Below are 56,286 nucleotides of genomic sequence, written 5' to 3'. Positions count from 1 at the left end.
AAAATTCGTGGCTCCGCACCAAGCGCCATAAATATGCCAGAACCTACTTGTTAGACGAGTATATAAGCGTATAAATTTGACTTTAGCAGGGTGATAGCCCTGCCTGCCAATCAGGAGGAACAGGATGCAACAGCGACAGTTGGGATCGTCGCCGGTCAGGGTATCGGAGATCGGTCTAGGCACTTGGGGTATGTCCGGCGCCTTTTGGGGCGCGGCCGACGACGAGGAATCGATCCGGGTGATCCGACGCGCCGCGGAGCTTGGCATAACGCTGATCGACACGGCCGAAGCCTATGGACATGGCCATGCCGAGGAGATCGTCGGAAAGGCACTGGCTGGCCGTCGCGACAAGGCTGTTATCGCGACCAAGGTTGCGCCCAATCACCTCGAACCCGCCGCGATTGAGGCGGCGCTCGACGGTTCGCTGAAGCGGATGCAGACGGACTATGTCGATGTCTATTTTGTCCACTGGCCGAACTCGGATTTTCCGATCGGCCCGACCATGGAGATGATGGAGCGGCTGCGGTCGTCCGGGCGTATCAAGGCAGTCGGCGTCTCGAATTTCAGCACCGCCGACATGGACAGCGCCCGTCAGCATGGCGTCGTCGACGTGCTCCAGCCACCCTACAACATGCTGTGGCGCGAGGTTGAGGCTGAGACGCTGCCCTATTGCCGCAAGCATAATATCGGCGTGATGCCCTATAGCGGTCTCGCCCAGGGTTTGCTTACAGGGCTGTTGTCGCCGGACACCAAATTCGTCGAAGGCGATGAGCGCCGCACCACCGTTCTGTTCCAGCCGGGCACCTACGAGCGCGCGGTTGACGCCGTCGACGCCCTGAAGCCGATTGCGGCGCGCTACGGCAAGACGGTTCCGCAGCTTGCGATCCAGTGGCTTACCAACAGGCCGGGCGTGAGTTCGCCGCTGGTCGGCGCGCGCACGGTCAAGGAACTCGAGGAAAATGCTGAGAGCACAGGCTGGGCGATTTCCGACGCGGACATCGCTGCCATCGACAAGATTACCGGACCGGTATGGGCGGAAATCAAAGACAAGGGCGACATGTTCGGTTTTCGCGCGCGCCAGCGCCAGGAACAGCAAGCAAAAAGCGCCTGATATCGGCCGCGTCCTCCCGGCGCGCAGCGGCGCGGCCAGCCCGATTGCTGGCTGCGCCGCTCGGGAGCATCGGCTGGCGATTTCTTATGGGGGCAGGCCAACGGCCGTGGTGATCTTCAGGTGCCGGCGCATCGCCTCTCCCGCCCGTTTTGCATCACGCGCCACGAGCGCCTCGTAGATCGCTCTGTGCATCTCAGTCGCCGAGGGCAGGGCATGAGGCACCTGGTTGCTGATGCGCCTGCTTGCCATCTGCCACCACCGGGAGGAGTACATGAAGCGGTCGAGGATCCTATTCTTGGCTGCCCGGCAAATCTCCATGTGGAAATCCAGGTCGAGTTTCAGATAGGCGTCCGCATTGTCTTCGCTGGCCGACATCGCTGCCAGCAGAGTGCCAAGACGCTCGAGGTTCTCTTTGGTCATATGCTTGGCCGCGATGGCGGTGATGGCCGGTTCGATGATTATCCGCGTTGCGTGTGCTTCCGCCAAGATCTCGCGGGTCTGCTCGGGCGGCAGCCAGTCGATAAGCAATGGACTGAGATAGTCCCATTCGTCTGCGGGACGCAGCACCACGCGTCGTCCCTGCGCGATCTCGATCATGTCGAGAGACGCCAGGATCTTGAGCGCTTCCCGTGCCACCGCGCGCGAAACCCCGAACTCCTGAAGGATCTGCTGCTCCGACGGTCCCTGGCCGCCGGCGACGCCGCTGCTGGCGATGCGGCGCGCGAGCACGCCGGCCACCTGCTTGGGCAAAGTTTGAAGCTTGACCTCCATGGCATCCATCATTAACATCCACTTGTCTGATAAGCTTATAGGCTGATAGCTAGATATGCAGTCAACTTATCTCATGGTGCTCAGTAGCCTATAACTCGGCCTGCGGGAAGGGAGGATCGAACGGTACCCGGCGGGCTCGCAAGCGTCGTTCGGGACGTAGTCCAGGCAGTCTCGCTGCGGGAGGAGCAAGCCGCCGCGGATTTGCCGGAAAGGTTGAAGTTATCGGCCGACCCTTGGATGGGCCGACCAATCAAACCAAGGAGGAGATTATGATGTCCGCAAACCTATCGAGACGCAAATTCCTGGCCGCGAGCGCGGCAGTGACGGCCGGCTCGCTAGCCGCGCCATGGATCGCCAGGGCAGACGCGAACGAGATCACCGCACTGCTGATCACCGGCGGCCCGCTCTATCCCAAATACTGGGAAAAGATCGTTCAGGATTTCACCGCCAAGACCGGTATCAAGGTTCGCTACGACTTGCTGGAATTCACCCCGCTGACCGCGAAGGTGGTCACGTTGAGCGCAGCGCGATCGAGCCAATACGACGTCTATAGCACCCATACGGCGCAGATCGATTCCTACTTCAACCATTTTGCGCCGCTGAACAGCTATTTCAGCGACAGCGAACTCGCGGAATTCTACCCGGTCGCTGTCAAGTATCTGCGCGATCCCAAGACTGGAAATCTGGCGGCCATTCCGCGCAACATGGATTCGCGCGTCCAGTACTACCGCAGCGACATCTATCAGGAAAAAGGCCTGAAGCCGGCTGAGACCTGGGAGGAGCTCGTCGACGTCGGGCTGAAACTGACCGGCAATGGCCATTATGGGCTGGTCGTGCCGGGGCAGGGCGATCCAGCACAACGCACCTTCAGCGATCTGCTCTGGCAAGCCGGCGGCGATTGGGTGGACCAGGCCAACAAGCCGGCCTTCAATTCCGAAGCCGGCATCAAGGCCCTGACCTTCTATCGCGATCTCATCCAGAAGCACAAAATCGTGCCACCCGATGCGGTCGGCTATCAGTGGAACGAGAATTCAACCGAATTCTCGTCCGGCACGGTCTATGCGAATTTCGATTGGCCGGGCGCCTTCGCGACCCTATCGAATCCGGAGACCTCACGTGTCGTCGGCAAGTGGTCGACTGCGCCCTATGTCAAGGACAAGGCCGCGATTTCATGCGCCATTTCGCATGCCATGGCGCTCAACGGACAATCCGGACGCAAGGACGCCGCCGTCGAATTCATCAAGTATACGGTCGGTCCGGAGGCGCAGCGGTTGCAGTTCGATCAATTCACCAACTTCCCCAGCAGCCAGGCGATCGCCAAGGAAGTGATATCAGCGGCAAAGGGGCCTCAGGCCGTGTGGCTGCAGCAGCTCGAGACGACGATAGCCAACGGCAAGGAATGGCCGAAGCTAGCCGGCTTCTCGAAAGTCTGCACGCTGATGTTTTCGGCCATCGAACAGGCCTTGACCGACCAGGTCTCTCCCGCGGACTCGCTCAACCAGGCGGCGACGGAGGCCGAGGAGATCATGCGTCGGGCCGGAGCTTACGATTGACGATGCCGTCCGTCGCGCAGCATACGGTGTCGGGGCGTCGGCGACGTTCCCCGCTGCCCTACACCTGGCAGAGAGGATACCTTCTGGCCAGCCCGGCGCTCCTCGTCATGCTGGCTATCCTGCTCTATCCGCTCGGATACTCTTTCACCATGAGTTTCTTCCGCTGGGATCTGAGCGGTTCGGCGCCCTTCATCGGGATGGCAAATTACACCGACGAACTCTTCGGCCGCCAGTTCAACCAGGCACTGCGAAATCAGACCATATTCAGCATCATTTCGATCACGATTGAAGTGGTGGCTGGAATGGCGATCGCCGTGCTCGTCAATGGCAAATTGCGCGGCATGCGGCTCGCGCGCACCTTGCTCCTGGTGCCTCCGATGATCGCGCCCGCAGTGGTGGGCCTGAATTTCCGGTGGCTGTTCAACACCCAGTACGGCCTGGTCGACGCGCTGTTGCGCATGTTCAACCTGCCCGACATTCCATGGCTCAACCATCCGACCTGGGCGCTCGTCTCCGTGATCGTCGCCGATGTCTGGCAGAACACGCCGTTGATGGTGCTACTGTTCCTTGCCGGCCTGCAGTCCTTGCCGCAGGAACCGCTCGAGGCGGCCACCGTGGACGGCGCGACGCCATGGCAGCGCTTCTGGCATATCGTGCTGCCGCTGATGCGTCCGATCATCATGATCGCCCTGATGCTTCGCATCATCGACACGTTCCGGACCTTCGACGTCGTCTGGCTGATGACGCAGGGCGGGCCGGGCGGCGCCACCAACCTGCTCACCGTCTATTCCTACCTGCTGGCGTTTCAGGCGGTGGATTTCGGACATGCGGCGGCCGTCTCCTACATTGCTTTGGGGATGTCGCTGTTCGTGCTCGGGCTCCTCTACGGAATACCGTGGCTGATTGCGAAACGGAGAGCGATATGAGCGAAGCCGCAATCGTTAGCGCACGTCCCAGGCCAAAGCGCCGGCGCCGTCGATTTACGGTGGGAACCGCCGGCCAGTATATGGCGCTGGCCCTGACCGTCGCGTTCACCGTCTTTCCGCTGGTATGGCTGTTCCTAACGTCGATCCGCAGTTCGGCCGACATCTTCTCGGTGCCGGTGCACATCATTCCCGAGACCGCGACGCTAACACAATACGTCTCCGTTTTCGCGGAGTACGACACGATGGACTATGTCTGGAACACCGTCATCGTCTCGGCGGCGACGGTCATCCTCGTCCATCTGCTGGCCATTCCTTGCGCCTATGCCTTGTCGCGTTTCAGGATGCCGGGCGCCATGCTGATTTTCGGGATGCTTTTGATCATGCGCATGATCCCGGTCATAGCGCTTGCCATTCCGCTCTTTGCCGTGTTTGCCGCCATGGGCATTCTCGACACCATCTGGGCGCTGATCCTGAGCCATACGGCGGCCAAACTGCCTGTCGCCATCTGGCTGCTTCTGGGCTTCATCCAGGACGTGCCGAAAGAGATCGAGGAGGCTGCCCAGTCGGACGGCGCCGGCACGGTGCGCACGCTGGTCCAGATCGTGACGCCGCTGATTGCTCCTGGTATTGGCGCCAGCGCGGTCATCACCTTCCTCTTCACCTGGAACGACCTGCTGCTTGCCCTGACCCTGACCTCCAGCAAGGCCGCGCAGACTCTGCCGGTCGGGCTCACCAACTTCGTCTCGCAATTCGGCATCGACTGGGGCGCGATGTCGGCAGCCGGCGTCCTGATGGTCATCCCGACCCTGGTGTTTGTCTGGTTTGCCCAGGGGCTGCTGGTCAAGGGTCTCACCACCGGTGCCGTCCGCGGCTGAATGGCGGACATGCACCCAGAACGCTCGACGGCTTCGACGACGGGATACGCAACTGAGTGACGATCGGTGGGGTCAGGGACCTCGCCGCGCAATCGGAGGATACGGAATGGCAGCTGATCAGATACCGGCGATATCGGACATTTCGCGGCCGCCGAGACAATTGGTCGATGCGCTTGCGGCGATCGGCTCGGCGACGCTGGCCAGCGAACTCTACCACAAGATGGGCATTCGCGACCCGCAGATACGGGGCCCGCGTCCATTGAGGCTGGGCCGCACGGCGGCGGGGCCTGCTCTCACGCTCCAGTGCATGCCGAAGCGCGAGGATCTCTACAACGAGACCGAATATGAGGAGCCGGAGCGGCAGTTACACCGTCACGTGCTCTATCCCACGCAGCCGGGCGACATGGTGGTGGTCGATGCGCGCGGCGATCTGGGAAGCGGCATCTTCGGCGAGATGATGCTGACCTATTTCGCCGGGCGCGGCGGGGCCGGCGTGGTTGTCGACGGCTGCATCCGCGATTCCGCCCAGGCGGCGGCTTTGGACATCGGCATCTGGGTGAGGGACGTCACGCCGAATTTCCACGCCAAACCAACATCGTGCCGTTCGCCGTCAACGTTCCCATCGCCTGCTCGAACGTGCTGGTCATCCCTGGCGATATCATCGTCGCCGACGATGACGGCGTGGTCGTCGTGCCGGTCGCCCTTGCTCCAAAATTGGTCGAGCTCGCCGGCGCGCATATTGAGTGGGAAGAGTTTTCGCGCTCGCGCCTGGCGCAAGGGGGAGACCTGCGGAAATACTATCCGTTGAGCCCCGAGGGCGAGGCCGAATACCGAGCATGGCGGCATGCTCAACAAAAATGAGTGGTGCCGGACGGGAGGACAATAGGTGTCTGCAATTGAGATAGAACAGCTCGGCAAGAGCTTCGGCGCCGTGGAAGTTTTGCGCGATGTCAATATCGAGATCGCCAGCGGCGAGTTCGTGGTGCTGGTCGGTCCGTCAGGCTGCGGCAAGTCAACGCTGCTACGCATGATCGCCGGGCTGGAAGAGCAGACGACCGGCGAGATCCGCATCGGCGGGCGTGTCGTCGACGAGATGCCGGCCAAGTCGCGCGACATAGCCATGGTCTTCCAGAGCTACGCGCTCTATCCGCATATGAGCGTGGCCGACAATATGAGCTTCGCGCTTCGACTGGCGAAGGTCCCTAGGGAAGAGATTGTCTCGAGGGTCAAGGCGGCCGCCAAAATCCTTGGCCTGCAGGATCTGCTTGGCCGCATGCCGCGGCAGTTGTCCGGCGGCCAGCGCCAACGTGTCGCCATGGGCCGCGCCATCGTGCGCGATCCAGCCGCTTTCCTGTTTGATGAGCCGCTCAGCAACCTCGATGCCAAGTTGCGTGTCAAGATGCGCGCCGAAATCAAGAAGCTTCACCAACGGCTCGGCCGAACAAGCATCTATGTCACGCATGACCAGACCGAGGCGATGACGCTCGCCGACCGCATCGTGGTGTTGAACAAAGGCCGGATCGAACAGATCGGCAGCCCCTCCGAGCTCTACGAGAACCCAGCCAATCTGTTCGTCGCAAGCTTCATCGGCTCGCCGGAAATGAACCTGATCGAGGGCCGCATCGACAACGGCGCATTCGTCGCCGATGACGGCTTGCGCTTACCCTTGCCGGCGGATGCTCGGATGGGCGACAGGGATGGGGTAGTCTACGGGATTCGTCCGCAGCACATTTCGGTTGGTGGCAACCACTCTCAGGCGAGGGTGCAAGTGGTCGAGCCGACCGGTGAGGCCCAGGAGCTTACATTAAGTGCAGGTGGAGTGGACCTCGTGGCCGAGGTGCGGGATCAGCCGCCCTTCAAACTTGATCAAGAGGTTGGGTTGGAGATCATGGTATCCAAGGTGCATCTGTTCGATGCTCGTAGTGGCACCAGGATTGCTTAGCGCGCGCTGACGGGCGAAAAACAGCCCATCCCATCATGCCCTTCATCAGTTGCCACTTGCTGCGAAACACCGGTGATCGCCGTTTACCCATCGGCCGTCACGGCAATCGCCCGCGGCGCTCCGGCATGACCAGGGATCTCGGCACCACGCGTTGTTAGGCCACAGAGGAACGGACCGCGTCAGACATAGTGCGGGCGTCGTCCTCGTTGCACCCCGGGCCATTCCGTGCTCCGTTAGCGCAGCGCCGCCGTTGCGGGCACCAAGCTTGCCGGACCGGCCATATCGTCCACACCGTTCGAGGCAATCATATGACCCAGAATATGGAAACCGATCCCTTCAACGTCTCGATGCGCAAGTTCCTGAAGCAGGTCGGCGTGACTTCGCAGCAGGCAATCGAGAAAGCCGTGGCGGAGAAGGGCCTGAAAGGACAGGGCCGACTGACCGTGAGGGCCGTCATCACCTCGGAGCCGGCAGGCTTGCGCCATGTCGTCGAGGGCGAGATCGATCTTGGATGAGAGCTGCGGCTTGATCGGGGTCGGCTGCTACTTGAAGAACCGGATCTGCCCGGCGGGCGATGGATCGTATCCGCCAAGCTCGGCGGCGCTGCTGGCGAAGATTTCCTGCCTTAGCAAACGCAGGAGCGCCTGGATCGGTTGCTGGAAGTAGGTCCGCTGCCGCATCAGGAGATCGAAGCTTTCCCAGGCCAATGGAACGAAATCGAGGCCAGCGGCGCGGGCGGCCGCGCGCGTGGCAATTCCGCAATCGGCCCTACCAATGCGCACGGCAGCCGCGAGATCGGGTCCGGTCAGGCAGGGCGGCTCCAATCGGTTGACGTCGTCCTGTTTCGCGCCGGAGTCCGCCAGCAATTGCGTGAGCAGCATGTCCGCGCCTGCGCCGCGTTGACGAACCGCGATGCGTGCGCCGGTCGCAAGTACGTCGGTCAGGTTGTTGAGCGATTTTGGATTGCCTGGCGCGAGCAGCAGGCCTTGCTCGCGGCGGGCGAATCCGACCAGCACCGCATCGTAAAGCCGCGGTCTGGTCGCAATCGCGGTGACATTCGGGTCCGGGTCGGGGCTGTGGAAATGAATCGCGGCGACAGACACCTCGCCGCGCAGCAGGCGTGTCACGCCGGCTTCCGTGCCTTCCGTCAGAAAGGCCAGGCCGGAACCTGATTGGCGGAGAGCCCATTCGAGCAGGTCGTCCTGGCTGCCACCGACGATCGGCGGCGGCTCGGATTGGGTCATTCCTGCAGGCCGGACCAACCCCGACATGACCCAACGGTCGAGTTCATGCCGCGGAAACAGCCACTTGCCCGCCACCTTGCTGCACGGGATACGCTCCTCCGCGATTAGCTCATAAAGCTTGCGCTCGCCAATGCGCAGATAGTCGGCGGCTTCGGACGTCGTCAGCAAATCCATCCTGCATTGATATGCATATTCCTGTGCAGGTTCAAGAATTTGACAGTGACGGAGGAGTTGCAGGACATTGACACGGGACAGGACTGCGAGGAGCAATGTCGGAAGGGCTGGGCACATGGCAACTGATCGCGAGCGGCGACGCCACGCTGTTTGCCATCGTGCGCCTGTCGCTCGCCGTGAGCCTTTCGGCTGTCGCGATCGCCATGGTCGCAGGCCTGCCGCTGGGCGCAATTATCGCGCTGGCACGTTTTCCCGGTCGTTCGGCGATCGTCGTGCTGCTGAACGGTTTCATGGGCCTGCCGCCGGTGGTGGTCGGGCTGACGGTCTATCTGCTGCTATCGCGATCCGGGCCGCTGGGTGAATTCGGCCTCTTGTTCACACCCGCCGCGATGGTCATCGCGCAGGCGCTACTGGTGCTGCCCATCATTGCCGCGCTGACTCGCCAGACGGTCGAGGATCTGTGGCGCGAGTATCGTGAGGAACTGACTGCGATGCAGGTCGGGCCGGCGGGCCTGGTCGCCACGCTTTTGTGGGACGGCCGCTTCAGCCTCGTCACGGCTCTGCTCGCGGGCTTCGGCAGGGCGGCGGCCGAGGTCGGCACCGTGATGATCGTCGGCGGCAACATAGATGGCTTCACCCGCACCATGACGACGGCAATCGCACTTGAGACCTCGAAGGGAAACCTGCCGCTCGCCATGGGGCTCGGCCTGATGCTGATTTTCCTCATCTTGCTGATCAACGCCGCCGCCTGGGGCGTGCGAGTTTGGTCCGAGCAACGGGCTGGCTAGGGATGCGGGCTGCTCAGAGCGATCTTCCACTTGTCTTCGATGACGTGTCGCTGGTCGCCGGTGCGACGACCATCCTGGACCGGGTGAACCTGACGATCGGGCCGCGCGCCCCGACTCTGGTCGTCGGCCCGAACGGGTCGGGCAAAACCTCCCTGCTGCGGCTCTGCATGGGGCTTGTTGCACCTTCTGCTGGAACCCTGACTTGGGGGGGACGAACGCTTTCCCCGCCGACACGGCGTGCAATCCTGTTCCAGAAGCCGGTGATGCTGCGTCGCTCGGCGGCCGCGAATGTCGCCTATGCACTGGCTCAAGCGGGCTGTCCGCGCCGGCTCCGGGCCCCGCGCGTGGAGGAACTGCTCGAGCGCGTCGGTCTTCTCGATCTCGCTGCACGTCCGGCACGGCATCTCTCCGGTGGCGAGCAGCAGCGGCTGGCCCTCGCCCGCGCCCTGTCGCGCCAGCCGGAAATCCTGCTGCTCGACGAGCCGACAGCCAGCCTCGATCCGGCGGCGACGCGTTTTGTCGAGCAGATCATCATCACGGCTGCCCAATCGGGCACGAAGATCATCATGGCGTCGCACCACCTCGGCCAGGTACGCAGGATCGCGGGAGACGTCGTCTTTCTGCTCCGAGGGCGCGTTTGCGAGCATGCCGACGCCGACGACTTCCTTGACCGCCCCGCGACCCCGCAAGCCGCTGCCTTCGTGCGCGGCGAGCTCGTGCTTTGATCAACTGGACCGAGATTGAGATGCTGACCCGCCGAATATTCTCTGCGCTTGTGGTGCTTCTGATGCTAGCAGGCGGCGCGCCTGCCCAGGACCAGTCGATCGTCGTGGCGTCGACGACCTCGACCCAGGATTCCGGCCTGTTCGATCACATCCTGCCGCTGTTCGAGAAGAAAACCGGCATCGGCGTGAAGATTGTCGCTCAGGGCACCGGTCAGGCGCTCGACACCGGTCGGCGCGGCGATGCCGACGTGGTCTTCGTCCATGCCAAGGCGCAGGAGGAGAAGTTCATCGAGGAAGGCTTCGGGGTGAAGCGCTTCGACGTGATGTACAACGACTTCGTCCTCGTTGGCCCCAAGAGCGACCCGGCGGGCGTCAGCGGGACCAAGGACATCGCAGCCGCGCTGATCGCCATCAAAGCCAAGAAGGCGGCCTTCGTGTCGCGTGGTGACAGGTCCGGCACCCATTCGGCCGAATTGGGTCTGTGGAAGACGGCCGGCATCGACATCGAGGCGGCCAGGGGCCCGTGGTACAAGGAGATCGGGCAGGGCATGGGGGCGGCGCTCAACGCCGCGGCAGCCATGAACGCCTATACGCTTTCCGATCGTGGCACCTGGCTGTCGTTCAAGAATCGTGGCGAGTTGGACATCGCCGTCGAGGGTGACAAGCGGCTGTTCAATCAGTATGGCGTGATGCTGGTGAATCCTCACAAGCATCCAAGCGTCAAAGTGGAGGCCGGCCAGCGCTTCATCGATTGGCTGATTTCTCCGGAAGGCCAGAAGGCGATCGGAGAGTACAAGATCGACGGCCAGCAGCTCTTCTTCCCGAATGCGCAGCGCGGGCGTTCCTGAAGCTGGTTGCAAACAGGCTCGCGTCTGCTTCAATATCGCGCCATGACGAGAACGTTTTCTTCGACGGGCCCGCTGACTCCCCTGGAAGCGGCGCTCGACGCGCTGCTCGATGGTGTAATGCCCGTCACCCCCCGCTGGGTGCCGCTTGAACAAGCCTTGCGCTATGTCGCTGCCGGGATGCCGCCTGTCGTGCCGGCTCAGCCTGCGCGAGATATCGCTGCCATTGACGGCTGGGCGTGTCGCGCCCTCGACCTCGTGGGGGCATCAGCCTATTCGCCCTTAGTTTTGCCGGTCGCGCCGATCTGGGTCGAGACGGGTGAGGCCATGCCTGAAGATCGCGACTGTGTGCTGCAGGCCGGCCTCGTCGATTGCAGTGGACCGATGATCCAAGCAGCAGCTGAAGCCGTGCCCGGTCAGGGTGTGCGCCGGGCGGGCGAGGATATGGCGGCGGCCCGCCCGCCAATGCTTGAGGGAAAGGCGATCGGCGTCGCCGACCTGCTGGTTGCCCGCAAAGTGGGACTGAGCCAGCTTGCCATACGGAGCCCGCGCGTGCGCGTGATCGATGTCGCTGCCGACAGCCACGAGACATTCTCCATGCGGCTCGTGGTCGAGAGCCTGAGTGCCTCGGGCGTTTCGATCGTCGGTATAGAGACCGTAGAGCGCGACGCGGCATCGATCATTGCCGCTCTTGATGGCGAGGCCTGCGATTTTCTGCTCCTGATCGGCGGTACTGGTGACGGCCACGCCGACGTGACCGCCGAGGCTCTTGTGCGGCGCGGGGTGTTGATTGGGCACGGCATTGCCTTACGGCCCGGAGGGACAACGGCAATAGGCCGGCTCGGCAAGACACCGGTGGTCGCATTGGCCGGATCGCCGCACCAAGCCTTCGCTGGGTTCCTTGCGCTTGTCCAGCCAGTCCTGGACCGCCTGTCGGGCAGATCTGAACGGTCAGGCATCATCTTGCCGCTCTCGCGGAAAATCTCATCCGCGGTCGGACTTTACGAGCTCGTTCTGCTCGGGAAGGAACGGGATATGTGGACGCCGCTCGCCGTCGGCGACTTTTCGCTGGACGCCATGCGGCTTGCCGACGCCTGGCTTGCGGTCCCGGGCGATAGCGAAGGGTATGCCGCCGGTACGCCCGTCTCCGCCTTTCCGCTCCGCAACTTTTGATCGAGTGAGCCGCTATGACGAATTCTCCATCATCGGCCCGGCAGAACAGCGGGCAGGAGCAGTTCCTGACGATATTGTCGCGCGAAGCTGCGCTGGCTCGCTTCGAGGCAGCGCTGTTTCCCCGCCCGTTGCCGACCGAGACGCGGACGCTGGCCGACGCGCTCGGGCTGGTTCTTGCCGAGGACGTGGCGGCGCCGGTCGACGTGCCGCCCTTCGACCGCTCCAATGTCGATGGCTTCGCGGTACGTGCGGCCGATCTGGCTGCCGCCTCTGAAACCCGTCCCGTTCGGCTTGAGCTGAATGCGGAAGCGATTGCCTGCGGCACGGTTCCGCAACTCCCCGTTCTGACCGGAACCGCCACGCCCATCGCAACCGGCGGGCCGCTGCCGCGTGGCGCGGACGCCATCATCATGGTGGAGCATACGCATCCGGTGGGATTGAGTGCCATCGAGGTGGGGCGCGGCATCTCGCCCGGCCAGTTTGTCTCCAATGCAGGATCCGACATGGCGCGAGGAGAGGTCGTGCTGCGCACCGGAACGCAAATCGGCTCGCGCGAAATCGGCATGCTCGCCGCGTGCGGAATCGCACAAGTGGCCGTGGCGCGCAGGCCAAGCGTGGCTGTGCTCTCCACTGGCGATGAACTCGTTCAGCCAGGCGAGCCGCTGCGGGCGGCCGGCATCTATGACGCCAACGGGCCGATCATCGCTGCGGCTGTCACTGAAAATGGCGGCGAAGCGCATTTTATCGGCGCCTTCCCGGACGACGAGGCAACACTTGAGACGGCTATGCGCGAGGCGCTCGCCGCCCACGACGTAATGATCCTGTCGGGCGGCACGTCCAAAGGAGCAGGGGATATCACGCATCGCATTATCGGCCGACTGGGCAAACCCGGCATCATCGCCCACGGCGTGGCGCTGAAGCCCGGAAAGCCGCTTTGCCTGGCGGTGTGCGGGGGCAAGCCGGTCATCGTCCTGCCGGGATTTCCGACCTCGGCCATGTTCACCTTCCATGACATGGTGGTACCCGCCCTGCGGCGCATGGCGGGGCTGCCGCCGCGCGTCGATGCTCAGGTCACCGCAAGCCTTCCGTTGCGGGTTCCTTCAGAACTCGGACGGACCGAATTCGCGATGGTCTCCCTTGTGCAAGGGCAGGGAGGATTGACGGCCTATCCGACTGGTAAGGGCTCGGGAGCGATAACATCCTTTACGCAGGCGGATGGCTTCATGCGCATCGAGGCCCTGGCCGATCACGTGCCTGCCGGTGCCGACGTAGCGGTGACGCTGTTCACGCCGCGGGTCCGCGTTCCTGACCTCGTCGTCATCGGCAGTCATTGCGTCGGCCTCGATCTGGTCGTTGACGAACTTTCGCGTCGCGGGATTTCGGTGCGCTCGCTTTCTGTGGGAAGCCTGGGCGGTCTTGCGGCGGCCAAGCGCGGCGAGTGCGATCTCGCTCCCATCCATCTCTTCGACCCGAAGACGCGGAACTACAACGCGCCCTTCCTCGGTGACGGTCTCGAACTCGTGCCAGGCTGGCGCCGCATGCAAGGTTTGGTGTTCCGCCGAGGGGACGAGCGCTTCGAGGGCCTTGGCGCGGAGGACGCGGTCCGTGCCGCGCTCGCCGATCCCGATTGCATGATGGTCAACCGCAACCAAGGCTCGGGAACGCGTATCCTGATCGACCAACTCCTCGGCGCGGAACGCCCGGACGGCTACTGGAACCAGCCGCGCACACACAATGCCGTGGCCGCGGCGGTGGCGCAGAAGCGCGCCGACTGGGGCGTCACCATCGCGCCGGTCGCGCGTGCGGCCGGGCTCGGTCTTATCCCGTTGACCGAAGAGCACTACGACTTCGCGCTGGTTTGCGCGCGAAAGGATCGGCCCGCGGTGCACGCGTTCCTCGAAGTCCTCCAGGCCGACGAGGTGCATTCGGCGCTGGAGCGCGCGGGGTTCAGCCGGCCGGGTTAGCGGCAAGCAACGCGGCCAGCCGCTCGGCTTCGGCGAGGTCATCGACTGTGTTGGCGTTGAAGAACGGGTCCACCGGCTCTACCGGCCAGGATACGGTGGCAAGGCCGTAGCGACTGGTCCACCGGTCGATCTTGCGCAGGCCCTCGTTGGTCAACGCATGCCGCAATTCGTCCCGCAGGGCGACTTTCCAGAGCCCGATGACCGGATGCGCCTGACCGCCGGACGCCGCCACCGCCAAATCCGCCCCCTCGGTCATGCGCGCCCGCTGGAGGCGTGCAACGAGGTCGCGCGGCAGGAAAGGACAATCACCGGCGGCGCTGACCACCCACTCGACGTCGGGCCTGTTGTCCGCCGTCCAATCGAGCGCGGCGAGCATGCCGGCGAGCGGCCCAGGATAATCCTCGATCGTGTCGGCAACGACTGGCAGGCCAAAACGGGCAAAGCGAACGGGGTCGCCATTGGCATTAAGCACGAGCCCGTCGCATTGAGGTCCCAGCCGTTCGATGACATGCTCGAGCATCGTGCGTCCGCCGATCACGCGCGTCGGCTTGTCCCCGCCGCCCATGCGCCGACCCAGACCGCCGGCGAGCACGACGCCCAGCGTCATGGGCCGCTCAGTCGTCATGCTCGGCACCCTTGCGGCGGTGGCGCGGCGCTTCCTCATCGACCGAAGCGATATCCTGGTCGAAGACGATCCGCTCCTGGCCCGAAAGTGCGGTGAAGCGCTTGCCGCGCGCCCGGCCGACCAGCGTCAGCCCCACTTGGCGGGCCAGCGCCACACCCCAGGCGGTGAAGCCGGAACGCGAAACCAGGATGGGAATGCCCATCCGAACCGTCTTGATCGTCATCTCGGAGGTCAGCCGCCCGGTCGTGTACATGATCTTGTCCCCCGGATCGATGGCGTGGCGGTACATCCAGCCGGCGATCTTGTCGACAGCGTTATGGCGGCCGACGTCTTCCATATAGCAGATTGGCGTGCCCTTCCTGCAAAGGACGCAGCCATGGATCGCGCCTGCCTCCAGATAGAGCGACGGCGTGGTGTTGATTTTGTGCGTCAGCTCGTAGAGCCAGGAGGTGCGAAGCTCAGCGGGCGGGAGCGTGATGTCCTCGATCGCCTCCAGCACGTCGCCGAAGGCAGTGCCTTGGGCGCAACCCGAAGTCTGCGTTCGCTTTCTGAGCTTCTGCTCGTAGTCGGTGTTGCGCTCGGTGCGAACGACCACGACCTGGAGGTCCTCGTCATACTCGACGTCCGTCACCACATCGGTGGGCAGAAGCATGTTCTGGTTCAGCAGATAGCCGAGCGCAAGATATTCCGGATAGTCGTTGACCGTCATCATCGTGACGATCTCCTGAGCGTTGAGATAGAGCGTCAGGGCACGTTCGATCGGTACGCGGACCTCTACCGCCGCGCCTGTATGGTCGACGCCCGCAACCAGCTCCGTCAGCCGTTGGTCTTGCGGATCGGGTGTGATGATAGCGTGTTCCGGTTGGCGTAGCATCAAAGGCATGGCAGTCTCCTGACGTCGTATTCTGGCTCGCGCCTGCGCTAGCTTGCCGTATCTTACAGGCTGTTCAACCGAAGCTGATTAAAAAAAGCCGGATTGATGCGATTACGAAGAAGCCGACACGCTCGTAGAGTGGGAATATAAATGGCGCAAATCTCGGATGACTGCTTCGCTTTCGGCGGACAGATGCGGCCCATCGACGAGACTGCCGCGCTGATCGCCTCGAAACTCAGCGCCGTACAGGAGGTCGAGACGGTCCCGCTCTTGCTGGCGGATGGGCGCGTCCTGGCAAAAAAGATGGTGGCATCGCTGCCGCTGCCGCCCTTCACGAATTCCGCGGTCGACGGCTACGCCGTGCGAGGGGCAGATCTGCCGCAGACCGTCGAGACGGCATTCGCCGTTGCCGGGAGGGTTCAGGCCGGCATGGCGGCGAATGAACCTGTGCGGCCGGGCCAGACGGTACGCATCTTCACTGGCGCTCCAATGCCCGACGGGGTCGACACGGTGTTCATGCAGGAAGACGTGAGCATCGACGGCTCCGGCAGGATCCTTCTCCCGCCCGGCCTGAAAAAGGGTGCCAATGTGCGCCCTGCGGGTGAAGATGTCGCATTGGGCGAGGCCGTCCTCCCGGCGGGCCATCGGATGCGGCCGCAAGATATCGCGCTCGCCGCCGCATTGGGGTTCACGGAACTCCAGGTTAGGCGCAGGATACGCGTCGCAGTGTTCTCGACCGGGGACGAAATCGTCGCGCCGGGAGACATGCGCGGACCGGCGCAGCTTTTCGACTCCAACCGTTTCATGCTGACGGCGATGCTCGCTCGACTCTGCTGCGACATCACCGATCTCGGTATCCTCGTGGACGATAGTAGTCTGATCGCTGAAAAGCTGAGCGAAGCGGCATTGAGCCATGACCTGATCCTGACTTCGGGCGGTGTGTCGACGGGCGAGGCAGATTGCGTGAAGGCCGCCGTCGAGAGTGCCGGAACCCTGGTGTTCTGGCGCGTCGCGATCAAGCCGGGCCGGCCGGTCGCCATGGGGGTGATCGATGGAACCCCGCTGATCGGACTTCCTGGCAATCCGGTGGCGAGCTTCGTCACCTTCGCGCATATTGCCCGCCCGGCAATCCTCGCCCTTGCGGGAGCCCTCCAGCAACCGCCGACCCCGATCGCTATGCGGGCCGCCTTTTCCTATAGCAAAAAGCAGGGACGGCGCGAGTATGTGCGAGCAAGCGTACGCGCGGCCGCGGATGGATGCTACGAAGCGACGAAGTTTCCCAGGGAAGGCGCAGGACTGTTATCATCCCTGGTCGCGACCGACGGTCTCGTCGAGTTGGGAGAGGAGATAGTCCGTGTCGAGCCAGGTCACACGGTCCAGTTCCTCCCCTATTCCAGTCTTATGTGAGCGCCGTCGGATCGCGTCCTCGAAACGAGAGCCGCAACCCAGGCTCGATTGACGCGGCCAGGTCCCGTCGGGCATCATGCCGACCATGATAACCACGACGAAGCTGGATCTGACCGGGCTTAAGTGCCCTTTGCCCGCGCTCAAGACCCGCAAGGCGTTGAAAGCCTTGAGGCCAGGCGAGCGGCTCGAGGTTCACTGCACGGACCCGCTGGCGGTCATCGATATCCCCAATCTGCTCAACGAGATGGGCGAGCGACTTGAAGCGACGGAGCGCGACGGCGATCGCGTCGTGTTCATGATCGAAAAGACGCAGCCCGCGACGATGTGACGAGTTGCACCCCGTCGGCGGCGGCCCCAAGATTTGCGACGCAATGCTTGCGCTAGTCGTGCAGGGGACATGTCGTGCCTCATAGTCGACATCCTGGTCCGCGGGGTATCGTTAAGAGGTAAGGGCGTTTCACTCGGGGAGGTGAGCACATGACGATCCAGGAACGACGGCCGCGTGATCGCGGACCAAAGGGCAGGCCGCTGGATGACGCTGCGCTCGCCGAGGTTCAGGCGCTCCTGGGCGCGCGCCAGCGACGGCGCGACTTGCTGATCGAATTCCTTCATCTGATCCAGGACCGATATGGCTGCCTGTCGGCGCGGCATTTGCGGGCGCTGGCGCAAGATATGCGCTTGTCGCAGGCCGAGGTCTACGAGGTGGCGACCTTCTACGACCATTTCGACGTTGTGAAGGAAGGCGAGATGCCGCCTGCGCCGTTGACAATCCGCGTGTGCGATTCAGTGAGTTGCATGCTGGCGGGCGCCGACACGCTCCTGGCTGAATTGCAAGCGGGCGCCGATCCAGCGGCGATCAGGGTCATGCGCGCGCCCTGCATGGGCCGTTGCGCTGGCGCGCCTGCCGCGCGTATCGGTGATCGCGAGGTCGACCAGGCAACCGCCGAGGGCCTGAGGCGCATGGCCGCGGCAGCGGAGACCGGTGTGAACGTGCCCGATTATGTCGGGCTGGAGGCGTATCGGCAGGCGGGCGGCTACCAGCTTTTGCAGCGGGTACGGATTGGGGCGCTGACCACGGACGAGCTCATCGCCACCGTGGGCGATGCGGGCTTGAGGGGTCTGGGCGGTGCGGGTTTTCCCGCTGGCAAGAAGTGGCAGTTCGTGCGTTCCTATCCGGGCCCGCGTCTGATGTCGATCAATGGCGACGAGGGGGAGCCCGGCACCTTCAAGGACCGCATCTATCTCGAGCGAGATCCGCACCGTGCCTTTGAGGGTGCATTGATCGCGGCGCACGCCGTCGAGGCGGAACGGATCTATCTTTACATGCGTGACGAATACCCTGCGGTGCTCGCCATTCTTCGTCAGGAGATCGCCGCGCTCGAGGCCGCCGGCATCGTCAAGCCGGGCTTCATCGAGCTCCGCCGCGGCGCTGGTGCGTATATCTGCGGCGAGGAGAGTGCGATGCTGGAAAGCATCGAGGGCAAGCGCGGCATGCCGCGCCACCGCCCCCCCTACATCGCCGAGGTCGGCCTGTTCGGACGACCGACGCTCAACCATAATGTCGAGACGCTCTGGTGGATCCGCGACATCGTCGAAAAGGGCGCGCAATGGTTCGCTGCGCAGGGCAGGCCCGGCCACCCTGGCATCCGCTCATGGTCCGTATCCGGCCGGGTGAAAAATCCCGGCGTCAAGCTGGCGCCGGCCGGCGTCACGGTACGCGAATTGATCGACGACTATTGCGGCGGTATGGCGGACGGTCATGAGTTCAAGGCCTATTTGCCGGGTGGCGCCTCAGGCGGCATCCTGCCAGCAGCACTGGGAGACATTCCGCTCGATTTCGGCGGCGATCTGGCCAAGCAGGGCGCCTTCGTCGGCTCCCATGCTATAGTCGTGTTCTCGCGGGCCGACAATATAAAGCAGGTCACGCTCAACCTCATGAAATTCTTCAAACATGAGAGCTGCGGGAAGTGCACGCCTTGTCGCGAGGGAACCGAAAAGTTGGTGGCTATCTTGCAGGAGCAGGGCCCGATGCCGGAAGATAAGATTCGCGACCTCGAAGCCGTGATGCGCGATTCGTCGATCTGCGGCCTGGGCCAGGCGGCGCCCAATCCGATCAACCATCTGCTGACGCATTTCCGGAGTGACCTCTGATGGCCGAGAGCGTGGTATTCACCCTCAATGGGCAAACCGTGAGCGCCGCCCCTGGCGAGACTATCTGGGATGTCGCCAAGCGCCAGGGAACAAAGATTCCGCATCTGTGCCATGTCGACATGCCGGGCTATCGTCCCGACGGCAATTGCCGCGCCTGCATGGTCGACATCGAAGGCGAGCGCGTGCTGGCTGCCTCCTGCGTTCGCCAGCCTTCCGCCGGCATGGTCGTGAAAACCGATACCGAACGCGCCCGCAAATCGCGCGAGATGGTATTCGAGCTCCTCGCAAGCAACATGCGACCGGCGAGCGACGGTCCAGACAACCAGTCGGCATTCTGGCAATGGGCCGGTTCGATGGGGATTTCGGGCAGCCGATACCGTTCCAAGTTCACCGAGGAGGGGCTAGCGCCAGAATTCGACATCACCAATCCGGCCATTGCCGTCAATCTCGACGCGTGCATCACCTGCGGCGCTTGCGTGCGCGCCTGCCGCGAGGTGCAGGTCAACGACGTGATCGGCATGGCCGAGCGCGGCAATCACTCGATTCCTGTCTTCGATATGCACGATCCGATGGGCCTGTCGACCTGCGTCACCTGTGGCGAATGCGTCCAGGCTTGCCCGACTGGTGCGCTCTACGAGAAATCGCTGATGGACGAGACCGGCAAGACGCGTGTCGTCCAGGCGTTCGACAAGGCCGTCGATACGGTTTGCCCGTTTTGCGGCGTTGGCTGCCAGACGCAGGTCGCTGTCAAGGACAATAAAATCGTCCAGGTTGACGGCCGTAACGGTCCGGCGAACGAGAACCGGCTCTGCGTCAAGGGGCGCTTTGGCTTCGACTATGTGATGTCGCCCGAACGGCTGACGAAGCCGCTGATCCGTCGCGACGACGCGCCGAAGGCCGGCGACATTGATCTGCGCAGTGTCGACCCGCTGACAGTGTTCCGCGAGGCCAGCTGGGAAGAGGCGCTGGAGCGCGCTGCCAGCGGGCTGAAACGCATCCGCGACCAGCATGGTGGCAAGGCGCTGGCTGGCTTCGGCTCGGCAAAGGGGTCGAATGAGGAGGCCTATCTCTTCCAGAAATTCGTCCGGCAGGGTTTCGGCACCAACAATATCGACCACTGCACCCGGCTCTGCCACGCCTCTTCCGTGGCCGCTCTGATGGAGGGCGTCGGCTCTGGCGCGGTCTCGGCGCCTTTCATGGACGCCATGAAGGCCGAATGCGTGATCATCATCGGGGCGCGGCCGGCGACAAACCATCCAGTGGCCGCCACCTATTTCAAGCAAGCGGCAAAGCGCGGCACCAAGCTGATCGTGATGGATCCGCGCGGCCAGGAACTGATGCGCCACGCCAGCTATGCGCTGCGCTTCAAGCCGGGCAGCGACGTGGCGATGCTCAACGCGCTGCTGCACGTCATCATAGAAGAGAGGCTCTACGACGAGCAGTACATCCAGGCCAATGTCTCCGGCTTCGAGGCATTGAAGGCCAAGGTGAAGGATTTTTCGCCCGAGGCGATGGCTCCCGTCTGCGGCATCGAGGCCGGTGTACTGCGCGAGGTGGCGCGCACCTATGCCAAGGCGGAGCGCTCGATGATTTTTTGGGGCATGGGCATTTCGCAGCACACCCACGGCACGGACAATTCGCGCTGCCTGATCGCGCTGGCGCTGATCACGGGGCATGTCGGGCGCGCCGGCACAGGCCTGCATCCGCTGCGCGGCCAGAACAATGTCCAGGGCGCCTCGGACGCGGGCCTCATCCCGATGTATTTCCCCGACTACAAATCGGTGGAGAATGCCGATATCCGCGGCCAGTACGAGAATTTCTGGGGCCAGACGCTCGACCCCAAACGCGGCTTGACCGTCGTCGAGATCGTCGACGCGATCCATGACGGCGAGATCCGGGGCATGTACATCATGGGCGAGAACCCGGCCATGTCCGATCCGGACCAGAGCCATGCGCGCGCCGCACTCGCCAAGCTAGAGCATCTGGTTGTTCAGGACATCTTCCTGACCGAAACAGCGTGGCATGCCGACGTGGTGCTCCCTGCCTCCGCGCATGCTGAGAAGCTCGGCACTTACACCAATACCAATCGGCAGGTGCAGATCGGCCGGCCGGCCGTCAACCTGCCGGGCGAGGCGCGGCAGGATCTCGATCTCATCATCGAGCTTGCCAGACGCATGGGGCTGGACTGGAACTACGGGCACGTTTCGGACGTCTTCGGCGAAATGGCGCAAGTAATGCCGTCGCTGAAGCACATTTCCTGGGAGCGCATCGAACGCGAGGAGTCCGTCGTCTATCCTGCCGATGGTCCTGATGTTCCTGGCAACGAGATCGTCTTCACCACCGGGTTTCCGACCGCGGATGGCCGCGGGCGCATCGTGCCCGCCGACCTCCTGCCTCCCGACGAGGTGCCCGACGACGAATATCCTCTGGTGCTAACCACCGGGCGCCTGCTGGAGCACTGGCACACGGGCGCCATGACACGCCGCGCCGGGGTGCTCAACGCGATCGAGCCCTACGGCATTGCTGCAATGAATCCCTACGAGATCAAGCGCCGCGGGCTGGCGCAGGGAGACGTGATCAACGTGGAGACGCGGCGCGGCATTGTCGAAGCCATTCTGCGGGCCGATCGAGAGGTCGCCGATGGCATGGTGTTCATGCCGTTCTGCTTTAACGAGAGCCCGGCCAACATGCTTACCAATCCTATGCTCGATCCTTACGGCAAGATCCCCGAGTTCAAATATTGTGCCGCGCGGATCGTGCCGGCATCGAGATCGGTCGAAGCTGCCGAATGACGTTTGGAAACTGCCCGCGGAGGTGGTGTTGGGCGATGGCTGACTTGAGGAAGTCCATTGTCCGACGGCCGCCGGAATAGTCGGGCAGGCCGTCGCGAAGGCTCGCGACAGGTGGGAGGGGCTCTGTCGGCGGCCAGATGTCAGCCATAGTTGTGCGGAACGCCTTCAACTCGGCGTTTTTCTCGCGAGGTTTGATTTGGCTGAAGGCGACGCGAGATGCGATCACCGGCCGACCAGCAGCAGCCTTCCGACGAGTGCTGCTGTTAGAGTATATCGTTAGGATAGATGCCCCAAAGGCGGGTTTGCCTGACGAAGCCTGCCAGCGAATTGACCGCGACCCTGCACCATTGGCCGTCGCAGCGCACCAGTTCGACAATTACTTCCGGCGCCAGCCATGCGGTGACGAGGCTGGAAACCGAAGGCTTCCCGCGCAGCGCGATCTTGTCCTTGCTCCATGGGGCGGTTACAGCGGTCCTTCGCCCCGAAAGAAGCGGACCGAAGACCCAGCCGGATGTTCCCTGCCAGTCTCGCACGCGCCGCCAGTTTCCATATTCCTGGTAGATTTCAAGCGGAATCCTGGGCCGGACATAAACCCATTCGACGTCATATTGGGTGCCCGGTCCGACCCGCATATTCACAGGAGAACTCTTCAACGACGCGAAGCGGGGCAAGGCAATCCCATTGGCGGCAGCTTGAGGGCCAGCCTTTGTGACAGTTGCAACACATAATGCAACGATGAGGCAACAACGAAGGACGCTACCCGTGACGAAAAAGCCGCAACCGGTGTCTTGATAAGTTGGCGAGACGACGTTGCTCCGAGGCGCACAACCGCGGCGTTTCACGGCGAAGCTCCATGCGAAGGATCGAAGAGGGCTCGAGGACATCTTTCGATATTGCCGCACGGTCCTGGTGATACGACGTCGGGAGAGGCGAGTTGCAGCGTTCGCATGGGCCTTCGGTCCCACCTACCGAGTGAGCGCGTAGCAATCGATGTTTTTGAGCGCCAGTCGCCCGCAAGCGCGCCACGCTTCCGACTTGTTGTCGAAGCCGGCATATCTGGCGCGGTAGTACACATCGCCACCTTTTTCGAATGCCTCGGTAAAAGCAGAAGTGTTCGAAAGCAGTTTTGGTGCTTTGCGAGCCGCGAGTGAAAGGATTTCACGAGCTGCGGCCTTGCTTGGCATCGATCCAATCTGGATGATCCATTGACCTTCGTGGGTGGAAGCGGTGCTGATCGGATCGGTGGCATCGGCAGACAGGGCCTGCTCCCTGGGCACATCGCCCATCGCCTCAGCGGCGAAAGCGGCTCGGGAATCGGCCACCTGGGCCGGCTTCCACGTCGGAGTGGGCACCGATGCGTTCGAAGCCGCGGAGGCGACCAATGCGCTTTCTCCGCCACGATCGATCCTGAACCGGTCCGGACCGTTGGAAGCCTTAGCCAGATAGCGGCTGATGAGACGCTTCATGCGTGCATCTCGGCTCCTGATCGTATGTCCGCCCATCACCACCGCGACGATGCTGCGGCCCTGCGCCTCGACGGAAGAAACCAGGTTGAAGCCCGAGGCATTCGTGTATCCCGTTTTGATCCCATCCACGCCCTTCACCCGGCCGAGCAGATGGTTGTGATTGCCGAAGCGCCGACCTTTGTATTTGAAGGATCGGGTGTTGAAGTAGGAATAATAGCCAGGGTGATGATCCCTGAGCGCCAGGCCAAGGCGTGCCATGTCGCGCGCCGTGGTCTTCTGGGCTGTGTCGGGCAGTCCGTTAGCGTTCCTGAACGTGGTGGAGGTCATTCCCAACTGTCGTGCTTTTTGCGTCATGAGACGTGCAAAGCCGACCTCCGACCCGCCGAGGAACTCGCCAATGGCCGTCGCGGCATCGTTGGCGGACTTCGTTACCAGCGCCAATATGACCTGTTCGACGGTGATCGTTTGACCCTGCTTCAGTCCGAGTTTGGAGGGAGCCTCGTTGGCAGCATTGGCCGATACCGGTATTGCCGTGCCTTTCGAGATCCTGCCGCTCTCGAGCGCGTCGAAGATGAGGTAGAGCGTCATCATCTTGGTGAGAGACGCTGGATAGCGCGGAGCGTCCGCATGATCTCTGTAGAGGGTCTTGCCTGTCTTGGCATCGATGACAATGCCTGAAAATCTGGAATTGGCCTGCACGGCGGAAGCAGAGGCGGCGCAAAACACGATGACGACCGAGATCCTCAAGGCGAATTTCAACAATGACGCCGGGAAGGCGACAAGCTTCTCCATTACCAGATACATCCGCCCGCCCGTCGCCGCTCCGTGTAAAATGTGGCCGGGCGAGCCGGCCATCGCATCACGAAGCTAGGCAGGCACCGTTACCAATTGGTTATCGCATTCTTAACGAGAGGCCTCAAATTGTCTCGGCTCTATCCCTCGATTCCGCACCAGATAAGGTCGGCCGCCGTGACGGTTCGCGGAACGCCGCACGGCTCGAGGCGCGCATCGATTGCGGCATCGACTACCAGGATGCTTCCGCGGAAGACAAGTCGATCTTGCTAGAAGATTCTATTCCACATCCTCAGGTCCGTACCCTAAGCGCTTGCTCCATCCTGTCGGCGATCTGTGTGACGATATAGGCAATCACCATGTAGATCACGACGGCAATCACGAAGGCTTCGAGATAGTAGAAATTCAACGCGGCGGTCAGTTGTGATTGCGCGAAGATATCGACAACCTCGATGGCGAATCCGAGTGAAAGCGCCTTCATGATAACCATCATCGAGGTTGTCAGATCGGGAATTGCTGTCAGGGCGACCTGGGGAAATAGCACCCGTCGAAACAATTGGCCCCTTGTATAGCCAAGCGAATAGGCTGCGTCTGCCTGACCGGTGTCAAAGGCGTTGAGGGCTCCTTTGATAATCTCGGCCTGGAACGCGGCGACACAGCCGGTCACCGCAATGACAAGGATAACCCAATTGGGCGTTTGGTGGGCGTTGAAGTCTATGCCAACCAATGAAAACAGAAACTGAAGCGCGGGGGGAAGACCGAAATAGGCGAGGAAGATCACGATCACCATCGGAACGCCCTTGAAGACGACCTTGTAGGCCATGACGAGCTCTCGCAGTGCGGGAATCCGTCTATATTCCACAAGCGCAAACAGGCTGCCGACCATCGTCGAGAGCACGAAGATCGTGAGGGCCATTGCAAGCGTTACGGGTACGGCGCCCAGAATTTCCCGCGAGTCCTGGAGCAGGATATCGGTCTCAAACATGGTCAAATACCCTTGTTAGGTCACACGCTCGCGATCAGTGTGTTCTTGATCTGAGCAGATGTCGTAGCCTCCGGTGCCTGCATCGGGGAACGAAGCTCGAAGAAGCGGACGATGAGCCATGCGATCAAGCACATCACCGAATAGATGACCGCCAGCACGAGATAGGTTTCGAACTGGTACTGATTATAGTCGCGCTCCATGATCAAATGCGCGGTCGCCATGACATCCGCCGCCCCGATGTACATCACCAGCGCAACGTTATGGATCAGGTAGATGACGGAGTTCCCGTAGCCCGGCAATGCGAAGTGCACTGCTTGTGGCCCGATGACGCGCGTGATTTTCTGGCGAAAGGTATATCCAAGACTGTCTGCCGCATCATGCTGGCCGCGATCGACGGCCAGATATGCAGGTCGCAGGACTTCTGACAGGTAGCCGCCGTGATAAAAGCTCAATGCCACCATCGCAGCGATCGTCGGCGAGAAAAAATCTTCGGAGCCGAACAGGATTACCAGCAAGGGAAGCCCGTAAAACGCAACGAACAATTGGAGGACGACGGGAACACTCCGGGCATAGGATACGTAGAGATCCGCCAGGTGACTGATCACTGGCACCCTGCGGACCCGGAGTGTTGTCGCAAGGAGAGCTAGGCAGAACCCAGCAATGAGGGCCGTAAAAGTGATGGCCAGCGTCAGCGGCAACGCCGAGAGCAACTCGGGAATCATAGCAGAAACGTCCACTTGGAACACTCCTTCTTGCAGTTCTGCCTCAACGCCGGCTATCCAGATGCAGCTGAGGACGCCTTGTTACTTCATGTATTTCACGATGTCCTCGCCGAACCACTTCTGCGAGAGCTTGTCGATCGTGCCGTCGTCCTTCAGTTCCTTGAGCACCTTGTTGACGTCCTCGGCCAGGATCTTGTTTTCCGCTGACCGGTGAATCAGCATGTACGTGTTGTTGCTGTAGACCGGATCGGATGCGACGATATCGAGCTTCTTGTTGTCGATGACCGCCTGCTCACCGAGGTTAGACGGTAGAACCAATGCGTCGAACTTGCCGTTCTGAACTTCATCCAGGCGGTTCGGGTAGGGGATCCCGGCGCTCGATGCCGTGACGTCGAGCTTATATTGCGGATTCTCTTTCTGCCAGTTCATGATGAACTTGTAGGTTCCGCCACCTGCCGTGGTCGGAACGATCCTCTTGCCGACCAGGTCCTTCATTTCCTTTATGCCGCTGTCTTTCTTGCTGTAGATTTTCATCAGACTGGCGCCCATCGGGTTCTCTGGAATGATGAATTGCTTCTCTCGCTCGGGCGACTTGTAGTAGCCACCTACGGCGATGTCGTACTTCCCGGTGGCAAGGCCGGTTTCCTGGGCGATGTCGGACACACCTTCCATTTCGAACTTGTACTGCGGTAGCTTCGCATTGATCGCCCTCAGAAGATCGGGCTCATAGCCTTGCGGTTCGACGCCGATGGCGCCCCAGGCCAGCGGCTTGGATTCGGCAGACGTTGCGATCTTGATCGTCCGGACGGTCTGACCATAGCTGGTCCCCGCGGTTGCAAGGGCAATTGCGATGCCACCAGCGACGGCCAGGACATAGCGGCGGGAAAAACCGGATGTGATTGCAGACATTTCTTGGGTTCCCTTCTTGTTGAGCTATTGAAAAGCGAGTTCTGACTGCAGGAATTGAGCCAGTCGTGGACTGGAAGGCGCGTCGAAGATTTCAGCCGGACTGCCGTCGGCGGCAACCACGCCACGGTCCATGAAGACGATCCGGTTCGAGATGTTCTTTGCGAATTGCATCTCGTGGGTCACAAGCAGCGACGTGATCCCTGACGACGTGACATCCTTGATCACCTTCAAAACTTCACCGACAAGTTCAGGGTCCAGCGATGATGTAGGCTCATCGAAGAGGATGACGTCAGGACGCACCGCCAGCGCGCGTGCGATGCCGGTGCGCTGGAGCTGGCCGCCCGAGAGCTGGGATGGATAGCTGTCTCGCTTCGACGAGAGACCGACCCGATCGAGCTCTCTGAGCGCGATTTCCCGCGCCTCTTCCTTGGATTTGCGCTGCACCACAACGAGCGGATCCATCACGTTCTGGAGGACCGTCATGTTCTTGAAGACGTTGAACTGCTGAAAGACCATCGCCGTCCTCAACCGGATCGCCTGGACAGCGGCCTTGTCGGCACGCTGGTAGTCCATCCGAATCTGATCGAACGCGATGGTTCCTGACGACGGCTTGGCCAGACAGTTGATGCATTTCAGCAGCGTGGTCTTGCCGGTGCCACTGGGGCCGATGATCGACACCACGTCACCCCGCTTTACCGAGAGATTGACGCCGTTCAGGACCTGCGTGCTTCCGTAAGACAGCTTTATATCTTTGAGTTCAAGCATTGCTGGTTGGCCCTTCGGAAAGTGTGGGACGGACTGGCTTGACCGGATGCAACGTCATCACCCGCTCTCCGCATGGCCCAGGACGTGCATCAGCCGGTTTGCCCAGCCGAAGATCGCTATGGCGTGGACGAGGTCGATGATCTCGGCATCATTCATGCCGACTGATCGCAGCGAGGCGACGTCGTCTGCCGTCGCTTCCGACGGCGCCGTCGACAGGCGGCGGGCAAAGTTGTAGATTGCCGCATCGCGCGACCCGAGCTTTTCAGGTTTGTCGAGATACAGCGCCGTGACCACTTCATCGCTCTTGGTCAGCTCTGCATGCCGGCGGGCGTGAACAACGGCACAGAATTTGCAGCCATTGACGATCGAGGCACCCAATGCGCCAAGCTCGCGGTCGGGACGGGCAAGCCCGCCCTCGACGTACATGATCGCGTTGAACAACACCGTGCGGGCAAGATAGCTCTCGGGATCATGCACAAGGGTGCGCACATATTCCGAAACTTTCTTGGCCGACGGCGTAACCTTCATCGCTTCGAGCTGTTCCGGCGTTGCCTCCGATAGCTCGACCGGTGCGATATAGGGATGCCAATTCAGCGGCTTCAGGCGCACCGAGGAAATCATGCCCGCCTCATCAATCGCAAGCCGGTTGCGACCCGGGTCTGGAAGTTGATGAAGGCAATCAATTCGGAGAGCGCAACGATCTGGGGATTGTTCAATCCGGCTTGGGCGAGCAGAGCAATGTGGCTCGCCTCCGCCTTTTTCGGCGTCAGGGTGATCAGGTCAACATGTCGGGCGATGGTCGCCAGAGGTTCATTCAAATCCGTTTCCCCCCGGGCCAAGGACAGAAGCTGCTCCGTGGGACCAAGCTGAGCCAGTTGCACCTCATATTCGGCCATCAGGACGGGATCGGCGTTCAGAGCTGCCATGCGACGGGCCAGAGCGACCCGCAAATTCGGCGCCAGCCCCTGGTCGTTTGCCGGCTGCAGGACGGAGAGGCGACATTCCTCGGCCCCTCGCACGAATTCGGGCCGAAACCGCCGTGCAGCAAAAAGGGCATCGTCCGGTGAAAGACCTGCAGCCTTGTCCATTGCGTCGATCACAGTACGGCCTCCTTATGCAACAAGGGTGTTGAATCGACCCATTCGTCGCCCAGAAGTTCCGGGGTGTCATAGGCGATCAGATTGGCGAAGTGGGTTTCGACGTCTTCGGCGAACAGCGACGCGGCAATGCCGCGGACCAGACGGTCGGCACCGGCGCTGACGGCCGGGATATCGCCGGAGACCTTACCATGGGTCAGCATGGCGGCGTCGTTGAAGCAGTGGACATGCGCCAGCATCGGGCAGGAACCGGGGACGCGCTCGCGGAATTCGAAGGCGGGGCCGAGATCCGGTGCCTCCAACATGCCTGCGCGCGGCGGCCCCATGTCCGGCGTATATCGACCATCCGACCAGGTGCGAATGTGTGGGGCGAGGGCAGCGAATTCCGGGCGACCACTGAAGTCATTTGAAAAGCCGGTCGCAGCGATCATGAAATCGTAGCGCACCGGTCCTTGCGTGGTTTCGACCAGAAGGCCTCCGGCATCTTCCTTTACCGCGACCACGCCGCAGTCGAGAAAGAAGCGGGCATTCGCATGACGAGACACGCGAAGCGTCGATGAACGCGGCGGCGGCGTCTGGGTCGAGGCGGTGTAGTCGAAGAATCTCCACTTCCAGGCGTCAGGCAAATGATACATGCCGAGGATGACACCCTGGCTGCCGATTCCGGTCAGCTTGTTGATGCGCGGCATTTCCTTGCGCCGGATCAACATGTCGACTGAACCGGCGCCCGCCTCGAGCGCCGTCGCGGCATTGTCCATCGAAGAGGCACCGGCGCCGATAACCGCCACACGCTTGCCCTTCAGTGCATCGAAATCGATATCGTCGGCAGAATGGGCCCAATAGGAGCGATCGATGCCTCTGAGGAAATCGGGCACGGCAAAACCGCCGAGACCGGACCGACCGGTGGCTAGAACGAGACGACGGGTGAGAACCCGGCCGGTTTCCGCGCCCTCGACATCGATCGCAATCAGATCGCCAACGGCTGCAACGCCTGTCATGCGCACGCTGTTGCGCACCGGCAGACCAAGAACGTTCCGATACCAGACCAGGTAGTCCATCCACTGGCCCTTGGGGATTTTGTCCAGCGACCGCCATGCCTCGACGCCCCATTGTGCCGTGAACCAGGCGCGGAATGTCAGCTGCGGCAGGCCGAGCGACGGACCGTGCAGCGTTTTCGGCGACCGGAGCGTTTGCATGCGGGCAAACGTTATCCATGGCCCTTCGAAGCCGGCTGGAGCCGCGTCATAGGCGACGACATTGGTTATCCCCGTCAGCACCAGCTTTGCGGTGGCAGCAAGTCCGCACATGCCGGCGCCGATCACAACGACGTCACGGACCGGCACGCCATCGCGCGAACGCGCGGGAACCCATGGCTTGGCAGGCAGTTCGAGAAAATCGAGGTCCTGAGCAAGTTGTGCTTCAAGCGCGGCTAGACCTCTCGGGGGGTGCGAACTGGGGGTGTGCTTCATATTCCCGTTCCGTGATTTGTGCCGGAGGCAGGATCGGCCACCAATTGGCCGGCCAGGGTCGGATCGAGTTTCTTGAAGCCAACGATCGACCGTTCAGCCACCGCCTCGACCGCATCCACCAACGCCTGCGCGACTGGACGAAGGGGGCGTTTTTCGCCAGCCACAACACCCCAATAAAAGAGGACGGTTACGTCGATCGGGCGGATGACGACCCCAGGCAAGCCCACGCCATAGGCGGTGAGGGGATCGATGACAGCCGCAACACCAGTCCGGCGTACGATCTGCAACGCGCCATAGGCGGTATTCGTGCGGATTACTGGCCCGGTGTCGATGCCCCTGGCCGCCAACGCCTTGGAGACATGCAACTGGAAACGCAGCGGGTTGAGCAACGTGGCGACGCGGCGGCCGGCAAAAGCGGAAAGCGGTATGACATCTAGTTCGGCCAGCGGATCATCCTCCCGCACGGCAGCAACATCAGGCGCCGAATAGAGCCGCAGGACATCCAGACCGGGCGTATCGAGCGGCAGGCTTGAAAACCCGACCTCGGCACGTCCGCTGCGCACTTCCTGAGCGACGGTCGAGGGAAGGAACTGCCCGAGATGCGTCTCGTGCGGAAGCTCGGCACCTTGGAGTTCAGCCAAGGCCGTAGGGATCAAGCCGGTGCCGATCGCGGAGGTGGTGACGATCTGCAGGATTCGCCCTCTGCCGGCGGCGATCATCTTGGCCCGCGCTGCGAGTTCGGTGAAGGACATCAGCAGGCGTCGTGCTTCCTCCTCGAACGCGACTCCTTCTTCAGACAACTGCACCCGTCGACCGATCCGATGCAGCAATTCGAAGCCAAGTTCGGCCTCGAGCTCCTGAATGGTGCGCGTCACCGCAGGCTGGGAACGCCCGAGCATGTCAGCCGCCCTGGTGATACTGCCGCTGGCAGCAACCGCAAGGAAGGTCTGAAGGTCCCGGGTTTCCATGTTTCTCCTACATGCGTAATCCGTATGATTGACATCGTCTCATTCGTTTTTGATATATGTCAAGCGGAAACGAATGTTCGTTACGGGCTTTGTGCATATGCCGGCCTCAGCGCCAGAATCCGGGTCGGAGGCGGACAGGGACGTCAGACGCGGCTCCAGCTTGCGAAGCCTCCTGAAGAAAAGAATTCAGGTGACGGCGGCAAGGATTCTCGAACCACAAAGCCTGCGACAGGAGGAATATTATGCGCGTGAGTATTCTGGGCGCCGGAGCAATTGCTTATGGCCTTGCCGCCTATTTGGCAGGATCGGGGCATTCGCCAATGCTTTGGTCACCGTCGGGGCAGCGCACCAAGGGGTTGGCTACCGGCGAATTGTTGAAAGCGACGGGGGACATCGCGGCGACGGTACCGGTGCGCATCGCCAAGGATTGCAAGGATGCCATCGCCAACGCGGACGTGGTGGTGATTGCACTTCCGGCTTACGGCCACAGGATGGTGATGGATGCTGCCGCCCCCCATCTGATCGATGGAATCCCGGTCATCATCAGTTCGCATTGTTCGTTCGGGGCACTGTATCTCTCCAGGCGGTTGGCGGAGCGCAAGGTCAGCTTGCCGATCGTCCTGTGGGGCACAACACTGTTGACCGGGCGGCAACTCGGGCCAACCGAGGTCCATGTCACCACCATTCGCCAGAAGCTTGATGTCGCGACGCTGCCTTTCAAAGCTCAGGATGAAGGATACGGATTTTGCACGAGCCTATTTGGTGATCGTTTTGTCAAGCGCGACGGCATGCTTGCGATCGCGCTCAGCAACCTCAATCCGCAAAACCACTTGGGAATTGCCCTCCTCAACTTGACACGCATGGAAAAAGCCGAGCAATGGAGCCAGGGGGGAAACGTCACCCCTGCCGCTGGCCGCCTTATCGAGGCTCTGGATGCCGAACGGCTAGCCATCGCGGCCCATTTTGGTATCGCGGTTCGCACCGTCCAGGAGCATTTTTCATTGTCGTTTCATGTTCCGAAGGGAACCGTTTCGGAGATGAACCAGGAGATGGATCGTCAAGGCCGTGGCGGCTTTGGTCCGACAACAATCGAAAGCCGCTACATTCTCGAGGATGTTCCGTTTGGACTGCTGCCGACCGTATTGTTGGGTAAGATCACCGAGAAACCGGCGACGCTCCACGAGTCTGGAGTTTCGATATTATCGGCGGCTTACGGTCGCGATCTCAAGGGGGATAACGATATTCTTCCCGCGCTCGGCCTCGAGGGAATAGCAAAGGCGGATCTTGAAAACCTTTGCCGCACGGGGTTTTGAGTGCGCCCGCAGCCGATACGGCATGATCACATTTAGGGGCGCCGCGCTACGTCATCGCGTCGGTGCATTTTAACAGTGGTGCGCAGCGTCAGGGCGATGTCGCTGGCGCCGCGATCGCCAGAACCAGCCATGCAACCGTCGAAAGTAGCGTTCGGGACGCCGCGGGGAATCGAGCATCCTGAATTGACAATATCCCCTCCGGGGGGATAGCACTTCAGAATGAAAGAGCGTCCCCACATTCACGAGACCCATCCCGACATCGTCAAACGGCTGAAGCGGGCCGACGGTCATCTGAGGGGCGTTATTGAGATGATCGAAGCAGGCCGGCCTTGCCTTGACATTGCCCAGCAGCTTCATGCCGTCGAAAGGGCTGTTTCCCAGGCCAAGAAGACGCTCATCCAGGATCACCTAAACCACTGCCTGGAAGATGTCGTGGGGCCGCTGCCGCGTGAGCAGCGCCGCTCGATCGATGAATTCAAGGACATCACCAAATACTTGTGAGACACGCTCCATGATGGACGGCATTCGCGGCTGGTTCGGCTTCGGCCCGGCAGCTCAAGGCTTCGGCGGGCATGGCCATGACCATGGCGAGGGCGGACACGGCCACACGCATGGCGTGGTCGATCCCACAATCGCGACGACCACACGCGGCATCTGGGCGATCAAATGGTCGTTCGTGCTGCTAGCCCTCACAGCGGTGCTGCAACTGGTCATCGTATTCCTCTCGGGCAGCGTGGCGCTGCTTGCCGACACCATCCACAATGTCGGCGACGCGGTCACCGCCATCCCGCTGTGGATCGCCTTCATGCTGGCGCGGCGCAAGCCCAGCAAGACCTTCACCTACGGCCTTGGCCGGGTCGAGGACCTGGCCGGCATCATCATCGTCCTGATTATCCTCTTCAGTGCCATCGTCGCCGGCTATGAGGCGATCGACAGGTTGATCCATCCCCAAGCCATCAGCTTCCTCGGCTGGGTTGCCGCCGCCGGCCTCGTCGGTTTCCTGGGCAATGAGGCTGTCGCGGTATTCCGCATCCGCGTCGGCCGCGAGATAAACAGCGCGGCCCTGATCGCCGACGGCTATCACGCCCGCACCGATGGCTTCACCAGCCTTGCGGTGGTGCTTGGCGCGGCCGGCGTCTGGCTAGGCTTCCCGCTCGCGGACCCGATCATCGGCCTTTTGATCACTGTGGCTATCCTCGCCATCGTCTGGCAGTCCTCAAAGGCGGTGCTGACACGCATGCTGGATGGCGTCGAGCCGGGCATCGTCGAGGAAATCCATCATGCGGCTGAACATGTGAGGGGCATCCAACGGGTCGCCCAGGTGCGGGGGCGCTGGATCGGCCACAGGCTGCATGCGGATATCGCCATCAAGGTGGCCGAGACAGCGAGCGCAAAGGATGTGGTCGGCATCGCGGAGGCTTTGAGAGGGGAGCTGTTCGACCACCTGCCGGCGCTCTCGGAGGCGAACATCCGTCTGGAAGGCGAAGGCGGATCCGTGGCTGGCGGTTCGGCCCACGCCGATCATGCGCCGGAGCCTTTCAAGGTCGTCAGCGACCTGGCAACGGGAACGCTCGAAATCGTCGATACGCCCGCTGGCGAGCGCTTGCGTCTCACCATCGACAGCCATGCCGACGATCTGGGGGCGACCGTGATCATCGACCGGTCCGAAGGTCCCGAGACGCTTTCGCTCGGGCCTGTCGCCGGCAATCACCACCGCCGTGAAAGCAGCGTCGCCCCCGCCGAGCCGCACGAGTTCGAGGCGAGGCTGATCCTGACCTCTAAGGGCAAGCAACAGGTCCTGCCGTTCAAGATGGTTGAGCCGGAAGGCCACCAACACTAGGACGGGGCAGACTTGCGCGACTTGACGCGTTCGCTCAATCGGTGTCGCGTGACGCGGGTCGATGACAGATCTCGCCGCTCACGCAGCTCTGTTCTTCTCAGCAAGGTCCGCCCCCGCTGGAGGTTGCCACAGGTTGGCCAAGTCCGAGCTCATTTAGGGTTGCGCCGCACAACGGTGCAGGAGCAGTACTGCCGGTTTGCCAGCCAACCTATTCGCAGACAGCGATCAAAGCCGCGCCTTGGTGCTCCGGGGTGTCGCCAACAACAGGCTGGTCTCGCTGCCGGTGATGCCGGGGATCAGGCGGATGCGCCGCAGCACGGCGTCGAATTCGGTCAGTGTCTGTGTCCCCAGTTCTATCACCAGGTCCCAGCGGCCGTTGGTGGTATGGATCGTCGAAACCTCCGAGAAGCCGCCAAGAGCGCGGATCACACGATCGGCGGCATGCCCTTCGATTTCCACCATCATGATGCCGCGTACACGCTGGTCGACGGCATCGGCTCGCAGGATGACGGTATAACCGATGATCGCACCGGCTTTTTCAAGGCGCTCTATGCGAGACCTGACCGTTGCCCGCGAGACGCTGACATCCATGGCAAGGTCCGAGATGCTGCGCCGCGCGTCATGCCGCAAAAGCGTGATGAGCTGTTCGTCAAGCTGATCCATGGCTCAGAATGCAATCAAATCATTCCATTTTGATAGCCCATTTCGACAAATTTGCCAATTTGATATGTTCATCCTGCCAGTTATCCGCGCTCCAATGAGGCATCGAAGACGCGCGAGGAAATACGGATGCATTGTACGATCGTCGGGGCACCGATCCAGGTCGGCTCGGGCCGGATGGGTTGCGAGATGGGGCCTAGTGCGCTGCGTACCGCAGGCCTGGCGGCAGCGCTCACTGAACTCGGGCATACGCTGGCCGACCTTGGCACCGTCGCCTCTGCCGATCTGCGCCCGATCAGCCACGGCAATGCCGCCTTGAAGGCGCTGCCGGAAATCGTCGCATGGACGGCGGCGATTACCGAGGCGGCCTATGCAGCCAGCGCCGGCGCCATGCCGATCTTCCTTGGTGGCGACCACAGCATTTCCGCCGGCACGCTGGCCGGTATCGCCCGCCGGGCGGCGGAAGCCGGCCGCCCGCTGTTCGTGCTGTGGCTCGACGCACATCCTGATTTTCACACGCTCGACACCACGACCAGCGGGAATTTGCATGGCGTGCCGCTGGCTTATGCCAGCGGGCAACCCGGCTTCGAAGGCTACTTCCCCAGCCTGGCGGCTTGCGTGGATCCGGCCCGTATCTGCACACTGGGCATCCGCAGCGTCGATCCGGCGGAGCGCGAAGCGCTACGCAAGGCGGGCGTCACCGTGCACGACATGCGGATGATTGACGAATACGGCATGGCCCCGCTGCTTCGCGCCTTTCTCGAGCGGGTCAGTGCCGAAAACGGCATGCTGCATGTCAGCCTCGATGTCGATTTTCTCGACCCTTCGATCGCGCCTGCCGTGGGCACCACCGTGCCGGGCGGCGCCACCTTCCGCGAGGCTCATCTGGTGATGGAGATGTTGCACGACAGCCATCTCGTCACCAGCCTCGACCTGGTCGAGCTCAATCCCGCACTCGACGAACGCAACCGCACCGCAACCCTTCTCGTGGACCTGACCGCGAGCCTGATGGGCCGGCGGATCATGGACCGTCCCACACGGAGTTATTGAACTGTGACCCCCCATCTGAACATCGTGCCCTTCGTCAGCGTCGATCACATGATGAAGCTGGTTCTTGCCGTCGGCATCGATCGCTTTCTCATCGATCTCGCTGCCTATATCGAAGAGGATTTCCGACGCTGGGAATTGTTCGACAAGACCCCACGCATCGCTTCGCACAGCATCGACGGCGTCATCGAACTGATGCCTACGAGCGACGGACAGCTCTACGGCTTCAAGTATGTCAACGGTCATCCAAAAAACACGCGCGACGGGCGCCAGACCGTGACGGCGTTCGGCGTGATGGCCGATGTCGGCAATGGCTATCCGATGCTGCTTTCGGAAATGACCATCCTGACCGCGTTGCGCACGGCGGCGACGTCGGCCGTCGCGGCCAAATACCTTGCTCCCAATGCGGCGGACTGCATGGCAATCATCGGCAATGGCGCCCAGTCGGAATTCCAGGCCATCGCCTTCAAGGCCCTGCTCGGCATCGACAGGCTTCGCCTCTATGACATCGATCGGTCGGCATCCTTGAAGTGCGCGAAAAACCTTGCGGGGTTCGGTTTCGACATCGCGATCTGCGCTTCGGCGCAGGAGGCGGTGGAAGGGGCTCACATCATCACGACGGTCACCGCCGACAAACGCTCCGCGACCATCCTGACGGACAACATGGTCGGATCGGGCGTGCACATAAATGCCGTCGGCGGCGATTGCCCCGGCAAGACGGAATTGCATCGCGATATTCTGCTGCGCTCCGCCATATTCGTCGAATACCCGCCGCAGTCGCGCATCGAGGGTGAAGTCCAGCAACTCGAGCCGGACCATACCGTGACGGAGTTGTGGCAAGTGATGACCGGCAAGGCCGTCGGCCGCCGGGATGCCAGTCAGATCACCTTGTTCGATTCCGTCGGCTTTGCGATCGAGGACTTTTCCGCGCTGCGCTACGTCCGCGACCAGCTTCAGCGCACCGGCCTCTACGAGGAGCTCGATCTGCTGGCGGACCCGGATGAGCCACGCGACCTCTTCGGCATGCTGCTGCGCGCCGACAAGGCCGCCCAGATCACGGCCGTATCCAGCTGAGTTTTCGCAGAACCTGCGGCCGAATGTCCGCCTCGCAATAGCTGCGGCGCCGAGCGGCGCGCGGCTCGATATCCTAAAGCGGTTCATCGTTCGATGGAAATGACGAAGCGCTCTATCACTTTTATGCAATTCTCCAGGGAAAGCGCTACACGCTTTTCCGGGAAGACCGCTCTACACTTTTCCTGGAATTGTTTTAGCTCTTCGGGCTCAAGCCCACTTCAAACCACTTCTTCGACATCTGCGCGAGCGTACCGTCCGCGGCCATCTCGCCGAGCGCCTTGTTGAGGATCGCCTGAAGCTCGGGCTCCTGCTTGCGGATGCCCAGGCAAACATTTGACGCCATGATGGCGCCGACGAGACGCGGACCGCTTGTGATCAGCGTGCCGTTGCTCTTTGCCGCGCGGTCCCTCGCGAAGACGACATTGTCGGTCAAGGCAGGCTGTTTCGTGGCTTGCGCGCCATTAGCAAGGCGGCGGGCGCTGGTGTGCGCCAGACGACTTGATAGGCTTCTACTACATTGCTGGCCGTGACACTGAGCCCGGGAAGCGCGATCCAGGCCGGCGGCTGGCGTTCGAGCAGGCCGAGAATTGTGGCAATGCCCGTAGCAACGCCCTGATCGTGAGGCAGTTGCGCGGCGATGCCCTTGATCAGGCCTCCACCAACGAGGTCCGTGGCGACGTCGTTGCCGAGGTCGACTGTCGTCACCGGAATAGCCTTGCCCGCATCGCGGATCGCCGCGACGGCAGCGATTGCCGGCACGTCCCAGACGGCAAACAGTCCGGCGAGCTCCGGATTGGCCTGCAGCAAGTCGGCGGTCGCGGCTCTCGCTTGCGACACGTCGGCAAACTTGCCGCGAACCAGCGTCAGGTCGGGACGTCGAGCAGCCATCCATTTTCGGAAAGCAATCTCGCGCTCATGCGTCGCGAAGAAATCGATGCCATAGGCCAGAACGCCGACCTTTCCGCCCTGTGGTATATGTGGCGCCAGGAGTTCTGCGCCGATCTGACCGAGACCGAAATTGTCGCTGGAAACAACGCTGACGTAATCCTTGCCGGGCAGCATGCCGGTTGGGGCATTGTCGAGCAGCAACAGCTTCTTTCCGGCCGCCGATATTGCACGATGCGCGTCGGCGGCACGGTTGCTGCCGATTGGAATGGAGACCACCGCATCCACGGCTTCGCCGGCCAGCCGTTTCAGTTCCGAAATTTGCCGCTCGATGTCGAAGCCGCAGTCGACGACCTCGACCACCGCCGCTCCGTAGCGGCCAAGCGTGGTGACGATCCCGGCCAATTCCTCCTTAGCCCAGTCGCTCTTGGTGGTGTGGAGAACGATGGCGACCGAGAAGCGCCGGTTGCGGGCGAGATCGGCGTCGGCATTCGACAACCCGACCTGGTCGGCTGGAACCGCCCGTTCGCCATGCGGCCCAAGGCCGGTGATCGCCATTCCTCAACCCTCCCCAGGTTCACGCGGCCCGGCCGACTTGGCGATGCTATGCAAGCGCTCCTCCCGGTGGCCGTGGCTTTGCCGGGCGAGCGCTGGTTCCGAGTGCGGCCCGCGCGAGAAAATCCTTGAATTCCGGATGCTCACGCGGTGAACCGAGCGTAATCCACCCCTGCAGAAATTTCGCATCGAACAGTGCTTCCGCAACGACTTGGGCGGCGCCGACCAGTCCGGCCGAGCCGCCCATCTGCGAACGGACGATGCGCAGGTCGCGGGTGACGATCGGATGCGACTGGCGATAGACCGCCTCGCGTACGGCTGCCAACAGTATGTCCCCGGTCTGGGCCACGCTGCCGCCGAGTACGATCAATGACGGGTTCAGCAGATTGGCCAATGGCGCCAGTACCTCGCCGACCGCACGGCCGCAACGCCCGAGAAGGTCGATACAGAACGGATCGCCCAATTGGGCGCCGTGGCCAGCGTCGGTGACCGTCACTTCGCCGGCGCGCGCAAGCATCTCGGCCAGATAGGGGCTGCTCCCGCTCTCGGCCGCCTGGCGGGCCTCGCGTCCGAGCGCTTCGCTGCCGGCAACAGCTTCGAGATTTCTGCCCTCGATGAAAGTATGACCGATCATGCCGGCAGCGCCCTGCGCGCCACGGTGCAACGCTCCCTCCGAAACCACGCCGGCGCTGATCGAGCGGCCGAGCTTGACGAAGATCATGTCGGCGAGGCCGCTGCCGGACTTCAGTTCGCCCATCGTCATCGTCTGGACGCCGCTTCGCACCCATACCGGCGCGCCGACAAGCGTGGCCAACTGCTCGACGAAAGGGAATCCATCCCAGTTCTGGAACGCATTCAGCGCCGGCGCGAACAGCCGCTGATCATCGCATTTCTCAACGGCTCCGGGCACCGCCAGCCCGATGCCCCAGATGCTGGCCTCACTGCCATGCTCTTCCAGCATCCAGGCAAACAGCGTTGCTAGCCGCTGGACCACCGGCTCGGGACCTGCGGCCAGTTCCACCGCTTCGTGATGTTCGGCCAGCAGGCGGCCGGACAGGTCTGATACACCGACTGCCAGCGAGGAATGATCGAGCACGGCGGCCAGGATCATGCCAATGCGCGGCCGGAAGCGGACATGGCGTGGTGCGCGTCCGCCGATCGCCGGGCCGAGTTCGCCTTCTTCTATCAGCCCTAGCCGAAGCAGCGTGGCGAGACGATCCGTGACGACGGCGCGCCCCAGTTCCGACTGGTTCTCTAGCTCCTGGCGGGTCGTTGCCGCCTCGGTCCGTATAAGGTTGAGCAGCGTGGCCAGGCTGCCATGCGCGGATTCGCTGGCACGCGGCCGGCCGGCGGCGCGGCGCGGTTGGTCCGACTGTACGGGGTCTGTGGCGCTGCGCTCGTCCATAGTCTTGCCGAGGCTCATCTCCCGATCTCTATCGCTGCCGGCTCAGGGTCATCACGCCGTTAGCCATGGGTACCGTGGCCTCATTTACGGATCAAGCAGGAACTTATGTATTTTACAAACAAAAGTATGCCGACTTTTGCATTTTAATGATTGACGAGCGGCGAAAGGCGGGCATAAGTATCAGCCAGGCTCGGAGGAGGGCTCCTAACGTCGACAGCCCTCGCGAAGGCGAAGGATGTCGCACGTCCGTTGTCCGAATTCTTCTCCAGCCAAAGATGCCGGCCCCGCGCTGCGCGCGGTGATGCATCGGCTACAGGCAGGGAGGATACGAGATGCCGGTGAAACTGGCCTATCACGCCAATTGCTGGGGTGCGCTCGGTGGCAACGCCGTCGGCGTCACTTCGATCACCCAGCTTACCTATCGCACCTTCGGTGACATGGAGCAGGCGATCCGCGACATTGGATCGGCCGGATATACCGGAACAGAACTCTTCGACGGCAATCTCCTCGACTATCAAGGACGCAATGGCGCGCTGCGCGCTGCCTTGGACCAGTCCGGCGTCGTGCTCGTGGCCGGCTACTCCGGTGCCAACTTTATCTTCGACGATATCCTTGGCGAGGAGTTGGCGCGGATCGAACGCGGAGCGGCTGCCGTGGCCGAACTCGGCGGCGAGCATCTGGTCGTCGGCGGTGGCGCCAAGCGAGCCAAAGGCCGGCAGCCAGATGATTTCAAGCGCCTCGGCGCGGCGCTCGACAAGGTCATCGACATCGCAGCCAAGGCGGGCTTGCGCGCGCACTATCACCCGCATCTGTCGACCATCGTCGAAGGTCCCGACGAAGTTCGCGAGATTTTCAAACATACCGCGATCGATTTCTGTCCGGACACCGCGCATCTGGCAGCCGCTGGCGGTGATCCGGCCGCGCAGATTCGCGAATTCAGCAAGCGCATCAGCTATGTGCATTTGAAGGGCTGGCAGCGCGATCCCTTCGCCTTCACGCCGCTCGACCGCGGCGACCTTGATATGGAGCCGATCATCCAGGCGCTCGAGGACACCGGATTTTCCGGCTGGATCGCAACCGAGCTGGATGCCTGGCCAGACCCCAAGCAAGGGGCGGAACTCAGCATGAAATATCTGAAGAGCGCTTTGAAGCAGAGTTGAACCGACAGGTACCAAGCCTGTCATCAGGGAGGAGACCCAAATGACACGTTTCAACACAATAGCCGGGACGTTCACGGCGGCATTGCTGGCCGCCAGCCTCTATACCGCAGCTCCCGCTTTCGCCGACCCCGATTCAGCACTCGCCGAACTGCAGAAGACAGTGCTCTCCAAGGGGCCGAACGGCGAAGCTCCAGCGTCGGCGGCGTCCGTCAATCTGACGCAGGAGGAACTGGCCAAGATCAAGGACATGAAGGCGACGGCGGCGATCGTCATGCACTATGGCGGCAATGACTGGTCACGCGCGCAGATCGCCGGCCTCAAAGACCAGTTTGGCAAGATGGGCATCGAGGTGATCGCCACGACCGATGCCGGATTCAAGCCGGAAAAGCAGGTCGCCGACCTCGAAACTGTGATGGCCCAGAACCCCAAGATCATCGTTTCGATCCCCACCGACCCGTCGGCGACGGCGTCCGCGTACAGGGCAGTTGCCGATAAGGGCGTGAAGCTGGTGTTCATGGACAACGTGCCGGCCGGCTTCGTCGCGGGCAAGGATTACGTCTCCGTAGTCTCGGCCGACAATTATGGCAACGGCGTCGCCGCAGCGCATCTGATGGCCAAGGCGCTGGGGGGCAAGGGCGACATTGGTCTGGTCTTCCACGCCGCCGACTTCTTTGTCACCAAACAGCGTTATGATGGCTTCAAGAAGACGATCGCCGACAACTACCCCGATATCAAGATTGTCGCCGAACAAGGCATTGGCGGCCCGGACTTCACCGGCGACGCCGAAAAGGCGGCATCGGCCATCCTCACTTCCAACCCTGCCATCAACGGCATCTGGGCGGTGTGGGACGTGCCGGCCGAAGGCGTCATCTCGGCGGCCCGCACCGCTGGTCGCGACGACCTTGTCATCACCACCTGCGACCTCGGCGAGAACGTCGCAATCAATATGGCGGGCGGGGGCTTCGTGAAGGGCCTGGGCGCCCAGCGTCCGTTTGACCAGGGCGTCACCGAAGCCCTGCTCGCAGGCTACGGTCTGCTCGGCAAGGAGGCTCCGGCCTTCGTCGCCTTGCCGGCGCTGCCCGTCACCAAGGACACGCTGCTCGAGGGTTGGAAAGCCGTCTATCACGCCGAGGCGACCGACAAGATCAAGGGCAGCATGTAGCGCGCCCTGCGGCCGGCGCACTCCCAGCGGCCGCACCTCTTCTCAATTCGACAGGAGACCATCATGACCAAGACGCTCAACGTGGCGATGATCGGCGGCGGCTTTATGGGTAAAGCCCATGCGCTCGCTTATGCGACGATGCCGATGTTCTTCTGGCCCGCCCCCGCCATCCCCGTGCGCAAGGTGGTGGTCGACATCACCGAGACACTGGCCGACGAAGGCCGCCGTCGCTACGGATTCGAGGAATCATCCGCTGACTGGCGTTCGGTGGTGACGCGATCCGACATCGACGTCATTGACATCGTCACCCCGAACGACAGCCATGCCGCGATCGCGATCGCGGCCGCTGAAGCCGGCAAGCACATCATCTGCGAAAAGCCGCTGGCGCGCGGCGGCGACGAGGCAAAGACCATGCTCGACGCGGTGAACAAAGCCGGCGTCATCCACATGGTTGCCTTCAACTATCGTCGCACGCCGGCAGTGGCGCTTGCCCGCCAATACATAGAGGAAGGCCGCATCGGTAAGATTCTCAACTTCCGCGGCACCTATCTGCAGGACTGGTCGGCCGATCCGGATTCGCCTCTGTCCTGGCGCTTTCAGAAGAAGATCGCCGGGTCCGGCTCGATCGGCGACATCGGCACCCATGTCGTCGACCTTGCCCGTTATCTGGTCGGCGAGATCGCCGAGGTCAGCGCGTTGGTGCGCACCTACAACAAAACGCGACCGATCCAACGCGGCAATCTCGACAGGCTCGGCGCGGCAGAGAGGAATACCGATACCGAGCGGGCTGAGGTCGACGTCGACGACGAGGTGATGACGCTGCTGAAATTCGCCGACGGCGCGATCGGTTCGCTGGAGGCGACCCGCAACGCCTATGGCCGCAACAATTTCATCACTTTCGAGATCCACGGCACCAAAGGCTCCATTGCTTTCAACTACGAACGGCGCGACGAATTGCAGGTGATGTTTGCCGATGATCCTGCGGATGCACGCGGCTTCAGGTCCGTCTATTCCGGTCCGGCGCACCCCTATGGGTCGGGTCTGTGGCCAATCCCGGCGCTCGGCATCGGCTATTCCGAAACCAAGATCGTGGAGTGTTTCGATTTCTTCTCGGCTATTGTTTCGGGCAAGCAGCCCTTGCCCAATTTCGAGGATGGCTACAAGACCGAGCGGGTGGCCGACGCGCTGATCGAATCCGGCCAATCCGGCCAGTGGACCAAGGTCCGACCATGACAATCGCGGCGCCTGTTCATGCGGTGGAAATGAAAGGCGTCACCAAATCCTTCGGCGGCGTCAAGGCGCTGGTCGATGTCGACCTGCGGGTAGAGAAAGGCGAAATCCACGCATTGCTCGGTGGCAATGGTGCCGGTAAGTCGACCATCCTGAAAGTGTTGAACGGCGTTCATGTGCCGGACACCGGTACCATTCTAGTCGATGGCAAGCCACTCGCCGAAATCTCGCCCGAAGCTTCAAGGCGGGCGGGCATCGCCATGATCTTCCAGGAAATGAGCCTCATCCCCACGCTGACCGTGGCGCAGAATGTTTTCCTGACCCGCGAAGCCAAGGTCGCGTTCGGCCTGATCGACGATCGCACCGCCGAAAAACGCGCCAAGGACCTGTTCGACATGCTGCAGGTCGAGGTCGATCCGAAAGCGACGATCGGCAATCTCGGCGCCGGCCAACGGCAGTTGACGGAGATCGTCAAGGCGATCTCGCAGAATGCGAAAGTGCTGGTCCTGGATGAACCGTCGACGGCGCTGGCGGTATCCGATGTCGAGCGGCTGTTTGCCTTCCTGCGCAAACTGAGATCGGAAGGCGTCGCCATCATCTATGTCTCGCACCGCATGGACGAGATAGCCCGCATCGCCGACCGCGCCACGATCTTGCGCGATGGCCGCAACGTCATCACCGCGCCGATGTCGGAACTGCCGATCGAAACGATGATTGAGCATATTGTCGGCAAACGCTCGCGTGGTCTGTCCGACGTGGTACGCGGCGAATCGAATGTCGGGGCGCCGCTGCTTGAGCTCGACGGTGTTTCAGGGGTGGAGAAACCGAAGAACGTCAGCTTCGTCGTCCACAGCGGCGAAGTGGTCGGCCTAGCCGGGCTGCTGGGCTCCGGGCGGTCGGCGATCGCGCGCGTCATCGCCGGCATAGATCCGATCGTCGAAGGCGAGATCCGCATTGCCGGCGAGCCGGTGGCGATCGCCAGACCAAGTGACGCCATCGAGGCCGGTGTGGCGCTGGTGCCGGAGGATCGGCTACGGCAGGGCGTCATCGCGGGGCATTCGGTCGCCTCCAACATGACGCTCGCCGTGCTCGACCAGTTGAGCAGCAAGGCCTTTGTGTCGACGAAAAAGATGCGCGAGCTGACTGATCGCCAGATCGCCCAGCTGCGGATCAAGACTGCATCGCGCGACAGCCCGGTGCGCACACTTTCGGGCGGCAACCAGCAGAAGGTCGTCATCGGCAAATGGCTTTCGAGGAATCCGGAGATCCTGGTCCTCGACGAGCCGACCTCCGGCATCGATATCGGTTCGAAGTCGGAAATCATCCTGCTGGTTCGCCAGCTCGCCAACGCCGGCAAGGCAATCATCATGATCTCGTCGGAGCTGTCCGAGATGCTGTCGGCCTGCGACCGTATCATCGTCGTCTCCGAGGGGCGCGTCGTGGACGATGTCAGCCGCGCCGATCTCGACGATCCCTCGGCGCCAAAGAACGATCCGGTTGCGCGACTCCAGGCGGCCGAGCGCAAGCTGCAGATCGTCATCCAGAAAGCGCTGAGCAAGAGCCAGGGAGGAATACATGTCCACTAGTCAGGCTGCCGCGTCCCAGTCCTCGCTGGCAGCGAGGCTTGGGCTCACCAACTGGCGGCAGAACATCATCTACATCGGTTTCGTCGTCATCTTCATCATTTTCGCGATAACGTTGTTCGACAAGGGCTTCCTCAACCTCAACAACCTGCTCAACATCGTGCGGCAGACGGCGATGATCGCGGTGATGGCGATCGCCATGACCTATGTTCTGTCGGCAGGCGAGATCGACCTGTCCGTTGGTGCCGTCGCGGGTCTCGCCTCGGTGACGACGGCGATGGCGATCGACGCCGGCGGACCGATCACCGGTGTGATGGCGGGGCTCGCCACAGGCGCCGTCGTCGGCACCTTCAACGGCCTGTTGACGACGCGGGTCGGAATTCCATCCTTCCTTACCACGTTGGCTATGATGGGCATCGCTACCGGCACCGCAATGTGGATCAGCGATACGGCTGCGGTGCCGATCATCTCGAAGAGCTACTCCTGGATCTTCGGCGGCGGCAATGTCGGGCCGGTGCCGGTGCTGCTGATCTGGATGCTGGTGCTGGGAGCCGTCGGCCACGTCGTTTTGAGGCGAACGAGCTTTGGCCGCCGCGTGCTGGCCACCGGCGGCGGCGAGATCGCGGCGCGTTATTCCGGCATCGACACCAAGTCGGTCAAGTTCCGCGTGCTTACCATCTCGGCCATGGCGGCGGCGCTGGCCGGAATGCTTTACGCCGGCCGGCTGCAATCGGGGCGCTTCCAACTCGGCCAAGGCGACGAACTGTCGGTGATAGCCGCGGCGGTGCTTGGCGGCACCAGCCTGTTCGGCGGCTCCGGCACGGTGATCGGGACAATTGTCGGCGCGCTGATGATCGGCCTCATCAATAACGGCCTGATTCTGATGGGGTTGGAGTTCAGCCAGCAGCTAATCGCGCGCGGCGCCATCATCATCCTTGCCGTTGCACTCAGCCAGGGGAGGAAATGAGATGACGGTTCCCTATACGGTCATCGGCACCGTGGTTGCCAAACCCGAAACCCGCGATGAACTGCAAAGAATCCTGTCGGGCCTCGTCGAACCGACACGTGCCGAGGAGGGCTGCATCAACTACGACTTCCATGTCGACCCGGCTGACCCCTGCGTATTCATGTTTTACGAGAACTGGCGTTCGAAGGACGATCTCGACAGGCACCTCTCCATGCCACATCTGATGCCGCTGTTCGGGAAGCTCGACGACCTCGTTGCGCGGCCGGTGGATGTCCGTCAATTCGTCATGCTCAGCCAGCTGGCGCTGGCATCGCATGAGCGATCGTTTCCAACCCCGCGCGGTGAGAGCAGATCCGATGGAGACAGGTAAAGCGCTCGGGACGCGGGTGACAGCTGAAAGTGCCAGCTTTTGACGGAACGCCAATGGCCTCAGCCGGAAACCAGGTTTGTCAGCATGGTTGCCGCCTCGGTGCCGGCCAAGCCGAGGTCGAGAACGCTGCTCATGTGATTGGCTCCAGGAAGGGCGGTCTGCGAGACCTGTAGTCCCTGCTCCTTCAGATGCCGCGTAAACGCCTCGGCCTGGCTGTGGAATGGCGGCGTTTCATCGGTGCCGACAGCGATCTCGACCGACACCGACGGATCGAAACGGCGGGTGAGCGGCGAGAACCTGGCTGCGTCCTCGTCCGTTATCGCGATCTCGGCGGCAAGGAAAGAGGTCTGAAGGGGCTTCAGGTCGTAGAGACCGCCAAGCAGCAACGCGCCTTTGATTGTCGAAGTCCGGCCGTCGTCATTGAAAAGCATCGTCGCAAGTTGGGCGCCGGCTGAATGTCCGCTCACGGTCAGGCGCTCGGTATCGCCGCCGTGATCGCCGATATGGTCGAGCACCCAGCTTTTGGCGCGCCGCACCTGGTCGACGATCGTGGCCATCCTCACAGCCGGCATCAGCGCATAATCGACGATGACCGCGATTGCGCCGGCGCGCGTCACCGTCTCGGCGACATAGGAATAGTCGCGCTTGGAGAACATGCGCCAGTAGCCGCCATGGATGAACACATGGACCGGCAGGCGGTCGCGTTTGCCCTCCGGAAAGAACAGGTCGATGGTCTCGGTGGCATCCGCTCCATAGGCGATGTCGGCAACCATCGGTATTGTTGCGCGCACCTCCGTGCTGCGACGAACGATCTCGGCGACGATGTCGTCGAACTCGGCGACGTGGTCGCGGATGCGGAAAGGATCATTCTGCATGGGGTGCCCGTTCACATGGTCACGGCGATGTACTTCGCCTCCATGAACTCGGCAATGCCGTGCTTCTGTCCGCCTTCGCGGCCAAGGCCGCTCTGCTTGACGCCGCCGAAAGGTGCCGCCGGATCCGACATCAGGCCGCGATTGAGCGCGACCATGCCCGTTTCGATCTTCGATGCCACGTGCATGCCCCTGGCCAGATCACGCGTGTAGATGTAGGCGGCAAGGCCGTATTCCGTGTCGTTGGCGCGCGCGATGACTTCGTCCTCGTTCTCGAAGCGGCTGATCGGGGCCACCGGACCGAATATCTCCTCCTGCGCCATCTCGGCATTGGCGGGCACGTCCCGAAGGACGGTCGGCGGATAGAAATAGCCCTTGTCGTCGGCGACCGCGCCGCCGCACAGGATCCTGGCCCCACGGGCGACCGCGTCCTTGACCAGCCGATCGATCTTGTCGACGGCCTTCCTGGTAATCATCGGACCGCATTCGGTGTCCGGGTCGGTGCCTGAACCGAGCTTGAGCGCGGCCATGCGTTGGCGCAGACCTTCGGCAAAAGCGTCATGGATGCCGGCCTGCGCGTAGATGCGGTTGGCTGCCGTGCAGGCCTCGCCGGCGTTTCGCATCTTGGCGACCATCGCGCCGTCGAGGGCCGCGTCCAGATCGGCGTCATCGAAGACGATGAACGGGGCGTTGCCGCCGAGTTCCATCGAGCATGAGATGACGTGCTTGGCGGCTTCGGCCAGCAGAACACGACCCACGCCGGTCGAACCGGTGAAGGATAGCTTCCGGACGCGCGGGTCGGCGAGCATGGCGGAGGTCACTGGTCCGGGGTTCGAAGTGGTGAGCACATTGACGACGCCGGGAGGCACACCCGCCTCCTCGTACAGCGCGGCGAGCGCGTAGGCGGTCAGGGGCGTCTCGCTGGCGGGCTTCAGAATGACGGTGCAGCCGGCGGCCAGCGCCGGCGCGATCTTGCGTGTCGCCATGGCGGCGGGGAAATTCCAGGGCGTTATGAGCACGCAGATGCCGATCGGATGATAATCAACGACGATCCGGTTGGCGCCTGACGGCGCCAGGCCGAACTCGCCGCTGATGCGCACCGCTTCCTCGGCATTCCAGCGGAAGAATTCAGCCGCATAGGCGACCTCGCCGCGCGCGTCCCGCAGCGCCTTGCCGTTCTCCAGCGAGATCAGCGCCGCCAGCGTATCGGACCGTTCGACCATCAATTCGAAACAACGCCGCAGTATTTCCGAACGCTTGCGCGGCGCGGTTGCGCGCCAGCCTGCCGCCGCCTTCGCAGCCGCCTCGACGGCAGCGGCGGCATCGGCAATCGTGGCGTCCGGGACAGCCGCAATCACGGCCTCCGTGGAAGGATCGATCACCTCAATGAGACGACCGTCGCAAGACGGTCGCCAGTGTCCGTCGATATAGAGGCCGTGCGAGAATGTGGTGTAGTCGAACATGTCCGGATCTTCGTTGAGTTGCCCTTGGGGTACGTTCATCTCATCACCTCTGGTCAGACTGAGCTTGCGGCCATGTCGCCGTCATAGGCGGCCCTCACCAGCCGCCGCATCGCGGCGATGTCGAAAGGACGAGGGTTGTTCTTGATCAGCCGATCGATGCCGAGCGCCTGCTCGGCGGTCCAGTCGATCTTGTCGTGTGGAAGACCCAGATCGGCCAGCGTGCGGGTGATGCCGATCGCCGCGAACAGCCGGGCCACCTCATCGATGGTGGCGCGCGCGGTCGCCTCGGCGCTCTTTGTCTCCGTCACCCCCAGAGCGGCGCCGACCGCCGCTATTTCGTCGGTTGCGGCGGGCAGATTGTAGCTCATCACGTAGGGAAGCATCGTCGCCACGCCCAATCCGTGCGGCGTGTGGGTAAGCGCGCCGACGGGATATTGCACGGCGTGGGCAGCCGCCGTTCCGGCCGTGCCGAAAGCGCAGCCGGCCGCCAGCGCTCCCATCATGACATCGGCGCGTGCGTCTTCGTCCGAGCCGTCCCTGTACGCCTTTTCGAGACTGCGGCCCAGGAGCTGGATGGCCAGCAGCGCGAAATGATCGGTAAGGGCGCTCTTGCCGACGAAGACATGCCGCTGCGGCAAGTGCGGATCGGCGCCGCGTTTGGCGGACGTAAAGGCTTCGATCGCGTGGGTGAGCGCGTCGGCTCCGGCAATTGCCGTGAGGGAGGGCGGGCATGTCGAGGTGAGTTCCGGATCGCAGAGCGCGACCGCGGCAATGAGATGGGGACTGGAAATGCCGACCTTAAGCGTCCGCTCCGGATCGGAGATCACCGCCACCGGCGTCACTTCCGAACCGGTGCCGGCGGTGGTCGGGACCGCGATTACCGGAAGCGTGGGGCCGGGCACCTTGAACTCCCCGTAGTAGTCCTGAAGCGACCCGCCGTGACTGATCAGCAGCGCGGCGCTTTTGGCCATGTCCAGGCAGCTGCCGCCACCGATCCCGATCACCATGTCCGGCTTGAAGTCCTTCGCATGGGCGGCACAGACGGCAACGCTGTCACGAGGGACATCCGGGAGGATGCGATCGTACACGAGCGTTTCGATCGAGCCTGCTCTCAGTGCCGCGCTGATCTGCGCGAACATTGGCGTCCCGGCGAAACGCTCATCCGTGCAGATGAATGCGCGCCGGCCATATCTGGCGGCAATATCAGGCAGCGCGTGGCGCTGGCCTTTGCCGAAAAGAATCTCATGCGGCAACCGGGCTGCTGCAAATAGCGTCATGAAGTGTGTCCTTCGAATATGGATTGGGGAGCGGGGGATCGGAGATCACCGCTTGCCCAGCGTGCGTGGCGTGGTTCGGGCAAGGCACGGGCCAGAGCCGTCGTCGAGTTTTCCTGCCTCACGAATATCCTCTATAAAATCGTATAGGATATAGGATTGAATTGCGCGGAGCATCGTGTTAGAGGTCGCCCCTGTCAAGAGGCAAAACATGCAGAATCCAGACCTTACCGTCGACAATGACGCTCGGTTGACAGGCCGCATCCAGCGCGCCAACAGCCTGTCGGGCGACGTCTACGAGGCGATCTTCCAGCAGCTGATGTCGCTGAAGATAGCTCCGGGATCGCGGATCACCGTCGATAACCTCGTCAAGGAGTTCAACGTCTCGCATACGCCCATCCGCGAAGCTCTTGGGCGGCTGGAAGGCGAGGGCCTGGTGGTGAAAACCCATCTTATCGGGTACCGGGCCGCGCCCCAGATCACACGGCGCCGTTTCGACGAACTCTATGAACTGCGCCTGCTGCTCGAACCCGCAGCCGCCGCCAAGGCAGCCGCTGCGCTCGATGAAGCCCGGCTGATGATTTTGCAGGAGGCGGCTGGCGTGATGGCCAGGCGGGTGGGCAAGGACGAACGCCTGCGTTATTCGAACTTCGCCCGCCAGGATGCCATCTTCCACGACAAGGTCATGGAGTTCGCGCAGAACGAGCTCATCCGCGAAACGCTGAACCACCAGCACACCCACTTCCACATTTTCCGCCTGATGTATCACTCGCGGGTCACCGAGGAGGCGCTCGACGAGCACGAAGCCATCCTCGCCGCTTTCGCGGCCAGCGATCCGGTTGCCGCCGAAAAGGCGATGCGCGTGCACATAGAGAATTCGCGGGACAGGCTCCTGCCTGCATTCGAGTAGGCCGCGATGTCAGTTGCCACTCGCATCGACGGAAGCCTCACCGCTTTGCCGCCGGAGCCCACACCGGCTGTGGCTCCGGTGCTGCGCGCGGAAGGGCTTTGCAAACAATACGGCCCGGTGACCGTGTTGTCGGACATCACGCTGGATATTTTCCCTGGCGAGATCCATGCCGTCATCGGCGAGAATGGCGCCGGCAAGTCGACGTTCATGCGCTTGCTTTCCGGTTACATCGAGCCAACCGCCGGCAGCCTGTCCATGGCCGGTGACCGCGTGAGTTTCAGGACACCTCACCAGGCGCAGGCGGCAGGCATCGCGCTGGTGCATCAGGAAATCCTCCTGGCCGAAGCGCTCACGGTGACCGACAATCTCTTTCTCGGCCGCGAGCTCTCCAGGCGCGGAATCGTCGATGATGGCGCCATGCGCCGCATAGCGGCCGCGAAACTGGCCGAGATCGGTTGCGAGGTGTCGCCGACCGCGCTGGTCCGAGACATTTCGCTGGCGGATCGCCAACTCGTGCAAATCGCCCGCGCGTTGCTCGGCGACCACAGGGTCGTCATCTTCGACGAGCCAACAGCGGTGCTGACCGGTGGGGAGGTCGAGCGTTTGCTCGCCATCATCTTCGGGCTCAGGGCGCGGGGCATCGCGGTTCTCTACATCAGCCATCGCCTCGACGAGGTGCAGCGGCTGGCGGACAAGGTCACGGTCCTGCGCGACGGCAAGATGATCGGCACCTATCCCGGCCATGCGTTGAGCCAGGCCGACATGGCGCAGCTTATGGTCGGGCGCGAACTCGCCGCGCTTTATCCTCACAAGCGCGAGGTCCAGACGAGCCGGCCCATGCTGACCGTCAGAAACGCGACTGTTCCAGGTTATGCACGGGACGTGTCCTTTACCGTTCACAAAGGCGAGATTCTTGGCTTCGCCGGCATGATCGGGGCGGGGCGAACCGAGTTGTTCGAAGGCATTGTGGGGCTTAGGCCGGCGACGGCTACGATCGAGCTCAACGGTTCGCCGATACAGATACATTCACAGCGCGAGGCCATAGAGGCGGGCATCGGCTATCTGACGGAAGATCGCAAGGGCAAGGGCCTGCTTTTGCAGGAGCGGCTGGCGCCGAACCTGACCCTCTCGTCGCTTGGCCTTCTGCATCCGGGACTTCTGGTTCTGCGCGGCCGCGAATCCGAGGCGCTCGCGCGGGCCGTCTCCAGCTACGACATCCGGGTGAAGAGCCACAACGCCAGGGCAGGGCAGCTTTCGGGCGGAAACCAGCAGAAACTTCTGCTGGCCAAGGTGCTCCTGACCAATCCTTCGGTCGTGATCATCGATGAGCCGACGCGCGGGATCGACATCGCCAACAAGGCGCAGATCTACGCCTTCATCCAGGAACTCGTGGGCCAAGGCAAAGCCTGCATCGTCATCTCGTCGGAGATGCAGGAACTGGTCGGCATCTGCGACCGCGTCCTGGTCATGCGCGAAGGCAGGATCAGCGGCGAGGTCTCGGGCGAAACGATGACCGAAAGCAACATCGCGCTGCTGGCGACCAGTGACAAAGGCCATGGCACGGCCCAAGGAGGAAGACAGTGACGGCGCTTACCCATTCCATGTCTGCCCGAAGCGACAGGCAGCACCATTTCTCGTGGACGGATGCCGGCCCTTTCCTTGCACTGTTCGCACTACTGGTGGCGGGATTCCTCATCAATCCGGATTTTCTTTCCGCGACAAACCTGGGCAACGTGATCACGCGCAGCGCTTATGTCGCCATCATAGCCGTCGGCGCCACATTCGTGATCTCATCAGGCGGGCTCGACCTTTCGGTCGGCTCGATGGTCGCCTTCATCGCCGGCGTCACGATCATGTTCATGAACATGATGGCCCCCAGCCTCGGCCTTTGGGCCATCCCGGCAGGCATGGTGATAGCAGTCGTCGCGGGGCTTCTATGCGGCCTCGCGAACGGTCTCATCGTCACGGTCGGAAGGATCGAGCCGTTCATCGCCACGCTCGGCACAATGGGTATCTTCCGCGCACTGATCACCTATATGACCGATGGCGGCACGATCCCGATCGATCGCTCGCTGCGGGACGCGTACCGGCCGGTCTATTTCGGCGCCGTCGCGGGCATTCCGGTGCCGATCCTTCTGTCGGCGCTCGTTGCGGTGGTCGGCGCATTTGTCCTCTACAAGACCAAATATGGCCGCAAATGCGCGGCGGTGGGCGCGAACGAGGACGTCGCCCGCTATTCGGGCATCTCGGTCGTCAAGACGCGCACCATTGCCTATGTCATCCAGGGTGCATGCGTGGCGGTCGCCGCCATCTGTTACGTGCCTCGTCTGGGAGCCGCCACCCCGACCACCGGACAGCTTTGGGAGCTGCAGGTGATAACGGCCGTTGTCATTGGCGGAACGGCGCTGCGGGGCGGCAAGGGCCGCATCTGGGGCACCATCGCCGGTGCGGTGATCCTGGAGCTGATCGCCAACCTGATGGTGTTGTCGGATTTCGTTTCCGAATACCTCGTCGCCGCGGTGCAGGGCGTCATCATCATCATCGCCATGCTCGTGCAAAGATTTTCGAAATAGCTCGTCTTCGGACCGGACGGGCGCCTGTTGTGTGGTCCATATCTCTGGGAGGTATTTATGTTTAGCAGGAAATGGGTTGCCGTCGCGGCAGTCGGCGCACTGATGGTGGCCGGCCAGGCGCTTGCAGCCGACAAGAAGGTGGTCGCGGTGTCGATCCCGGCGGCGGATCATGGCTGGACGGCCGGCATCGTCTATCACGCGCAGGCCGCCGCAAAGGAAATCAACGCGGCCTTCCCGGATGTCGAAGTCGTCGTGAAGACGTCGCCCTCGGCGGCCGACCAGGTAAGCGCGCTGGAGGATCTGTCGGCCAGCCGCAAGCTGGATGCGCTGGTGATACTGCCCTACACCTCCGAGGAACTGACCCAGCCGGTGAAAGCCATCAAGGAGATGGGTACGTTCATCACCGTCGTCGACAGGGGATTGACCGACCCTTCCATTCAGGACCTGTATCTTGCCGGCGACAACATCGCGGTTGGCACCAATACGGCGAAGTTCATGATCGACAAACTGGGCGGCAAAGGTGACGTCGTCGTGCTGCGCGGCATTCCCACCGTCATCGACGACGAGCGTATCAAGGGCTTCGAGGACACGATCAAGGGTACCGGCCTGAAGGTGCTTGACATGCAGTATGCCCACTGGAACAGCGACGAGGCCTTCAAGCTCATGCAGGACTACCTGGCCAAGCACCCGCACATCGATGCGGTCTGGGCCAACGACGACGACATGCTTCTCGGTGTGCTCGAGGCCGTCAAGCAGTCCGGCCGAACCGATATCAAGCTAGCGCTCGGCGGCAACGGCATGAAGGACATCGTGAAGAAGGTGATAGACGGGGATGCGATGACACCGGTCGAGACGCCGTATCCGCCGGCGATGATCAAGACCGCTATCTACATGACCGTGGCCAACTTGATCGGTCAGGCTCCGGTTCGCGGTGCCGTCAAACTCGACGCCCCGCTCATAACCCAGGCCAACGCCAAGGAATATTACTTCCCCGACTCCCCGTTCTGAGGCCCGCAATCCGAATGAGGCAAGGCGCGTGATGCGCCTTGCATGCCAACAACAGAGAGGAAGAGCTATGCCAGGCAAGAAGATATTGATGCTGACCGGTGAGTTCACCGAGGAATACGAGATTTTCGTTTACCAGCAAGCGATGGAAGCCGTTGGTCACACGGTCCATGTCGTCTGCCCCGACAAGAATGCGGGCGACCTGATCAAGACCTCGCTGCACGATTTCGAAGGGGACCAGACCTACACCGAAAAGCTCGGGCACTACGCGCTGATCAACAAGACGTTCTCGGATGCGGAAAAGCAGCTCGACCAGTACCACGCGGTCTACTGCGCGGGCGGACGCGGACCGGAATACATCCGCACCGACAAGCGGGTGCAGACGATCGTTCGACACTTTCACGAGACCAAGAAGCCGATCTTCACGATCTGCCATGGCGTGCAGATCCTGATCGCGGTCGACGGTGTCGTGCGCGGCAAGAAGGTTGGTGCGCTGGGCGCTTGCGAGCCGGAAGTCACTCTCGCGGGCGGAACTTATATCGACCTCTCGCCGACGGAAGCCTATGTCGATGGCACGATGGTGTCGGCCAAGGGATGGACGGCGCTGGCCGCCTTTATCCGTGAGTGCCTGAAGGTGCTCGGCACGGAAATCCGCCACAACTGACCCGCTAACCAAGGCGGAGGCCGGCGCGCTGCCGTGGCGTGTCGGCCTCCACCAGTGATGCCGAGACCTTCGCCGATGCGGACGACTGTATCGACCGTCGTGCAAAAGGTATGCGCGCGGTGCGTCCTGCCGGTTTAGCGGCCGCTGCGCCGGACAGGTCCAGCTTTTTCCTTACGCAATCGCGAGCGGAAAAACGTTACCCACTTTCCTGGGGTTGCTTCAACGCGCGGCGGCAATCCAGTCGGCAAGGCTGCGGGCGAAGCTTCGCGGCACGATCAGGTCGCAGCTGCTCTCGCCTGTTCGCAGATAGAGCGCCGGCACGTGATGGACGGACGTCTGTACGGCACGGCCGGGAGCCGAAGCGGCGGACGACCAGTCGACCGGCATGCAGGCAGAGAGAATGTCCTGAAGACGCGCACCCTCCATCCTGAATCGCACCCGGCCTTCGCCGAGCAGAACCGAGCAGCCCAATTCAGGATCGATCGCAATGGCCGGCGGTTCCGCACCTGTCTCGACGATCAGCCAAAGACGGCGGGGGGTGATCCTGACGATGAGGGCGCCAGCATGCCGAACCGTCTCGCCGACGTCGGCAGGGAGCCTCGCGCCCAAGGCCTGCGAGACGCTCGTTTCGAATCTTGTCAGCGTTTCTTCCCAGCCCTCGATCTGAACGATCGGGCAATCGGAGGCCCACAGGTTGAAGTCCTTCGACAGCACAGGCTCAACCATGCATGCGCTCTCCCTTGGGATCTAGGAAAACAGAAGGCACGACGCGGGCGCGAACCGTCTCTGTCCGCATCGGGTAGACCGCGGTGATCTCGTCTCCTTCGGCCGCGGCATTGCCGGCGAACAGCGCCAGTCCGACATAGTGGCCGAGTTCCGGGCTGAAGGTAACCGAGGTGATCCGACCGCGCCCGTGGCCGGTGACGGCATCGCCAGGCAGGAACAATATGGCGCCTCCGCGCAGCCGCTTGCCGTCCTCGATGCATTCCAGCCCGATGAGGCGCTGGCGGTCGGGTGCCTGAAAGGCCGGACGACGACGCAGGACGTCGCCGACGAATCCGCCGCGTTTGCCGGCCATGCGCCCGAGGCCGAGATCGTCGAGCGTGGTGCGGCCATCGATCTCGGGCCCGGCGACGTGGCCCTTTTCAACGCGCAGCGCAC

Annotated in this window: 54 protein-coding genes and 1 pseudogene (1 of these 55 only partly in view); 32 read left to right on the top strand and 23 right to left on the bottom strand. The window is 62.3% G+C overall.

Features of this window, described 5'->3' with window-relative positions:
* Window positions 1-124 precede the first annotated feature (124 nt).
* Complete coding sequence (locus tag FJ949_RS22830; protein WP_140499378.1) at window positions 125-1,111, top strand: aldo/keto reductase; 987 nt, start codon at window positions 125-127, stop codon at window positions 1,109-1,111.
* Window positions 1,112-1,195: 84 nt separating this feature from the next.
* On the opposite strand, the gene FJ949_RS22825 is transcribed toward FJ949_RS22830, so the two are convergent.
* Window positions 1,196-1,891: an FCD domain-containing protein gene (locus FJ949_RS22825; protein WP_246680024.1), complete on the bottom strand. Its 696-nt coding sequence runs from the start codon at window positions 1,889-1,891 to the stop codon at window positions 1,196-1,198.
* Between the two features lie 263 nt (window positions 1,892-2,154).
* Between FJ949_RS22825 and FJ949_RS22820 the strand changes: the two genes are divergently transcribed.
* The 6 genes and pseudogenes from FJ949_RS22820 to FJ949_RS22795 all read left to right on the top strand — a co-directional run bounded on the left by FJ949_RS22820 (window position 2,155) and on the right by FJ949_RS22795 (window position 7,693).
* Window positions 2,155-3,435, top strand: coding sequence for a sugar ABC transporter substrate-binding protein (locus FJ949_RS22820; RefSeq protein WP_181167675.1), 1,281 nt, complete (start codon window positions 2,155-2,157; stop codon window positions 3,433-3,435).
* Between the two features lie 2 nt (window positions 3,436-3,437).
* Window positions 3,438-4,361 (top strand): sugar ABC transporter permease, encoded by a 924-nt coding sequence (locus FJ949_RS22815; protein ID WP_224646876.1) that lies wholly within the window; start codon window positions 3,438-3,440, stop codon window positions 4,359-4,361.
* Window positions 4,358-5,236 carry a carbohydrate ABC transporter permease gene (locus FJ949_RS22810; RefSeq protein ID WP_140499370.1) on the top strand — a complete coding sequence of 293 codons (879 nt, stop codon included), beginning with the start codon at window positions 4,358-4,360 and terminating at the stop codon, window positions 5,234-5,236. The genes FJ949_RS22815 and FJ949_RS22810 overlap by 4 nt, the downstream gene beginning before the upstream one ends.
* Before the next feature lie 106 nt (window positions 5,237-5,342).
* Window positions 5,343-6,097: pseudogene (locus FJ949_RS22805) on the top strand (ribonuclease activity regulator RraA).
* A gap of 25 nt (window positions 6,098-6,122) precedes the next feature.
* Complete coding sequence (gene ugpC, locus FJ949_RS22800; protein ID WP_140499368.1) at window positions 6,123-7,178, top strand: sn-glycerol-3-phosphate ABC transporter ATP-binding protein UgpC; 1,056 nt, start codon at window positions 6,123-6,125, stop codon at window positions 7,176-7,178.
* 308 nt (window positions 7,179-7,486) lie between these two features.
* Window positions 7,487-7,693, top strand: a complete 207-nt coding sequence (locus FJ949_RS22795; protein ID WP_140499366.1) for a DUF6494 family protein — start codon at window positions 7,487-7,489, stop codon at window positions 7,691-7,693.
* A 27-nt stretch (window positions 7,694-7,720) separates the two neighbouring features.
* On the opposite strand, the gene FJ949_RS22790 is transcribed toward FJ949_RS22795, so the two are convergent.
* Window positions 7,721-8,596 carry a helix-turn-helix transcriptional regulator gene (locus FJ949_RS22790; protein WP_140499364.1) on the bottom strand — a complete coding sequence of 292 codons (876 nt, stop codon included), beginning with the start codon at window positions 8,594-8,596 and terminating at the stop codon, window positions 7,721-7,723.
* A gap of 95 nt (window positions 8,597-8,691) precedes the next feature.
* On the opposite strand from FJ949_RS22790, the gene FJ949_RS22785 reads away from it, so the two are divergent.
* From FJ949_RS22785 to FJ949_RS22765, 5 genes are all read left to right on the top strand, one after another.
* Complete coding sequence (locus FJ949_RS22785; RefSeq protein ID WP_140499362.1) at window positions 8,692-9,384, top strand: ABC transporter permease; 693 nt, start codon at window positions 8,692-8,694, stop codon at window positions 9,382-9,384.
* Between the two features lie 2 nt (window positions 9,385-9,386).
* Window positions 9,387-10,109 (top strand): ATP-binding cassette domain-containing protein, encoded by a 723-nt coding sequence (locus FJ949_RS22780; protein WP_140499360.1) that lies wholly within the window; start codon window positions 9,387-9,389, stop codon window positions 10,107-10,109.
* Window positions 10,110-10,171: 62 nt separating this feature from the next.
* Window positions 10,172-10,957 carry an extracellular solute-binding protein gene (locus FJ949_RS22775; RefSeq protein ID WP_224519050.1) on the top strand — a complete coding sequence of 262 codons (786 nt, stop codon included), beginning with the start codon at window positions 10,172-10,174 and terminating at the stop codon, window positions 10,955-10,957.
* 42 nt (window positions 10,958-10,999) lie between these two features.
* On the top strand, window positions 11,000-12,127 hold the full coding sequence (locus FJ949_RS22770) for a molybdopterin-binding protein (protein ID WP_140499356.1): 1,128 nt from the start codon (window positions 11,000-11,002) through the stop codon (window positions 12,125-12,127).
* Window positions 12,128-12,141: 14 nt separating this feature from the next.
* On the top strand, window positions 12,142-14,091 hold the full coding sequence (locus tag FJ949_RS22765) for a molybdopterin biosynthesis protein (protein WP_140499354.1): 1,950 nt from the start codon (window positions 12,142-12,144) through the stop codon (window positions 14,089-14,091).
* Here FJ949_RS22765 and mobA read toward each other — a convergent pair.
* On the bottom strand, window positions 14,075-14,716 hold the full coding sequence (mobA, locus tag FJ949_RS22760) for a molybdenum cofactor guanylyltransferase MobA (protein WP_181168609.1): 642 nt from the start codon (window positions 14,714-14,716) through the stop codon (window positions 14,075-14,077). The genes FJ949_RS22765 and mobA overlap by 17 nt on opposite strands.
* The gene (locus tag FJ949_RS22755) at window positions 14,706-15,590 is read right to left on the bottom strand and encodes a formate dehydrogenase accessory sulfurtransferase FdhD (RefSeq protein WP_140499459.1); all 885 of its coding nucleotides are present in this window, start codon (window positions 15,588-15,590) and stop codon (window positions 14,706-14,708) included. Before FJ949_RS22755 ends, mobA begins: the two co-directional genes overlap by 11 nt.
* A 150-nt stretch (window positions 15,591-15,740) precedes the next feature.
* Between FJ949_RS22755 and glp the strand changes: the two genes are divergently transcribed.
* From glp to fdhF, 4 genes are all read left to right on the top strand, one after another.
* On the top strand, window positions 15,741-16,997 hold the full coding sequence (gene glp / locus FJ949_RS22750) for a gephyrin-like molybdotransferase Glp (RefSeq protein ID WP_140499352.1): 1,257 nt from the start codon (window positions 15,741-15,743) through the stop codon (window positions 16,995-16,997).
* Between the two features lie 76 nt (window positions 16,998-17,073).
* The gene (locus FJ949_RS22745; RefSeq protein WP_224618804.1) at window positions 17,074-17,325 is read left to right on the top strand and encodes a sulfurtransferase TusA family protein; all 252 of its coding nucleotides are present in this window, start codon (window positions 17,074-17,076) and stop codon (window positions 17,323-17,325) included.
* A gap of 149 nt (window positions 17,326-17,474) precedes the next feature.
* Window positions 17,475-19,148 carry an NAD(P)H-dependent oxidoreductase subunit E gene (locus FJ949_RS22740; protein WP_140499350.1) on the top strand — a complete coding sequence of 558 codons (1,674 nt, stop codon included), beginning with the start codon at window positions 17,475-17,477 and terminating at the stop codon, window positions 19,146-19,148.
* A complete protein-coding gene (gene fdhF / locus FJ949_RS22735) occupies window positions 19,148-21,940 on the top strand; it encodes a formate dehydrogenase subunit alpha (protein WP_140499348.1) in 2,793 nt (930 codons plus the stop codon). The genes FJ949_RS22740 and fdhF overlap by 1 nt, the downstream gene beginning before the upstream one ends.
* Before the next feature lie 263 nt (window positions 21,941-22,203).
* Here the strand turns inward: fdhF and FJ949_RS30790 are convergent, their stop codons facing one another.
* From FJ949_RS30790 to FJ949_RS22685, 10 genes are all read right to left on the bottom strand, one after another.
* Window positions 22,204-22,578 (bottom strand): SH3 domain-containing protein, encoded by a 375-nt coding sequence (locus FJ949_RS30790; RefSeq protein WP_281405101.1) that lies wholly within the window; start codon window positions 22,576-22,578, stop codon window positions 22,204-22,206.
* 327 nt (window positions 22,579-22,905) lie between these two features.
* Window positions 22,906-24,198: a D-alanyl-D-alanine carboxypeptidase gene (locus tag FJ949_RS22725; RefSeq protein ID WP_140499344.1), complete on the bottom strand. Its 1,293-nt coding sequence runs from the start codon at window positions 24,196-24,198 to the stop codon at window positions 22,906-22,908.
* A 292-nt stretch (window positions 24,199-24,490) separates the two neighbouring features.
* Complete coding sequence (locus FJ949_RS22720; protein WP_140499342.1) at window positions 24,491-25,183, bottom strand: amino acid ABC transporter permease; 693 nt, start codon at window positions 25,181-25,183, stop codon at window positions 24,491-24,493.
* Between the two features lie 20 nt (window positions 25,184-25,203).
* Window positions 25,204-25,920, bottom strand: a complete 717-nt coding sequence (locus FJ949_RS22715; protein ID WP_140499340.1) for an amino acid ABC transporter permease — start codon at window positions 25,918-25,920, stop codon at window positions 25,204-25,206.
* 66 nt (window positions 25,921-25,986) lie between these two features.
* Window positions 25,987-26,814, bottom strand: a complete 828-nt coding sequence (locus FJ949_RS22710; RefSeq protein WP_140499338.1) for a transporter substrate-binding domain-containing protein — start codon at window positions 26,812-26,814, stop codon at window positions 25,987-25,989.
* Between the two features lie 24 nt (window positions 26,815-26,838).
* Window positions 26,839-27,579, bottom strand: a complete 741-nt coding sequence (locus FJ949_RS22705; protein ID WP_140499336.1) for an amino acid ABC transporter ATP-binding protein — start codon at window positions 27,577-27,579, stop codon at window positions 26,839-26,841.
* Between the two features lie 57 nt (window positions 27,580-27,636).
* Window positions 27,637-28,200, bottom strand: a complete 564-nt coding sequence (locus FJ949_RS22700) for a peroxidase-related enzyme (protein WP_140499334.1) — start codon at window positions 28,198-28,200, stop codon at window positions 27,637-27,639.
* Complete coding sequence (locus tag FJ949_RS22695; protein ID WP_140499332.1) at window positions 28,197-28,679, bottom strand: hypothetical protein; 483 nt, start codon at window positions 28,677-28,679, stop codon at window positions 28,197-28,199. The genes FJ949_RS22700 and FJ949_RS22695 overlap by 4 nt, the downstream gene beginning before the upstream one ends.
* Complete coding sequence (locus FJ949_RS22690; RefSeq protein WP_140499330.1) at window positions 28,676-30,145, bottom strand: NAD(P)/FAD-dependent oxidoreductase; 1,470 nt, start codon at window positions 30,143-30,145, stop codon at window positions 28,676-28,678. The genes FJ949_RS22695 and FJ949_RS22690 overlap by 4 nt, the downstream gene beginning before the upstream one ends.
* The gene (locus tag FJ949_RS22685; RefSeq protein ID WP_140499328.1) at window positions 30,142-31,113 is read right to left on the bottom strand and encodes a LysR family transcriptional regulator; all 972 of its coding nucleotides are present in this window, start codon (window positions 31,111-31,113) and stop codon (window positions 30,142-30,144) included. Before FJ949_RS22685 ends, FJ949_RS22690 begins: the two co-directional genes overlap by 4 nt.
* A 242-nt stretch (window positions 31,114-31,355) precedes the next feature.
* Between FJ949_RS22685 and FJ949_RS22680 the strand changes: the two genes are divergently transcribed.
* The 3 genes from FJ949_RS22680 to FJ949_RS22670 all read left to right on the top strand — a co-directional run bounded on the left by FJ949_RS22680 (window position 31,356) and on the right by FJ949_RS22670 (window position 34,266).
* A complete protein-coding gene (locus tag FJ949_RS22680) occupies window positions 31,356-32,426 on the top strand; it encodes an NAD/NADP-dependent octopine/nopaline dehydrogenase family protein (RefSeq protein ID WP_140499326.1) in 1,071 nt (356 codons plus the stop codon).
* Window positions 32,427-32,645: 219 nt separating this feature from the next.
* On the top strand, window positions 32,646-32,927 hold the full coding sequence (locus tag FJ949_RS22675) for a metal-sensing transcriptional repressor (RefSeq protein ID WP_140499324.1): 282 nt from the start codon (window positions 32,646-32,648) through the stop codon (window positions 32,925-32,927).
* Between the two features lie 10 nt (window positions 32,928-32,937).
* The gene (locus FJ949_RS22670) at window positions 32,938-34,266 is read left to right on the top strand and encodes a cation diffusion facilitator family transporter (RefSeq protein ID WP_140499322.1); all 1,329 of its coding nucleotides are present in this window, start codon (window positions 32,938-32,940) and stop codon (window positions 34,264-34,266) included.
* 225 nt (window positions 34,267-34,491) lie between these two features.
* Here FJ949_RS22670 and FJ949_RS22665 read toward each other — a convergent pair whose 3' ends face one another.
* Window positions 34,492-34,929 (bottom strand): Lrp/AsnC family transcriptional regulator, encoded by a 438-nt coding sequence (locus FJ949_RS22665; protein ID WP_140499320.1) that lies wholly within the window; start codon window positions 34,927-34,929, stop codon window positions 34,492-34,494.
* Between the two features lie 126 nt (window positions 34,930-35,055).
* On the opposite strand from FJ949_RS22665, the gene rocF reads away from it, so the two are divergent.
* On the top strand, window positions 35,056-35,976 hold the full coding sequence (gene rocF / locus FJ949_RS22660) for an arginase (RefSeq protein WP_140499318.1): 921 nt from the start codon (window positions 35,056-35,058) through the stop codon (window positions 35,974-35,976).
* A gap of 3 nt (window positions 35,977-35,979) precedes the next feature.
* Complete coding sequence (locus tag FJ949_RS22655; RefSeq protein ID WP_140499316.1) at window positions 35,980-37,047, top strand: ornithine cyclodeaminase; 1,068 nt, start codon at window positions 35,980-35,982, stop codon at window positions 37,045-37,047.
* Window positions 37,048-37,240: 193 nt separating this feature from the next.
* Here the strand turns inward: FJ949_RS22655 and FJ949_RS22650 are convergent, their stop codons facing one another.
* From FJ949_RS22650 to FJ949_RS22640, 3 genes are read right to left on the bottom strand one after another with little or no spacing between them, the layout of a single operon-like run.
* Window positions 37,241-37,480 carry a transporter substrate-binding domain-containing protein gene (locus FJ949_RS22650; protein ID WP_181167255.1) on the bottom strand — a complete coding sequence of 80 codons (240 nt, stop codon included), beginning with the start codon at window positions 37,478-37,480 and terminating at the stop codon, window positions 37,241-37,243.
* Window positions 37,477-38,490, bottom strand: coding sequence for a substrate-binding domain-containing protein (locus FJ949_RS22645; protein ID WP_140499314.1), 1,014 nt, complete (start codon window positions 38,488-38,490; stop codon window positions 37,477-37,479). Before FJ949_RS22645 ends, FJ949_RS22650 begins: the two co-directional genes overlap by 4 nt.
* Window positions 38,491-38,536: 46 nt before the next feature.
* Window positions 38,537-39,910, bottom strand: coding sequence for an ROK family protein (locus FJ949_RS22640; RefSeq protein WP_224519041.1), 1,374 nt, complete (start codon window positions 39,908-39,910; stop codon window positions 38,537-38,539).
* A gap of 314 nt (window positions 39,911-40,224) precedes the next feature.
* Here FJ949_RS22640 and FJ949_RS22635 point away from each other — a divergent pair, with 314 nt between their 5' ends.
* From FJ949_RS22635 to FJ949_RS22610, 6 genes are all read left to right on the top strand, one after another.
* Window positions 40,225-41,052, top strand: coding sequence for a sugar phosphate isomerase/epimerase family protein (locus FJ949_RS22635; protein WP_140499312.1), 828 nt, complete (start codon window positions 40,225-40,227; stop codon window positions 41,050-41,052).
* Window positions 41,053-41,092: 40 nt separating this feature from the next.
* On the top strand, window positions 41,093-42,214 hold the full coding sequence (locus FJ949_RS22630; protein WP_140499310.1) for a substrate-binding domain-containing protein: 1,122 nt from the start codon (window positions 41,093-41,095) through the stop codon (window positions 42,212-42,214).
* 63 nt (window positions 42,215-42,277) lie between these two features.
* The gene (locus tag FJ949_RS22625; protein WP_140499308.1) at window positions 42,278-43,447 is read left to right on the top strand and encodes a Gfo/Idh/MocA family oxidoreductase; all 1,170 of its coding nucleotides are present in this window, start codon (window positions 42,278-42,280) and stop codon (window positions 43,445-43,447) included.
* Complete coding sequence (locus FJ949_RS22620; RefSeq protein ID WP_224646840.1) at window positions 43,444-45,030, top strand: sugar ABC transporter ATP-binding protein; 1,587 nt, start codon at window positions 43,444-43,446, stop codon at window positions 45,028-45,030. Before FJ949_RS22625 ends, FJ949_RS22620 begins: the two co-directional genes overlap by 4 nt.
* On the top strand, window positions 45,020-45,994 hold the full coding sequence (locus tag FJ949_RS22615; protein WP_140499306.1) for an ABC transporter permease: 975 nt from the start codon (window positions 45,020-45,022) through the stop codon (window positions 45,992-45,994). Before FJ949_RS22620 ends, FJ949_RS22615 begins: the two co-directional genes overlap by 11 nt.
* Window position 45,995: 1 nt before the next feature.
* Window positions 45,996-46,364, top strand: a complete 369-nt coding sequence (locus FJ949_RS22610) for a putative quinol monooxygenase (protein ID WP_140499304.1) — start codon at window positions 45,996-45,998, stop codon at window positions 46,362-46,364.
* A gap of 59 nt (window positions 46,365-46,423) precedes the next feature.
* Here FJ949_RS22610 and FJ949_RS22605 read toward each other — a convergent pair whose 3' ends face one another.
* From FJ949_RS22605 to FJ949_RS22595, 3 genes are read right to left on the bottom strand one after another with little or no spacing between them, the layout of a single operon-like run.
* Window positions 46,424-47,239 carry an alpha/beta hydrolase gene (locus tag FJ949_RS22605; RefSeq protein ID WP_140499302.1) on the bottom strand — a complete coding sequence of 272 codons (816 nt, stop codon included), beginning with the start codon at window positions 47,237-47,239 and terminating at the stop codon, window positions 46,424-46,426.
* Window positions 47,240-47,250: 11 nt separating this feature from the next.
* Window positions 47,251-48,738, bottom strand: a complete 1,488-nt coding sequence (locus FJ949_RS22600) for an NAD-dependent succinate-semialdehyde dehydrogenase (protein WP_140499300.1) — start codon at window positions 48,736-48,738, stop codon at window positions 47,251-47,253.
* A gap of 14 nt (window positions 48,739-48,752) precedes the next feature.
* The gene (locus FJ949_RS22595) at window positions 48,753-49,976 is read right to left on the bottom strand and encodes an iron-containing alcohol dehydrogenase (RefSeq protein ID WP_140499298.1); all 1,224 of its coding nucleotides are present in this window, start codon (window positions 49,974-49,976) and stop codon (window positions 48,753-48,755) included.
* A 208-nt stretch (window positions 49,977-50,184) separates the two neighbouring features.
* Between FJ949_RS22595 and FJ949_RS22590 the strand changes: the two genes are divergently transcribed.
* The 5 genes from FJ949_RS22590 (at window position 50,185) to FJ949_RS22570 (ending at window position 55,125) form a co-directional block, all read left to right on the top strand.
* Window positions 50,185-50,883 carry a GntR family transcriptional regulator gene (locus FJ949_RS22590; RefSeq protein ID WP_140499296.1) on the top strand — a complete coding sequence of 233 codons (699 nt, stop codon included), beginning with the start codon at window positions 50,185-50,187 and terminating at the stop codon, window positions 50,881-50,883.
* Between the two features lie 6 nt (window positions 50,884-50,889).
* Window positions 50,890-52,467, top strand: a complete 1,578-nt coding sequence (locus tag FJ949_RS22585) for a sugar ABC transporter ATP-binding protein (protein ID WP_140499294.1) — start codon at window positions 50,890-50,892, stop codon at window positions 52,465-52,467.
* Between the two features lie 17 nt (window positions 52,468-52,484).
* On the top strand, window positions 52,485-53,456 hold the full coding sequence (locus FJ949_RS22580) for an ABC transporter permease (protein WP_140499447.1): 972 nt from the start codon (window positions 52,485-52,487) through the stop codon (window positions 53,454-53,456).
* A gap of 57 nt (window positions 53,457-53,513) precedes the next feature.
* Entirely contained in the window at window positions 53,514-54,464 is a 951-nt protein-coding gene (locus FJ949_RS22575; protein ID WP_140499292.1) for a substrate-binding domain-containing protein, read from the top strand.
* 67 nt (window positions 54,465-54,531) lie between these two features.
* Window positions 54,532-55,125 carry a DJ-1/PfpI family protein gene (locus FJ949_RS22570; RefSeq protein ID WP_140499290.1) on the top strand — a complete coding sequence of 198 codons (594 nt, stop codon included), beginning with the start codon at window positions 54,532-54,534 and terminating at the stop codon, window positions 55,123-55,125.
* Between the two features lie 219 nt (window positions 55,126-55,344).
* Here the strand turns inward: FJ949_RS22570 and FJ949_RS22565 are convergent, their stop codons facing one another.
* Together FJ949_RS22565 and FJ949_RS22560 are read right to left on the bottom strand one after the other, a co-directional pair.
* Entirely contained in the window at window positions 55,345-55,851 is a 507-nt protein-coding gene (locus tag FJ949_RS22565; RefSeq protein WP_224646822.1) for a sarcosine oxidase subunit gamma family protein, read from the bottom strand.
* Window positions 55,844-56,286, bottom strand: the end of a protein-coding gene (locus FJ949_RS22560; RefSeq protein WP_348642175.1) for a sarcosine oxidase subunit alpha family protein. 2,506 nt of this gene lie beyond the right edge of the window; only the last 443 of its 2,949 coding nucleotides appear in the window; its start codon lies off the right edge, out of view; its stop codon occupies window positions 55,844-55,846. The genes FJ949_RS22565 and FJ949_RS22560 overlap by 8 nt, the downstream gene beginning before the upstream one ends.

It is taken from the genome of Mesorhizobium sp. B2-4-1, assembly GCF_006442185.1.
GTDB lineage: Bacteria > Pseudomonadota > Alphaproteobacteria > Rhizobiales > Rhizobiaceae > Mesorhizobium.
This window is presented reverse-complemented; position numbering and strand designations above follow the sequence as displayed.

Coding starts and splice junctions, on each gene's coding strand:
- FJ949_RS22830 (WP_140499378.1), top strand. CDS start 125: ATGCAACAGCGACAGTTGGGATCGTCGCCGGTCAGGGTATCGGAGATC.
- FJ949_RS22825 (WP_246680024.1), bottom strand. CDS start 1,891: ATGGATGCCATGGAGGTCAAGCTTCAAACTTTGCCCAAGCAGGTGGCC.
- FJ949_RS22820 (WP_181167675.1), top strand. CDS start 2,155: ATGTCCGCAAACCTATCGAGACGCAAATTCCTGGCCGCGAGCGCGGCA.
- FJ949_RS22815 (WP_224646876.1), top strand. CDS start 3,438: ATGCCGTCCGTCGCGCAGCATACGGTGTCGGGGCGTCGGCGACGTTCC.
- FJ949_RS22810 (WP_140499370.1), top strand. CDS start 4,358: ATGAGCGAAGCCGCAATCGTTAGCGCACGTCCCAGGCCAAAGCGCCGG.
- FJ949_RS22795 (WP_140499366.1), top strand. CDS start 7,487: ATGACCCAGAATATGGAAACCGATCCCTTCAACGTCTCGATGCGCAAG.
- FJ949_RS22790 (WP_140499364.1), bottom strand. CDS start 8,596: ATGGATTTGCTGACGACGTCCGAAGCCGCCGACTATCTGCGCATTGGC.
- FJ949_RS22785 (WP_140499362.1), top strand. CDS start 8,692: ATGTCGGAAGGGCTGGGCACATGGCAACTGATCGCGAGCGGCGACGCC.
- FJ949_RS22780 (WP_140499360.1), top strand. CDS start 9,387: ATGCGGGCTGCTCAGAGCGATCTTCCACTTGTCTTCGATGACGTGTCG.
- FJ949_RS22775 (WP_224519050.1), top strand. CDS start 10,172: ATGCTAGCAGGCGGCGCGCCTGCCCAGGACCAGTCGATCGTCGTGGCG.
- FJ949_RS22770 (WP_140499356.1), top strand. CDS start 11,000: ATGACGAGAACGTTTTCTTCGACGGGCCCGCTGACTCCCCTGGAAGCG.
- FJ949_RS22765 (WP_140499354.1), top strand. CDS start 12,142: ATGACGAATTCTCCATCATCGGCCCGGCAGAACAGCGGGCAGGAGCAG.
- mobA (WP_181168609.1), bottom strand. CDS start 14,716: ATGACGACTGAGCGGCCCATGACGCTGGGCGTCGTGCTCGCCGGCGGT.
- FJ949_RS22755 (WP_140499459.1), bottom strand. CDS start 15,590: ATGCTACGCCAACCGGAACACGCTATCATCACACCCGATCCGCAAGAC.
- glp (WP_140499352.1), top strand. CDS start 15,741: ATGGCGCAAATCTCGGATGACTGCTTCGCTTTCGGCGGACAGATGCGG.
- FJ949_RS22745 (WP_224618804.1), top strand. CDS start 17,074: ATGCCGACCATGATAACCACGACGAAGCTGGATCTGACCGGGCTTAAG.
- FJ949_RS22740 (WP_140499350.1), top strand. CDS start 17,475: ATGACGATCCAGGAACGACGGCCGCGTGATCGCGGACCAAAGGGCAGG.
- fdhF (WP_140499348.1), top strand. CDS start 19,148: ATGGCCGAGAGCGTGGTATTCACCCTCAATGGGCAAACCGTGAGCGCC.
- FJ949_RS22725 (WP_140499344.1), bottom strand. CDS start 24,198: ATGGAGAAGCTTGTCGCCTTCCCGGCGTCATTGTTGAAATTCGCCTTG.
- FJ949_RS22720 (WP_140499342.1), bottom strand. CDS start 25,183: ATGTTTGAGACCGATATCCTGCTCCAGGACTCGCGGGAAATTCTGGGC.
- FJ949_RS22710 (WP_140499338.1), bottom strand. CDS start 26,814: ATGTCTGCAATCACATCCGGTTTTTCCCGCCGCTATGTCCTGGCCGTC.
- FJ949_RS22705 (WP_140499336.1), bottom strand. CDS start 27,579: ATGCTTGAACTCAAAGATATAAAGCTGTCTTACGGAAGCACGCAGGTC.
- FJ949_RS22700 (WP_140499334.1), bottom strand. CDS start 28,200: ATGATTTCCTCGGTGCGCCTGAAGCCGCTGAATTGGCATCCCTATATC.
- FJ949_RS22690 (WP_140499330.1), bottom strand. CDS start 30,145: ATGAAGCACACCCCCAGTTCGCACCCCCCGAGAGGTCTAGCCGCGCTT.
- FJ949_RS22685 (WP_140499328.1), bottom strand. CDS start 31,113: ATGGAAACCCGGGACCTTCAGACCTTCCTTGCGGTTGCTGCCAGCGGC.
- FJ949_RS22680 (WP_140499326.1), top strand. CDS start 31,356: ATGCGCGTGAGTATTCTGGGCGCCGGAGCAATTGCTTATGGCCTTGCC.
- FJ949_RS22675 (WP_140499324.1), top strand. CDS start 32,646: ATGAAAGAGCGTCCCCACATTCACGAGACCCATCCCGACATCGTCAAA.
- FJ949_RS22670 (WP_140499322.1), top strand. CDS start 32,938: ATGATGGACGGCATTCGCGGCTGGTTCGGCTTCGGCCCGGCAGCTCAA.
- FJ949_RS22665 (WP_140499320.1), bottom strand. CDS start 34,929: ATGGATCAGCTTGACGAACAGCTCATCACGCTTTTGCGGCATGACGCG.
- rocF (WP_140499318.1), top strand. CDS start 35,056: ATGCATTGTACGATCGTCGGGGCACCGATCCAGGTCGGCTCGGGCCGG.
- FJ949_RS22645 (WP_140499314.1), bottom strand. CDS start 38,490: ATGGCGATCACCGGCCTTGGGCCGCATGGCGAACGGGCGGTTCCAGCC.
- FJ949_RS22640 (WP_224519041.1), bottom strand. CDS start 39,910: ATGAGCCTCGGCAAGACTATGGACGAGCGCAGCGCCACAGACCCCGTA.
- FJ949_RS22635 (WP_140499312.1), top strand. CDS start 40,225: ATGCCGGTGAAACTGGCCTATCACGCCAATTGCTGGGGTGCGCTCGGT.
- FJ949_RS22630 (WP_140499310.1), top strand. CDS start 41,093: ATGACACGTTTCAACACAATAGCCGGGACGTTCACGGCGGCATTGCTG.
- FJ949_RS22625 (WP_140499308.1), top strand. CDS start 42,278: ATGACCAAGACGCTCAACGTGGCGATGATCGGCGGCGGCTTTATGGGT.
- FJ949_RS22620 (WP_224646840.1), top strand. CDS start 43,444: ATGACAATCGCGGCGCCTGTTCATGCGGTGGAAATGAAAGGCGTCACC.
- FJ949_RS22615 (WP_140499306.1), top strand. CDS start 45,020: ATGTCCACTAGTCAGGCTGCCGCGTCCCAGTCCTCGCTGGCAGCGAGG.
- FJ949_RS22610 (WP_140499304.1), top strand. CDS start 45,996: ATGACGGTTCCCTATACGGTCATCGGCACCGTGGTTGCCAAACCCGAA.
- FJ949_RS22605 (WP_140499302.1), bottom strand. CDS start 47,239: ATGCAGAATGATCCTTTCCGCATCCGCGACCACGTCGCCGAGTTCGAC.
- FJ949_RS22600 (WP_140499300.1), bottom strand. CDS start 48,738: ATGAACGTACCCCAAGGGCAACTCAACGAAGATCCGGACATGTTCGAC.
- FJ949_RS22595 (WP_140499298.1), bottom strand. CDS start 49,976: ATGACGCTATTTGCAGCAGCCCGGTTGCCGCATGAGATTCTTTTCGGC.
- FJ949_RS22590 (WP_140499296.1), top strand. CDS start 50,185: ATGCAGAATCCAGACCTTACCGTCGACAATGACGCTCGGTTGACAGGC.
- FJ949_RS22585 (WP_140499294.1), top strand. CDS start 50,890: ATGTCAGTTGCCACTCGCATCGACGGAAGCCTCACCGCTTTGCCGCCG.
- FJ949_RS22580 (WP_140499447.1), top strand. CDS start 52,485: ATGTCTGCCCGAAGCGACAGGCAGCACCATTTCTCGTGGACGGATGCC.
- FJ949_RS22575 (WP_140499292.1), top strand. CDS start 53,514: ATGTTTAGCAGGAAATGGGTTGCCGTCGCGGCAGTCGGCGCACTGATG.
- FJ949_RS22570 (WP_140499290.1), top strand. CDS start 54,532: ATGCCAGGCAAGAAGATATTGATGCTGACCGGTGAGTTCACCGAGGAA.
- FJ949_RS22565 (WP_224646822.1), bottom strand. CDS start 55,851: ATGGTTGAGCCTGTGCTGTCGAAGGACTTCAACCTGTGGGCCTCCGAT.